The following is a 57,671-nucleotide window of genomic DNA, read 5'->3' as shown; positions in this document are numbered from 1 at the left end:
AAGAAGAGAAAGTTAAATTTAAGACAGATGGTAGCCGTGCAGAATTTAAATTTAAAGATGTTGAAATATTAACAAAACTTGTTGAAATTCAATATCCACCTTATAAAAGTTTAATAAATAATGTTAAGAAAAATAAAAAAGTACTAATAAATGTGAAAGAATTTATAAGTGTATTAAATAGAATATCGGTATTTGTTAAAGATAATACAGATAAGAGATACGTTGCTATATTTGAATTTAAAGATAATAAACTAGAAATTCAAGGAAGAAACGATTTAGCAACATCAACTGAACAAATTAATACTATATATGAAGGAGAACCATTAAGAATAGCTCTTAATGTAAAATATATTTTAGATTACTTACAAACTATACAAAGTAATAAAATGCTAGAAATAAAAATGTATGATCAAAGACAACCTGTTTTAATGAATGTTGAAGATGATGATACAAGTATTTATTTAATAGCACCAACACAAGCTTAGAAAATAAGAAAATAAATATAAAGGAGTGATACTTTATGATGAAGTATTTACAAAGATTAGGTAAATCATTGATGTTACCTATAGCTGTATTACCAGCTGCCTCTTTATTACTTGGAATAGGATATTACCTAGATCCAACTGGTTGGGGAGCAAATAGTGTATTATCAGCATTTTTAGTTAAGACAGGGGCATCTATAATTGATTCAATGTCAATTTTATTTGCTGTTGGGGTAGCGCTTGGAATGTCAAAAGATAGAGATGGATCAGCAGCTCTTTCTGGACTTGTTGCATTTTTAGTAGTTACAACATTATTATCAACTGGATCAGTAGCTCAATTATTACAAATAGATCCTAGTGAAGTTGCGCCAGCATTTGCTAAAATATCAAATCAATTTATTGGTATTATATCAGGGCTAGTTGCTGCACATACTTATAACAAGTTCCATGATGTTGTTCTTCCAGATGCATTTGCATTCTTTAGTGGTAAGAGATTAGTACCTATATTAACAGCAGTATTTATGATAATTGTTTCAGGAATCTTATTATATGTATGGCCATTTATTTTTGGAAAATTAACTTTATTTGGTGAATCTATAGTTGGACTTGGAGCATTTGGTGCTGCAATTTATGGATTCTTCAATAGATTATTAATTCCAGTAGGATTACACCATACATTAAATTCAGTATTCTGGTTTAATTTAATTGGAATAAATGATATAGGTAGATTCTGGGGACCAGCTGCAGATGTAATGAAAGACTTACCAGCTAGTTTAAATGGTATATATCATGTTGGTATGTACCAAGCAGGATACTTCCCTATAATGATGTTTGGATTACCAGCTGCAGGACTTGCAATTTACTTAACAGCAAAACCTGAAAGAAAAGCTGAAATTGGTTCACTTATGCTTGCTGCAGGTATTGCTTCATTTGTAACAGGTGTTACAGAACCATTAGAATTTTCATTCATGTTCTTAGCACCAGCTTTATATCTAATACATGCTTTACTTACAGCAGTTTCTATGTACGTAGTTACAGCAATAGGTGCTACAGCGGGATTCTCATTTAGTGCTGGTCTTATAGATTATGTATTAAGTTTAAAGAATCCTAATGCACATAATCCTTTATTATTATTACCTATAGGTTTAGTATTCTTTGTTATTTATTTAGTAGTATTCTTATTTGCTATTAAAACATTAAACTTAAAAACTCCAGGAAGAGAAGATGAAACAATTGAAGTTGAAGTAAATGGAAAAGGTAATGATAAATTTGAAGCTATGGCTGAAGTAATTCTTGAAGCATTAGGTGGTAAAGAAAATATAGTTTCTATAGACAACTGTGCTACAAGATTAAGACTTGAAGTAGTAAATTCAGAAGTAATTAATAAAGATAAAATTAAAGCTGCAGGAGCTTTTGGGACTAGCACTCCTGATAAAACAACAGCTCAAGTTATAGTTGGTCCTAAAGTACAATTTGTAGCTGATGCTTTAAAGAGATTAGTTAAATAAGAAGATATAGTTATTTTCAATAAAATAGTAGGTTTGAACCTACTATTTTTATTTATTAGTTATTATTTTTAAAGTGTATGGACTTTATATCAATTTATGAAATTATAACTTTATAATATATCGATATTTTATTAAAAATATTAAAAAAGAGGTTTTTTCTTGCAAAAAATAAAAAATAGTACTATTATATAACACGAGGAGTTAAATCTATTTGAAAGGAAGATGAAACTTATGAAAATGAAAGCCGCTAGATGGTATGGAAGAAGAGATGTTCGTGTAGAAGAAGTGGAAGTACCAAGTGTAGGACCAAAAGATGTAAAAATTGCTGTAAAATATGCAGGTATTTGTGGAAGTGATTTACATGAATATTTAGGAGGACCTATATTTATTCCAGTTGAAAAAGAACATCCATATTCTCACGTTAAAGCACCATTAACTATGGGACATGAATTTTGTGGAGAAATAGTTGAAGTTGGTTCAGAAGTGACAAGAGTTAAAGTAGGAGATAGAGTTACAGTTGAGCCAATATTAGCTAAAAATGGATTAGAAGGACAATATAACTTAGATCCAAACTTAGGATTCGTTGGACTTGCTTCTAATGGTGGATTTGCAGAATTCTGTGTTGTTGATGGAGGACTTGTACATAAATTACCAGATAATGTTGATTATGAACAAGGTGCGTTAACAGAACCAGCTGCTGTTGCGTTATATGCAGTAAGACAAAGTAAATTAAAAGCAGGAGATAGTTCAGTTGTATTTGGATGTGGACCTATAGGATTATTAATAATAGAAGCTTTAAGAGCTGCAGGTTCTACTAAAATATATGCAGTAGAATTATCACCAGAGCGTCAAGCAAAAGCTAAAGAATTAGGAGCAATAGTTGTTGATCCTTCAAAAGTTGATGCAGTTGCATACATTAAAGAACAAACAAATGGTGGAGCAGATGTTTCTTATGAAGTAACAGGAGTACCTAAAGTATTACAACAATCTATAGAAGTTGTTAAAAACGATGGAGAATGTATGGTAGTAAGTATTTGGGAATCTGAAGCTTCAATTCATCCAAATGAAATTGTTATTAAAGAAAAAACTGTTAAAGGAATAATAGCATATAGAAATTGTTTCCCAGCAGTTTTAGAATTAATGGGACAAGGTTATTTCTCAAAAGAAAAATTAGTAACTAAGAAAATATTAGTAGATGATATAGTTAAAGAAGGATTTGAAGCATTAGTAGCTGAAAAGAGCCAAGTTAAAATATTAGTATCACCTAAATAAGAATATTATATAATGATATAAATTAGTAAAGAATATACCAAAAAACTAAAAGTTTGGAGGTATATTTTTTATTAACAAGGAAATTATATAGTATTAATAGACAAGTATTTTTTACAGTTTTAAAAACCTTAAAACCTAGTATTTAAGCCACTTGTATAAATTGTAAAGCTATAAAAAATAACTAAAAATTACTTGTTTTTTTAACCATAGAATACTAGTAGCATACAAATTTTTAAGAAAAAAAATTAAAATATTTCATCATTTTAACTCCAGTTAATTCATAAAAAAAGTATGCTTTTTAATTCTTTAATTGCTTTATCTTTTATATCAGAATATCTATTTTTTTTAAGTTCTAAATTTTCTAAAATTTGATTCAAGTTATAGTTGTTGAAGTATTTTAACTCAATAATTTTATAACCTAATTCATTTTTAATTTTTACAACATTTAAAGCTATATCAATTTTAGAAGTGATATATTTAAGCTCATTTAGTACTAAATTTAAACTATCAATTCTATCTTGTATAATTTCAAAATTATCTTTAAAAATATGTGAAGTTTGTACTTTGATATCATCATTTTTAGTTTTATGAAGTAGTTGTACTTCATCATTTTTAAGCTTATAAATTTCTAATTCAATAATTTTGATTTTAGCTTTATAAGTAGGATAGTTATAAAGTAGAGCTTCTAAATTTTTGTTTCTGAAATTTTCTTTTATAATCTCTTCTTTTTTATATTTTTTATCAAGCTCTACTTCAATTTTTTCTAATTTTTTATCAATATAATTTAGTATATCAGATTTATTCAAATTTCCTCCAAATTTTAAGCAGGCATCACAGTTTCAAGCAACGCTTTAAATTTAAATTCATCGACAGTTTCTCTTCCAGTAAGTTCTTTTAAGCAGTAGGGTATTCTATTATATAATTTAGTAGTATTACATCTTATTTCTTTCAATTCATTTTTATTATACATATTTAACAAATCATCATTTTCTAGTTCAAGTAATTTAATTATTTATAGTTTAATTTCAATCTTTTAATCAATTTATCTACTTTATTATTTATATTTTTATTATTCTTTATAAGTAGATCTGAAATATAGTCAGCACTTATGTTATCTTCACCTGTCAATTCTTTTAAAGAAGATGGAATAAGATTACACATTTTAGTACTTATAGTTCTTAAAGTTTTTAAATATTTTCTATCATACAGGTCTAATAATTCTTCATTTTTAGTACTACTTAATGTATCTGATAACACTTTAAAACTTGCAAGTAAATTAATATAATTTAAAGTTATATTAAGTCCAGATTTTGTTTCAATCGTTTCTAAATAAGGCTTCATAATATCAACCATTAAAGATAGTTCAATCTCAGTTAACCATTTAAAAACATTATCAGCTTTAGCATTTTTAGTATAAGCTATTCTTTTGTATAAAATATCTTCTGTAACACCATTTCTAACATGATGTAGTAAAGATATAAAAGATCTAAATAAACTAAATTCTTTTTTAAAGGAATCATCACATATAGCATAATTTTTAAATACTAATTTAGTTATATTTCTTGTTGTTAATATCTTAAATTGTTCATCAAATTTAAACAAATTTGCTATTTGACGTTCTATAATAAATAAAGCTATAGATATCAATGCTATGTGTTTATCTTTATCATCTTTTATAACAGCTGGCTTAGTTTTCAACATTTTTTTATTAACTTTTTTTACATCTTTATTTTTAATTTTCCTCATAGTCATGCCTCGCATTTTTAGTATTTTCTATTTATATATAACATAATAATTACTGTTATTAGTACAAAAATATTTAAAATAAGTTCATTATTATTCATCATACTCACCATTTTTAACTTTTTCAAATAGAGGAGCAATAGCTTTGTTTAAGTCATCTGCAAATTTTTGGGCTTGTTCTTCTGTTTGGAAATAGTTATGTGTTGAATAAAGTGCATTACTAAAATCTTGAAAACTCTCATAACCATAATCAACTTCAAAAAATCCAACTTTATAGTTTAATATTACACGATAATAGTATTCATCCTTTTTAGCTCTCCATCTTTCCTTTTCTACATAAAAATCTGTTTTATATTCTCCATCTGACAGCTCAGTATAACAATTTAAACATCCAAGATTAGTTTGAACGAGAAATATTTTTTTATCAGGGTGATAACTTATTCTGAGGATCTTCATATTATTCCACCATATATTTTTTAAGCACTCATTATTATAATTTGTATTCTTTTCTATCCATTCCTTTAATTCGTTTAGTGTTAATCTAACTCTCATAATCATACTCTCCTTTTTTTACTTTATCAAAAATAGATTTAATATCTTTTAATACTGCCTTTGCTTGTTCTTCAGTTTCAAAGTAATTTCCGCTTTCAAAATCATAATAATTAAAGATACTTTTATTATCTTTTTTCTTACATATACTTAATTCTGAAAGAGACTCAATAGGATAAATATAATAATATTCTTCATATCTTTTTCTTTCAAATGTTTTAAATTCGTACATAAATTGCTCATCTTCATATTTATTTAAATTTACCATTTTAAAGCCCATTTCATTAGTTAAAAGAATGAAATCATATTTATCTAATATAACTCTTTCAATTATTTTAATAGGTTGATTATAGTAAAGTAACTTTTCAATATTTCCTACTCTAATCATTTCAATCAATTCTTTTTTAGTTATGTTATAACTCATAGTTGTACTCTCCTTTTAATTTTATTTATATTACTTTTCCATTTCTTCTACAGTCCATTTTAAATATTGAATAGCTTTTTTTAAATCTTCTACACCATTTTTTTTATTATGCCTAATGATATATTTAAGAGCATTACCTATATTAAAAGCAACATTTCCTTTTAAATCTTTTATAACCTCATCAATAACAGTTTTACTTTTTATAGGTAAATTCCAGTCATAATGATTTGGTAATTCAATATTATTTTTTATTTCTTCTTCCATTACTTATTCTCCTTTTTTGTTTTTTAAATTCCACCTAACGATTCTAACATAAGTTCTGTATAATATTTTTTCATTTTATTCATTAACTCTATATCATTTTCTAAATTGGGTTGCATACTATAAGCCAAATCTACTTTTTCAGTTATTAATAACTGTTTAGGTAAAGGCGGTATATTTATTTTTAAATCCATCAAGTCCTTTGGATAAATACTTTTAATAGTTGTTCCGCTTATCCTTGCTTTAATTTCTGGGTATTTAGTACCTAATATGTAATATAAATATTTAGGATATATTGTTATTATTTCATTTTTAGGAATTATAGTTATAACTTTATCAGCATAGATCGGCCCTTCATGATATTTAACTATTCCAGGACTACCTGCTGAACTAATCGTTACTAAATCTCCATCGTGTGTATATTCTGTATAGTATCCTTTATACTCAGCACCTCCTCCAATTACGGGATAAGCTCCATCTTTTGTTTCTTCAAGTTGCTTTTTAGTTAAAGTTGATTCATGTGCTTTAATCTCACATACATCCCCTAATCTATATTTCATCTTCTATACCTTCTTCTATCATTAGTCTTTTTATAATTATATATAATGCTCTTAATTCATCTTTTATTGGTTGTGGTCTTATCTCTTTAAGTACTTGTTTCACTTTAAAATGATTAACTATATTAGTCGATAAACTATTGAATAATTTTTCTTGAACTTCCTCTATATCAATAACTTCTTTCTTTTCTTCTTCTCTTGCATATTCCCATCTATCATTTTCAAGTTTAATCGTAGTACTTGCTTTTATTTCATTAGATTTACAATCATATAATTCGCTATATACTTCATCTGTTACTTTTTCCTTATCAATTACTAAAAATATTACAGATATACTTGTATCAGTAAAAGCATTTTCAATCATATTTAACTCAACTAATTGATTTCCTATAAGTTCTCTCATTTTAGCTTCATCTCTTCTATAACTTATTCCTGGAAATGCTATATAAAATCCATATCTTTTAGTATATTTCAATGATTTTAATATGAATATATCATCTACTTTTCCTGATTTTTTCCAAGTAAATTCTGATTTTATATTTTCTTGTTCAATCTCGCTGAGTTGTTTGAATGGGATTGAAAACGGTGGATTCATAATTACACAATCTGCAATAAAATCATTTCTATCATATTCAAAAAATGACTTACATTCTATATCAGAATTTTCATAGTTTTCTTTTGCTGTATTTACTGCCATTTCTTGTATATCTAAACCGTATAGTTTAGAAATGTTTATATATTGCTCTAACTGACCAGAACCAACAGCACCATCAAATACTATGATAGGATCCTCACCTAAATATTTTTTAACTTTTTCAGCTAAATATAACCTTAATTCTTGACCCGTAATATATTCAACATTCTTTTTAGCAATCATTCTATTATTATGTTCTTTTAACTGTCTCACTATATCCTCCCTAATAGTTTGCTTATGTATTCCTTAATCATTCTACAGTTATTAGCTTCTTTATTCATTTGATGGTTTAAATAATACTTTCTACATACTACAGCACTTTCATATATCGATTCTTCAACTTCAATATTTCTTATTTTATTATCATATAGATTTAACATCTCAAATAACTCTATAATATCTTTCGTTAAATCTCCACGACCTTTTTCAATTATTTCTATTAAACCCATATAACATGTTCCAACTCTAAATCTCTTTTCAAAGTATTTATCTTCATAAATTACATCACTCATCTTACTACCTCAAAATTTAATAGTTGCTTTAAAACTTCTTCTTTAGTTCCTGAAATGAAAGCAACAGACTGATCATTTATAAATCTAAATCTGATAGGGTCTGAACTATTAAAGTATTTATTTATGTGTAAATTCTCTACAAAATGTACTTCGTTAGTAGTTTTATTTCTTAGCGTTTTACCGACTAAGTGAAAAGAGTTCTTTATATTATCTAACTTTATCATTTTTTATCCTTTCTAAAACTTTATCTATTTCATTTTTAAAATCGTTATCTAATACAGTAATTATCACACCTGTATTATGTTTATCAACTTCATAACCTAAATTAATTCCATTAACTTCAGTGATATTATCATCATCTATCCAACCATGTTTGACCATTAAATCAAAGGGTAGTTGAACTGCATTGTGATAATCAAATTTTCTTTTACTATCTCTGATAAAATAGAAACCAATAAAATATGGTTTTTCTTTACCTAATAATAACTTTTTAAAATCATTTCTAAAAATATCATATTGAAACTCATAATCTTTTAAATAATTTCTAACAGTTTTACTTGCAATTAAAGTAGTTCCTGTCCATTGTTTTGAATTTTTAGAGCTAGGTACATTGCCTTTAAGTTTAATCATTATTGACCTCATTTACATCTTTAGTATATTTAAGCATTTGATATAAATTTTTAATTAAATCAACATTGTTATAATCATTAAATCTGTAAAATTTACCATCAGATTTAAATTGAACTGTCAAAAATATTACTTTATTATTTTTGCAATTAATAGTAGTATTTAAAGTTTCTATATTGCTTAAATCTATATTTATTTTTTTACCTTTATCATCAATTAATGTCATTAAAATATCTCCTCAAAATTTCTATTATTTTTGTTATATCTCATATTTTTTAAATTATTGTAGTTATAACCTTTGCATACTTCTCTAATACGATCATATATCTTTAAACTATCCTTAATTTTTAAATGTTCTTTTAATTGATTACTATTTAAATTAGTTGTTATCACGAAAGGTATTTTATTACGATATAGAGTATCAAATATATCAAATACAAGCCCTTTTATCCATTCGTTCTCAATTTTTTCATTACCTAAATCATCAAAAATTATTAAATCTAATCTAAGTAGGTCATCAATTAAATTATTTATTTTATAAGGTTTAGCGTTTCCAAAATCTTTAGTTATTAAATTAAGCATAGTAGCTAAACTTGATTTACAAACTAGGTATTTATCTTTTAAAGCATTATAAATACAATCAGCCACGTATGTTTTACCAGTTCCACATTCACCACTTAAAATAAAGCCAATACCTTGATTTCTTGCTTTTTCAAAGTTTATACAATAGTTTGCAAAGTTTCTATATTTATCTCCTTGTCGTTCGTGCCAACGCTCAAAAGTATGTTCTTTGGTTTTTTCATCTGATAAAAATAGGGCAGGGGTTATATAAGATTTTAAATCTTCAGTATAATATTTTTCTTCACCATTTTCATCATAATAACCAATTTTTTTATATCTCATATTATTTATCACCTATTTATTTTATTCTTTTATATTTAAACGATACTTACTTGGTTTACCTTTTTCTGCTTTTTCTATTTTTAAATATCCTAAAGTTTCTAGTTCTTTTAGAGATTTTGAAATTGTATTTTTATTTGTTATTCCCAATTTTATAAATATAGTATTATATGATAGTTTTAAAGTTTTATCTTCACTTTTAAAAACTCTATACATATCTATTAATTTAATCAATATTTTAATAGAATTAGAACTGATTTCATTATCACACCATTTTTTAAAAAGATTTTTAGGCAACTTATAAAAAGTGCTCAAATCTATCTTCTCTTCTTCATTCATTGCCTAATCCTCCCAAACTTTAGATTTTTTAAAACGGGAAATCATCTTCATCTTCAATTATATTTTCTCCTGTAGAATTAGACTGAGAGGTATATTTAGTAGTTTTACTTGTTGTTTCATTAGTAGTATTATTGTTAGAACTTTCTTCACTACGATAATCAACAAAATGAATTTTATTTACAACTACATCTGTTGAGTATCTAGTTTCTCCATTTTTCTCATAACTACTTACATTAAGCCTACCTTCAATTAAAATTCTTATTCCTTTTGCAAAGTATTGAGATATAAGTTCAGCTGTTTTATTCCAAGCAACACAATTTATGAAATCAGCTTCTTCTCTATCGCTATCCCTTTGAACAGCAAGAGAAAATCTAACATAAGTTTTCCCTGATTGTGTCCATGTAAGTTCTGGATCTTTAGTAAATCTTCCCATTAAAGTAACTACATTAATCATTTTCTATCATTTCTCCTGTTTCTTCATTTATATTTTCTTCAACAGTTTCTGCTTCTTCAATAATATCTTCTGTAACATCTATAGGTTCTTCAAATATAGTAGTATCTTTAGCAGTATTACTTTCAGAATTTAAGTTATATACTTTTTCGTCTTTTTCAGTTTTTTCTAACCATTCAACTGAAATAGGCAAGTATTTAAGCATTTGTTTTATTACAGTTTTAAGTGCCATTGAGTTAAAATCACTTTTCCAAGGACTTATTGAACTTTTAGCAGCTTTAGAGTATTTATCTCTATGTTCTTCAATTTCTTTAACAGTCATATAGTTAAATGCTTTTGTATTATCTTTTAGTATAGCAACTGAGTAATATCCAATAGGATTACCACGATTTTCAAAATTAGGTTTATGAATTAAGTTTCTTTCAAGTCCGTATTGAATTTCAAATTCGTCGTTTTCATAAACAGGATAAGCATATATATCACTTAGTTGACCACTCCGTCTTAAAAGTTCAATCATACCTTTATAACCTATTTGGAATTGTGCTTCTGTTCCATAAGGAATTATGTATGCTTGACCTAAAATTCCAGGTTCAAGTCCTAGTTGAGCTGATACCATCAAAGCACCAAGCAAACTTTCTTTTTTGCAAGTTGCAAGTTTAGGGTTTTGTCTAATAGTAGTTAAAGCAACTCTTACAAATCTTTCAGTATTTATATGATTAGGTAGAGCAATCTCAAATTGTGGTTGCATTGATTGTATTACATCATATATAGTTTTTTCTTTTTTCTTATTAGTAGTAGATACTCCTGTATTGTTCTTAGTTGTTGTTGCTAATGAATTTCTTGCCATTTCCATAGTTAGTTAATCTCCTTTTCAGTTATTTTTAAGTAATTAGTTTGATATGTTTCTTTAAATTCTTTTTCTTTTTCTTTGTATTCGTTTATCAAGTCTTTATATTGTTTTTCAAATTCTTTAGTATTAGTTTTAGTTCTATTCATTACAACTAAACTTACTTTGTATTTTGGACTTTCTCCTTTTTTACAAGCATTATTTATTAGTTCTTCTTTTAGTTGTTGGTCTATTGTTTTTATTTCATTTTCTAAATTATCTAATTCATTTTTAAGCGCTTGCCTTTTAGATATAAGTTCTTCAGTAGTGTTGTCTAGTTCTAAAGTAATTCCTTGTTCTTGCATTTTAGATAATCTTTCACTTTGATATTCAGCATAAGCATTAGAACCATCAGCAAAAGGCATTTCTTTTGGTACAACATAAGTATTCCAAAAATCATTTGCAGCATTGATTATTATTTCAATATCTAATTCATTTCTTTCGATATAGAATTCCTTGTATTCGTTACCACCAATTAATACAGCTATAATTCCAAAATCAAAACCAGTAACAGCTAAATAGTGTTGAACCTGTGCATAATAACTTTGTGGAATAGTTCCATTTTCCCATTCGTTTTTTACAAATTGATTAGCAGTTTTAATTTCAAGTACACCATATTTTTTATTTAATTCATCATAAATCACACCATCTAAATTAGCCCTTAAAATTCCAAATTTAAGTGATTTATCAGTAGTGTATACTTTATATGCTCCAATATGTCTTTCTTCAAATTCTGAACGAATTAAAGGTTCTAACTTAGTACCAAAATACATTGCATTATTTTCAGGTGTTTTTTGATTTTCTACTTTTGAAAGATATACATCTACAATACCTCTATATTTATTAACACCTAAGATAGCACCTATATCTGAACCACCAACACCTTTAGATCTTAAAATATCCCAATCTTCTTTATTATTAAAATCTAAAACTTCAGTTTCTTTATTTAAAAGAATTTCTTTTATATCTATAATTTCCATTATTTGATCACCTCTCTAGTTTTAAAATTGTGAAATCTAAGTAAATGATTAAGTATATCTTTAATCATGTACATATATTCAATTTTTGATATTATCACAATCTCATTTTCATTTTTTAAATGTTCTAAAATTTTGTTATATAATTCAGAAATTTTTATACCTTTTTCAAAATCTTTAAATTTATTAAGTATTTTTTTACAACTATTATTCGAACTCCAATAATTGTATAAATATTTTGATGGTTTATATATAAATTCTGAATCTTTTAAAATGATATATTCTTCAATATCTAGCATTAATTGAAGTTCAGTTCCTAATACCTCATAAAATTCCATTTTACTCCTTTACTTTTTAAAAATTTAATGTTAAAATTAAGTATAAATTCGACGACAGGACTACTTTTTTAGTAGTTCTTTTTTATTAAATTTCAACTTCTTTGATATCGTCATCAACATTATTAACATGCAAGCACCAAACTGAAATTACTAAACCTAAAAAGCTTAGTATAAAAATCAACATATTTTCACTAAAGCAAAATATAAATGATATTATAAAAGTAATTGTAAATAGTATATTTAATAGTATTTTAGTCATTGTTTTCTAGCTCCTTTCTTTTTAAAAAATCTTCATATTTTATTCCCATATATTCCTCAACTTTTGCAGTAGGAATGTGATATTTAAATGTGTCCTTTTTATCTTTATGTTGCAATCTTATAGCAGTTCCAAAAGGTAGCGTATTTGATCTTAAACCTTTAGAAACTGTCATAGGACATAACCCTACAAATTTTGCACATTCTTGAACAGTTAAAGTTCTTTTATCTAACATATTAATCATATCCTTTCTTTTAAATTTGCTTGCACCTATAACACCTAAAGTTGTTTTATATATAAATAATCTAAGGAGTTAAAATGAGTTCATCACGGCACCGTTATAAGTGCAAACTATTATGTATTATTTTTTAAGTTCTTTTCTTATTTTCTCATTTAATTCTGTAATACTTTTCATTTTATGAAGCTTGTAACTACTTAAATAATATATAAAAAATTATCATTAAAAGGGCAATTGCAATGTATAAAACTAAATATGTCACAGGGCTTTTGTCCTCTTCTTTTAATGTAAGAAAAATATTGATAATTTCAATTGTCTGAACAGTTGACTTAACTGCTATGGGGAAAATTATTAGGAATTTTAATAACTTCCAAATAAAATTTATATTAATCATAATCAACCTCTTTCTTTATTTTGGGTTATATTACTTTTTAAATTGATTTATAAAATAACTTTGCCCTTTTGGTGTTACTTTTGTTGTTCTTGTTACTCTTACTGAACCGTCAGGGTTGTTTATAGTAGTTGTCTTTATCTCAAACAATTTAAGTTCTAATGCTCTCTGTGTAGGAGAGTTGTACTGTTCTCCACGATTGCATAAATAACCATTTTTTCTAAGGTATTCAAAAAGCCTATTTTGACCTATATCAATTCCATTTTGCTTAAGTATCTTTGCAAGTTCTCCAATTAGGATAGCCTTATCTGACACTTCCAATGCTTCTGCAAATATAATTTTTGGTTTATCTGCTTCAATTTTATCTTGAAGTTCTTTAACTTCAATTTGAAGTGTATTCATTTTCTTTTCTGCAAACATCAAAGCTCTTGCCATTACTTTCTCAGGAGAGTTGTAATCTTTCTCAATTTGTATAAAATATTGTCTAAAGATTTTACCTTTTTCATTTCTTTGCAACATGCATATTTCTTTTGCAGTATCTAATTTTAAAAGATGGTCATTGTATGTAGTTTCATTACCTTGAGCTGTTGCTCTTTTTTGAGCGATAGCTATAAAGTCTCTATTTTCTTCAAACCCATAATCTAACATTCTTTTTATCCAATCTTTATAGTGAGATTGAATTTCCAATTTTTCATGTAATTCACGACCACTTACTATAACTTCTTGATTATCGTTATAATCAATTTTTATCATTTCTTGCATTTTTATTCCTTTCTAATTCCTTTTAAGGTATAATATTTGTAATATCATGAATTTATTTAAAAGGAGATTTTTTATGTTTTCAAATATAATTGCTATTTTAAGTTTTTTTATTTCTTTAATTAGTTTATTCATTTCTTTCAAGCAAGAAAGAAGATTTAAACCTGAATTTCTATTGTCTGATTTAAGTACTAATGTTTTAAAAGATAAATTATTTTTAGTCTCTATAAATATAACTAATACATCTATAAACCCTTTATATATTAAGAAAATATATTTAAAAATAGATGGTAAAAAATATTTCTCTGAAAACATTAATAAACTTGATACGATATCAGTTTCATTTTTAAGAGATAAAAACACAGACTTTATTATAAAAACTATTCAAGATTTTGATTCTAAAAAATATTATGAAATTTTAATTAGCTATAATAATAAAAATAAACCTTTAAATTATTATGAAATTAAAACTTTTTATTGTATTTTTAATATCCAAAATATTGAAGTATTAAATAAAGAAATAAAACTAATTGTAGAAACAACTCAAAAAGAAAAAGAGATTTTAATAATTTTAAATCGTTAGGTATCCAAATTAAGCAAGAAATAACATTAAATATTACTGTTAAATTCAATATAATTTCATTTTCCATATCATTCTTCCTTTCTTTTTTGTTCTTGGTTTGAGAACAATTAATCTAAAAAAAACTTTTTTTCTTCTTCATTAAGTTGTAATATTTTTATTAACTCATTTATTTCTTCCCATTGAAAATCACTTTTATTTTTCATTTTCCTTGAAAATGCAGTAGGTGTTATTCCGAGTTTCCGAGCTATAAAAGAAAATTTTAGGCCCTTTTTATTAATTAAATTTTTTAATTTCTCTAATTTTTCTAATTTCAATTTTCTGTCCTTTCTAAGTTTTTTAACTTCTTTTATGTTAATAGTATAACACATCGTTCTTAAACTGTCAACTATTATTTTTATTTTTTTTGTATTTTTTTTTGATTTTTTTGTTTTTTAATGTATAATATATTATAAAATCAATTTAAGGAGTTAAAAACATGAAACCTAATGAAACTAATAAATTATTAGGAAATTTAATTAAAACGAGAAGAATGGAATTAGGAATTTCACAACAACAATTATCTGAAATGATAGGTTATAATACCAAAAGTTCAATATCTTATTTTGAGAACGGTCAAAGAACACCAGGACTTGATGTTTTAGAAAAGTTAGCAAAAGCTTTAAATGTTAGTTTGAGTTATTTTTTCCCTAATGAAAATAAAAAAATAAATAATGTAGATGTAAGTGATTTAAGTGAATTTCAACTAGAACAATTAAACAGCTATATCAATGCAAATACGACAATGTTTTTTGATGGTTATGGAAAAAATACAGAAGAAGATATTGAGGAAATAAAACAAACTCTAACTAGAGCATTTATACATATTTTAAAAAAGCAAGGTAAACTAAAAAAGAAGTAGGAGGAAAATTATATATGAAAAAATTATTAATTATAGGAGTTGTGTCATTATTTTTATTCAGTTGCGGGAGTAAAGTATCTTCAACAAATCAAGAGAATATTATTACTAGTACTTCAACTACTCAAGAATCATTTGAAACTTTAGCTTACAACAAGCAAAAGAATAAAGATAGACATTTTATAATATATACGACTATTACTGATAAAGATAAATTAATTGAACACGCCAGAAAACAAGCGTGGACCGAAAGACAACTAACTTATGTTACCTTTGTAAATAGTAAAGAAAATACTAAGTTTAAAGATATAACTTTGTTTGAAGATTTTGAAAGAGGAATATTATTAGAAGGTGTTTTTTCTGATACAAGTATAATACTGGGCACTTATAGCAAAGTTCCTAACGGAAATGAATTCTGGATTGACAAAGATGGATTTATCGATTTAAAAGGAGAAGAAATACAAATAAAATAAAACAATAAACGAAGGATAGTTGTTAGGAGTTAGAAAAGAAATGGATATAAATAAAATAGTTGACCTTGCTTTAAATTTAAGAAATAGATTTGATAATGTATATAGCTTATTAAAAGAGTATGATATAAAGTTAATTTGTGATAATTTAGGTAGGAATTGTAAAGCTTGTACTAATTGTTGTTTAGGAAATCATATTATATTTATAAATAGTAATTTAGATATTAAAGAGAGTGAAAAAGTATTTATAATAGCTCACGAGATAGCGCATATTTTATTGCATGATGAAATAATCAGAAAACACACTAATACAGTATTTATAAAAACCAAAAAAGAAGAAACGGAAGCAGATTTATTTTCTACAATATTTTTAGGTTGTAATTATTGTGTTAGTTCTTCAAAATTACAGGATAGAATAAACTATATTTGTGGAATATTATTAAGTAATCGAATAGGAATTATAATTGATAGAGATTGTATTTAATTTTTGATTACTTTTAATTTTAAATAATGTGTAATAAAAACACAACTAAAAATCAAAGTGTAGTAGTACAATTTTGATACTACTTATTATATATAAAATATCTATAAAGCAAGTGTTTAAGGTACTTTTGAAAGGGTGGTACAGATTTGATACTACTATGTTAAAAGTGGTACAGATTTGATACTGCTAGTAGTACAATTTTGATACTACTTAAGTGGTACAGATTTGATACTCTAATAAGAATATATATTATAAGAACTTTTATATAAGAAATTTATATAAGAAATTTATATAAGAAATTTATATAAGAAATTTATATAAGAAATTTATATAAGAAAAAAGAAATATAAAATAAAAAGAAAAAATGAGTTTTCTTTTCCTTGTTGGGAAACCCAACGATGTGGAGAGGGCCTATATAGAAAATTAAAAGTCAAAATCTAAAAACAGGCCCTATAAAAACAGAACACTTTTCTAATGTAATACAAGAATTAAAAAATAAAAAATGAGACTGAATTTCTAAAAAAGGAATTTGAAATATAATCTAAAATCAAAAATTTGATACCTAGAATATCCCAGATTGATTAAAAAAGATTTTAAGGTAAAATTATAAGCCTTAATCAAATCTGGTTAAAATTAAGGCAATATAGAGCAAATTTTAAAAAGCAAAAAAGAAAGGACTAAAAAATGAAGAGAGGAAATGGAACAGGAAGTGTAGTAAAATTAAGTGGAAATAGAAGAAAACCCTTTGCTGTAGTAATTACAACTGGATATGAATTTGTAGGAAATAATAAAAATGTGACACAAAAAAGAAAATATTTAGGTTATTTCAAAACTCAAAAAGAAGCAAATAAATATTTAATAGAGTTTTTAGATAATCCTTATGACTATTCAAATAACATAACTCTAAAGGAATTATATACTAAATGGTCTAAAGAAAGTTTTTTAAATTTAAGTGAATTAACTAAAAAAAATAAAAATTCTTCTTTTAATAATTTAATTGATTTACATGACAAAAGATTTATTGAATTGAAAACTAGAGATTATCAAATTGTGATTGATAAAATGGGAGATAAAAGAGGTGCTAAAACAGGAGTGAAATCTTTAATTTCTTTATTATATAAATTTGCTTTAAAAAGAGAAATTGTTTCAAAAGATTATTCAACATTTTTAGAAATAGGTAAAAAAGTAACGAAAATAGAACGGAAAATATTTACAGAAGAAGAAATCGGAGTACTTTGGTACAATTTAAATAAATATGATTTGATAGATACTATATTAATCTTGATATATACAGGGTTGAGGATAGGAGAATTATTAAACCTTAAGATAAGTGATATAAATCTTGAGGAGGGATATTTGAAAGGTGGTAGTAAAACAGAAGCAGGTAAAAATAGATTAGTTCCAATACATCCTAAAATAAAAAATTTGATTGAAAACAGAATAGATTTTAATAAGGAATATTTTATAAATGGGCCTATAAACAAAAATGAAAAAATGAGCTATATAACATATTTTAGTAAATTTAATATTTTGATGAAAAAATTAGGAATGAAACACACTATACACGACACACGTCATACATTTGCTAGTTTATTGAGTAATGTTGATGCAAATACAGTATCAATATCAAAATTGATAGGTCACAGTAGTTATTCTATGACTGAGAAAATTTATACTCATAAAGATAAAGAAGAACTTAGAAAAGCAATTGAATTGATTAAATAAAAAATTATAAGAAAAATGCAATTTTTTCTTTACATTAATTGCGATTAATGATATAATTTATATATAGAAAGGAGGAACAATGAAAAAGAAAAAAAGGGTTATAATAAAAGAAGTCACCGAAATCAAGAAAACTCACTCAGTGACTAATAAATTCATTGTTGCATTGATTATAACACTATTTATTGAATTAGTCAAGTTGATAGAAATTATAATTAAAGCAAAATACGGGGCCTAAAGCCCCACCCTATCTTTTTCATAGACAAAAAATGAAAGATAAAAAAGGAAGAGAGATCTTAAAAACTTTTAATTTTAGAATAGGTAAATTAAACTATAAATTCAATATAGTTAAAGGAACTATTAAAGAAACTATTATTTACACTATTTTAATATTATTATTAATTTATTTCAATTTTTTTAGATAAGGAGAAAATAAAAAATGGAACAAAAATTAAAAAGACTTGGTTATAAAGATAAAGAAAAACAAAATGAAGCAGTTAGAAAATACAGAGCAACTGAAACAGGGAAAATAAAAGTAAAATATAATAGGTATAAAAGTTGTACTAGAACTTTTATTAAAGAATTAGCTACAGAAGAAGATTTAATAATGATTTCAAATCTTTTAGAAGAAAAAAAGAAAAAATTTTAAAAAAAACGGACCAAAATCGGACTTGACCAGTTTTCCTTGACATGCTATAATGTAAAATATTAGAAGTCTATAAAGATTTCAACTCATGATTTAAAGGTAGTTTTATAACTACCTTTTTTCATTTAATTGAGTTTTTAAATTGTATAGACATTTAATAGAGAAAGGAATTTAAAATGTTGTATAAAACATGTTGCTATTGTAAAAGAAAATTAAAGTTGAATGAGAAGTGTAGTAGATGTTCAAAAATTAGAAATGAAGTTTATGATAAGAATTCAAGAGATAAAGAAGCACAAGTTTTTTATAATTCAAGAGATTGGAAATTGACCAGGAAGAAAGTAATGTCAAAATATAATTACTTGGACTTGTATGCTTTAAAAGTTTTAGGTAAGTTAGTACAAGCTGATGTAGTACATCATATTGTAGAATTTAGAGAAGATAAGAGCAAAGCATTAGATGTATCAAACTTAATTCCTTTATCACATCAATCACACAACTTAATACATGCACTTTATGATAAGAGCAAGCAAAGCAAAAATGAAACAATACAACTTTTAAAAAAACTTTTACAAATGTAAGAGGGGGTGGGGCGAAAAGTATGCTCAAACCCGCATGGAATACCGCGTACCCTCTATTTTTTGGAGAAATTCCCAAAATTAATATATTAAAAGGAGGTGTATTTTTAATGGCAAGACCAAGAAAGCCGTTAGAACTTCAAAAACGGAATAATACTAAAGCAGAAATAGAAGAAAGGAAATTTCAGGAAGAAAATTCTAAGGTCTCAAGAAATTTAAAGGCCCCAAATTGGTTGAATAAAAATTCAAAGAAAATTTTTGAAGAAACTGTAAAGTTAATCAACTCTATAGAAGTGCTTGATGATTTAGATGTATCTATATTATCAATGTATTCCGACGCATATTCAAGAGTGCAAGAACTAACTAAATTAGTTGATACAGAGGGCTATACAGTTATAAAAGAAACTAAAGCAGGTAATATGGTTATAGCTAACCCAAATCTTAAAACTTTAAAAGATATGCAGAAAACTGTTTTAGATTGTGCAGTTAAATTGGGTTTAAACAGTATTGATAGAACGAAGCTTATTAAATACAACCCGCCTAAGGAGGAGCTAGATGAGTTCTCAGAATTCTTATAACCCACTAGATAAATTCGTGGAAGATATAGAAAAGCATAATATACCTATTGGAATTAATCAAAAATTATGCATAGAAAGGTATAAAGTATTAAAAGAAAATAAAGATTACTATTTAGATTTAGAAGAAGTTAATAGAATTATAAATATGACTAATAAGCTCACAATTGTAAAAAATGGTAGGATAGAAAAATTTAAAACAAGAGGTTTTCAAAATTTTATACTAGGTAATATAGTTGGATGGAAAGTTAAAAAAACGGACCTAAGATTATATAAAGAAGTTTACATACAAGTTGGACGTCAGAACGGAAAATCACTTCTTATAAGTGCATTAAGTATTTATTATTCTCTATTTACTAAAAATAGAAATTCTAATATATTTTGTACTGCAACTAAGCATGAGCAAGCGAAGATAGTTTGGGATAATATAGCTAATTTTATAAACTATAATCCTACTTTAAAAACTAAATATTTTAAAGTTCAGGAACATATTTCAACTATCACTTCTTTAAATACTAAAAATAGAATAAGGGCCTTAGGGCGAGATACCAAATCAATGGACGGCTTTGATAGTGTACTTAGTATATGTGATGAATACCATATGCACCCAACGGACCAAATGTATAAACTTTTATTTGATGGACAAGTAAATGTTGATAATTCTTGTATAGTAGCTATAACGACTGCAGGTTTTGATTTAAATAAACCTTGCTATAAGCAGTATCAAGATTGTGTAAATATTTTAAATGGATTAGTTAATAAAGAAAGTATTTTTATTTATATTGCAGATCCTGACAAAGACGACGATATAAAAAGTGAAAATACTTGGATAAAAGCTAATCCTTTTTTATTATTAAATGAAGATTATTCATATAATAAAGAAAATTTAGAAAAGTACAAAATTGCTATGGAAGACGCTTTGAGAAAACAAGGTGAAGAAATGACCAACTTCCTTACAAAAAAATTAAATATGTGGGTGCAATATACAGAGAATGATTATTTAAATAAAGAGAAAATTAAAGAATGTGAATCAGAACTGACTATTGAAAATATGGTTGGTAGAAGTTGTTATTTAGGTATAGATTTATCAAGTGGTGGGGATTTAACAAGCATAGCTTTAGTTTTTCCTTTAGAAGATAATAAAAAATATATATACTCACATTCATTTATACCAGTTCAGAGAGTACTAGAACAAGAATTTAAAAGCAAGGTGCCTTATAGAGACTGGATAAGCAGAGGACTATTAACGGCAACAAGTTCAAGTGGTGGTTTTAAAACAGACTATAAAACTATACTAGAACACCTTAGAACTTTAATAGAAGTATTTGATGTAAATATAGTTGGTGTGGGGTTTGACCCTTATGGTGCTGGAGCTTGGTTAGAAGATTTAACTGATTTAGTAGGGGATGCAACATCTATAACTCAATCAGCTAGAAATTTAGGGAGCACAGTTGAAGATTTTGCATTATCTGTAGATAGTGGAGAGGTTTTATTCGATAAAAGAAACGACCTTTTAAAATGGTCTTTAGCTAATGCAAAAGTTGAGTATAATTCATTTAGAGAACCTAAGGTTACAAAAGAAAAAGGAAATGAAAAGATAGATCCTGTTGTATCTATTATTGACGCTTGGTATCTACTTCATAATAACTTGCAAGAAATTGCTAATGTAAATGAAGCAGTCGATGAATGGTTAGAACTATTCAAGTAAAGGAGGTGTAAAAATGGGAATATTTTCAAATTGGTTTAAACCTAAAAATGATGGTGGTGTAGATTTAAATAGTTTCTTTGGTGGGTCAAATTCAGGTAGTATGTTCAATTCAAATCCTTTGGGAGATGTAACATATTTTACTTGTTTAAAAATTTTAAGTGAGGCACTATCTAAATTATCAATACATTTATATGATAATGATAATAATAGAATTTATGATCATAATATTATAAAACTATTAAATGAAAGGCCCAACGAGTTTATGACACCCTCAACCTTTAAACAGGTTGTAGAGTTTAATAGAAATCATAAAGGGAACAGTTATATTTATATTCAATATAAAGCAGGTAAGGTCATTGGTTTATATCCTTTAAAATCAAATGCGGTTGATGTGGTTATAAATGATACTGATAATGTTCTACCTAAAATTATTTATAGATATAACGGTAGCAAAGAAATGTTTTTTTTACCTAATGAAATCATTCATTTAAAAGGTGGATATAGTGAAGATGGTTTAAAAGGGAAATCTATTGTAGCAACTCTTAAAAGTGCCTTTTCATTATCTAATCAAAGTGACAGATTAATGGATAAGATGTATCAAAATGGCTTGATGGGTAAAACTGTTGTAAAAACTTCTGACGCTTTAAATGAAACAAAAAGAAAAGAGTTAATTAAAAGATTACATGAAATGCTTCAAGATAGTAATAATGAGTTTGTGAGTTTACCTATGAATACAGAACTTCAAACTTTAAATGTTAATTTAAATAATTCACAATTTGCAGAGTTGAAAAAGTATACTAGTAATCAAATTGCTGCAGCTTTTGGAATAAGTCCTGTATATTTAAATGATTATTCAAAATCAAGTTTTTCAAGTAGTGAAGCACAGAATTTAAGTTTTTATACTGATACAATGCTAGCTATTTTAAAACAGTATGAAGAAGAACTAAATTATAAATTACTAACTGAAAAAGAGAGAGATCAAGGTTTAACTTTAAGGTTTAATCTTGCGGGAGTTTTAAGAGGTGATTTAAAATCACAATCAGAAGCTATTCAAACTTTAGTAGGTAATGGAGTTTATAAAATAAATGAAGCAAGGGCCTTACTTTCTATGCCTAAAATAGAAGAGGGTGATACCTCTATTATTAATGGAAGTTTTGTAAAACTTGCAGATATAGGGCTTGCTTATAAAGGAGGTGATTCAAATGATACTGATACAGAATAAAAGTGATGTTGCAATTTTAGAAGTTTCAGGAGATATAGTATCAAATGATTATAAATTCTATAAGGACGATTATGGATTTGATTTAACAACACCTATAGAGGTTAAAGATTTTTTTAAAAATAACCCTGATAAAGAAATTAGAATTAATATAAATTCTAATGGTGGAGACGTATTTTCAGGTACTGCAATAGCTAATATGATTAAAGAGCATAAAGGGAAGACTACGGCACATATTGAAAGTATTGGAGCGAGTATAGCTTCTGTAATAGCAATGGCTTGTGATGAAGTTAAAATGCCTAAAAACGCTTATTTAATGATACATAAGCCGTGGGCCTATATGGGTGGAAATGCGGATGACTTTGAAAAGACTATAGAACTCTTAAACAAAATTCAAAATAATATTGAAGAAGTTTATATGTCTAAAGTTATAAACGGAATTGAAAGAAAAACTATTACTAAGTTAGTAAATGAAGAGACTTGGTTGACAGGAGAAGAAGCTAGTAAGTATTTTGATATTACATTACTAGATGAATTAAAAGTATTAAATTGTACTTCAGGCATTAAATATGATAATATGCCTGATTTTTTATTACCTAAAAATGAGGTTAAAAAGGTTGAGATACCTAAAGAATTAAAAGAAAAAATTGAAAAATTAGAAAAGATGTAGGAGATGATGTTTATGAATAAATTACAAGAAAAAATCGCTTTTTATAATGCTTTGATAGATGAAGTGAAAGCGTTACAAGAAACAGACAATATAGAAACTATTAAGAATAAAATGACAGAAATTGAAACTTTAAAAGATGAAATTGAAGTTTTAAATAAAACTCGTGAATTACAAATTATAGAAACTTTAAAAAATTCAGAAACAAAAGAAGAAAAAGGAGACAAAATGGGAAGAATTTATGATGAAAATGTATTAAAGAGAATGCTTAGAAATAAAGCAACTGCAGAAGATTTAGAAGTGTATAATGCTTATACTGGTCAAAAAGAGGGAACACCATCACTTGGGGGGTATTTAGTTCCAGAAACGCAATTAGAAGAATTATACTTATATAAGAGAAGTTTAACTAATTTAGCTTCTTATGTAAATGTAGTTAATGTATCTACTCCAAAAGGTTCAATGCCTTTAGAAGTTTTAGCTACTGATAAATTATCAGATATAACAGAAGGTGAAGCAATTCCTATGAGTTCTGTTAATTTTGGCCAAACAAAATGGGAAACTCACGACTTTGGAGATATGATGGCAGTTACTAATTTCTTATTAGATGATACTAATTATGATTTAATGGGTTACTTAAAAACTAGAATAGGTAAGAAGTCAGTTAATACTTCTAATGCTAAGATAATCGATTTATTAAAAACATTACCAAACCCTATAACTGGAACAAAAGCTACTGGACTTGACACATTAGACGAAGCAATAATAAAAGGTTTAGATCCTGTATTTAGATATGATGGAATAATATTAACTAATCAATCTGGAAGATTATACTTAGAAACTTTAGTTGATAAACAAGGTCGTTCTTTATTATCTGAAAGTTATACTAAACCAGGTGTTAAAGAATTCAGGGGACTTACTTTAGTAGAGGTTTCAGATGAACTATTACCTAATGAAGCTAGTAACTTAACTCCGTTCTTTATAGGAGATATGAAAGCTTTAATAACTAGATTTGAATTAAAAGGACTTGAATTAGCAGTTTCAACAGAAGCAGGATTTACTAATAATACTACTGTTTTAAGAGCGATAGAAAGATTTGATACAAAAATAATAGATAATCAAGCTATGAAGTATGTTAAAATCACTACTAAATAGGTGATTTTCTATGAACTTAGATTTAATAAAATCATATTTAAGAATAGATTTTGAAGAAGATGATGTATTACTTGAAATGATGTATAATACTGCAGATTTATTTTTAATCGGTGCAATTAAAAACTGGAATTTGATAAAAGATAATGTTAATTATACAGATAAAGTGAAAATTCTCTTGGCAGCAGTCATTCAAAATTTATATGATAATAGAGGGCTTGGAGTTAAAGAACCAAGTTTAGATAAAGTTATGAGTTCATTAATACATCAACTTGATTTGTTAAATGAGGAAGATTTGAAATGAATATAACTAATAGATTAAATAGAAAAATAGAATTGTATAATTATACAAATATAACTAATTTTGTGGGTGAGCTATCTTATAGTTACACCCTTTTTAAATCTATATATGCACAAGTGTTACCAATTTCAAATAAAATTAATGATTTAAATTTAGAAAGTGAAAAAATTGATAGTCAATATAAGTTTGTTATTCGTAAAAAATCCTTTAATGGAATTACTGTAAATACTCGTATTAAGTTTGAAGATAAAGAATTTAAAATCGATTATTGGAATATTGATTATAAGAATAATGAATATGTTGAGATTTTTGCAACTTTAGATAAAGGAAATGAAAATAATGGAATTTGATTTTAAAGATAATTCAAGTGAGCTAGTAAAAGAATTACTTAAAGTTTCACAAAATACACCTAAACTTTTAAAGAAAGAGTTTAGAAAAGTTGGTAAAAATGCAGCTAAAACAATTAGAAAAGAGGCTAAAAAACTTGTAGGTAAAACTAATAGACCGGATAGTTTAAAACACAAATCTTATCATAAAAGATTTAAAGGCTCTAAGGTTTGGGAAGATATAGACGGATCATTAAATGTAAGTGCTTATAATAGTGCACCTCATGCTCATTTAATTGAGTATGGTCATAGAAAAGTAAATAGAAATGGAGTAACTAAAGGTTTTGTAGAGGGCCTTTATCCTATAAAAAGGGGTGCTAATAAGTATTTACATAGTGAATTTGAAAGAGATATTAATAATATAATTACAAAAGCAATTGAGAAAGGTGGTTTAAAATGATAACAGATTTAATAAAAGCTATTAATGATAGGTTGAAAAATTTCAGTGATATACCTATAATTTCACAGGATATTGATAAAAACAATGTTTATCCTTGTTTTAAAGTGAAAATTATAGATTTTTATACTGAACTAAAATCACAGACTATGATTGAGTATAAAAGTTCTGTATCAGTTAATTATTATCCTAAAACTGACTTAGATAATAGAATAGAATTTTTAAAAATTCAGAATATGCTAGCTACTATATTTATGATAGGTGTTGGTAAATGGTATATTAATCAGTTGGAAGTTATAGACCACGAAACTTTTATAAGTTGTAATGTAGATTATATTAGAGTTGATGTGTATGATGAGCCTATTTCAGTTTCTAAATTAAATGAAGAAATTAAAATAAGTAAAAAATACACAGATTATATAGAAGAAATAAATTTAAAGGAGGAAAATATAGATGGCAACAAGTCAAGTAACACCGCAGATTAATATTAAATTTTTAGAAGATGTTGCAAATTCTGTGAAAATGCAACCAAGAGGGCATGTAGTTTTAATATTAAATGATTCGACATTAACAGATAATATTAAAATTTTTAAAAAAATTAGTGAAGTTGAGGGCTTAACTGCAGAAAATATTCAATATGTAAAAGATGTTTTTGTTGGTGGAAGTGCTAAAGTAACAATTTTAAATATTAGAGATACTTTCACAATTGATAAAGCAATTAAAGCATTAGATAATATAAAAGCTAACTATGTTGGTGTATTATCTGCAGAAACATTACATCACACTGCATTATCTAAGTATATTAAAGCAACTGATAAAGCTTTAAGAACATTAAAAGGTGTAACCTATAAAATAAATAATCAAGATTGTATGCATTTAATTAATATAGTTAATGAAAATGTAGTATTTAATGATGAAAGAGGAACTCAAGATGGTTGGAAAGTTATACCATATATTTTAGGAGTTTTAGCAGGTATGCCTTTAACTCGTGGAGCAACTAATTTTAATCTTACAGAGCTTGCAAGCGTTACAAATGTAGATGATGTTGAAGCTGAAGCTAAAAAAGGTAATTTTGTACTTAATTTTGATGGTGAAAAAGTTAAGGTAGTTGCAGGAATTAACACTTTAACTACTGTAGATAGAGACCATTCAGAAGCAATGAAGTCAGTAGTAGTGTTAGAAGCAATGGACTTAATTAGAGATGATATAGAAGCTAATTTTAAGCTTTATATTGGTGGTTACAAAAATACTTATTCAGTTCAAATGATGATACTAACATCAATAAAAGCATACTTTAAAGAGCTTACTAGATTAGAAGTTTTAGATCCTGAATTTAATAACAATATAACTCAAGATGTACAAGCTATGAGATTATATTGGGAGAGTAAAGGTCAGGATATGTCAAAATTATCAGATGGAGATGTAAGAAAAAGAACATGTGGTAAAAATGTGTATTTTGTAGCAAGTATAAAAATATTAGAAGTAATAGAAAACTTTGATTTAAAAGTATTCTTAACGGTTTAAGGAGGTAGAATATGGCAATAAATAAAGGAGATAGACAAGCTATTTCAACAAAATATGGAGAAATTTTCATTAATAATGAAAGAGTTCAAGAGGTTGTTTCTGCAGAAATTAAGGTTTCTGTTGAGTATGGAGATATTGAAGTTGCAGGAGATCCAAGCAAATATAGAAAGTATTTAGGAAATGAAGTTTCTGGTACTATTACGATAAAAAAAATTGATTCTAAATTTAGTAAAATCATTTCTGAAATGATTAAAAATAGATATGCACCTGAAATTAATGCACAATTTGTGCTTTCTGATAATGCTTTTAGTGGGTCAGAAGCGGTTGCTTTATATGGAGTTACTTTTGATGAAATTCTATTAATGAAAATTCAATCGGGAGAAACTTTTGAACAAGAAATACCATTTAAAGCAGAAAGTTTTGAAATGTTAGAATATATGGAATAGGAGTGAAAAAATGGAAGATAAATTAGAACAATTATTAAGCAAAATTGAAGAAAAAGAACAGAATACAATAATATATAATGATGAATATTTAGGAATGGACCTTGAAATTCAAAAATTATCTATAAGAAAATTTGCAGAGTTGCAAGATGGAGCAGATAAGAGTGTTGTAAAATCAATAGATGCAACTATCAGAATTATTTGGGAACATGTACCATTATTCCAAAAAAGAGAATTATTAGAAAAGTTTGATATAAAAATGAGTAAATATGCAGTTATTTCTAAAATCTATGGAGATAATTTAGGTGCAATGACTAAATTAGTTGATTTCATAAATGAAAAATTTTATGGAATTAAGAATGATGAAAGTGATTCGGGAAAGTAGAAGAATATTACAATAATTTATATAAAAACTTTAAAAAGGATGGAGATTGTGCTTTTATTTCACATTTTTTGAATAGAGGTCACAATCTCTATTATTTATTAAATTTAAATGATTCAGAAAAATTGATATTTTATATGTCAATGCAATTAGAACTTGAAAATATAGTTAAATTGAATGGAGGTGGGTAGAAATGGCTAAAATAGTAAGTAGTATTTTTGAATTAAAAGATAATTTTAGTAAAAAAATGAAGAAAATGTCACTAGATACTCAAAAGGAATTTAGTACACTTAAAAAGAAAAGTGCTGTTTTAAAATCTAAGTTATCAGGTGCTTTTAAAGCAATAGCTAAAGCAGGTGCTGTGATGGTTGCAGGTCTTGTAGCTAGCACTAAAGCTTATATAAGTGAAAGTTTGAAAGCTTGGGAAGATCAAGAACGAGCAGAACTGTTATTGACTAGCACCTTAAAAAAACGAAAAAATATGACTGATGAAGTTGTAAAATCAATGCTTGATTATGGCGGAGAAATGCAAAAGATAGGAGTTGTAGGAGATGAAGTAGTTCAGATGGGAATGAATGAGCTAGCTATGCTAGGTTTAAAAACAGAGACTATTAAGAAATTAACACCAAGTATGCTTGATATGTTAGTTAAGCAAAAAGGACTAAATGCAACGATGGAAGATAGTGCAGCAGTTGGTCAAGCAATAGCTAAATCTATTTCAAAAGGAACAACAAAAGCACTTCAACAATATGGAATTTATTTAAGTTCAACTGAGCAAAAAGCTTTTAAACTTATGGATACTGAGAAAAAAGCAATGTTTTTAAGAAATAAAATAAATAAATCAGTTGGGGGTGCTAACAATAATCTTTTAAATACTGCACAAGGTCAAGTAAAATCTATTCAAAATATGTTGGGTGATATTCAAGAAGAAGTAGGTCAAAAAGTATCACCTGTTCTAGTTGGAATATTTAAAACTTTAGGGTCAACAATTGAAAGATTAAAACCTAAAATGATGGAAATATTAGATAGAATAATAAAAATGCAACCTCAACTTCAAAATTTAGTTGATAAAGGTGTAAATTTATTAATAAACGGAGTAGATAAACTGTTTAGTTTATTAGATTTTGCGACGGAGCATTGGGAAAGTATAAAAGTTGGAGCAATCGTTTTTGGTGCTTTATATGTTGCAGTAAATACTATAATCGGTGTATATCACACATATATTGCAGTTTCAACACTTGCTAAGGTAGCAAAAGAAATTGAACTAGGTTTAATGATTAAAAGTAAAATAGCTTGGATAGCTGAAACAGGGGTAAAAGTAGCTTCTACAGTTGCAACAGGAGCATTAACAGCTGCAACTTGGTTATTAAATGCTGCTATGGTAGTTTTAACAAGTCCAATTACTTTAGTTGTTGTTGGGCTAGGTCTTTTAGCAGGAGCAGGATACTTAGTATATAAAAACTTTGATACTATAAAAGCTAAAGCAGTTGAACTTTGGAATCAATTTAAAGAAACTGAAGTATTTGCAGTTATAAAATCATTATTTGAGGGATATGTAAGTATATTTAAAGAAGTGTGGGGTTGGATACAAAAAATAATGGGAGGTATAGGAGATATGATAGGTAAAGTACCTCAATTATTATCAAAAATTCCAGTCGTTGGAAAGTTATTTAAAAGTAAAGATAACGAGCAAGTTCCTAAGCATGCCTTAGGTACATCATATTTTAAAGGTGGTTTAACTTCAATCAATGAAAGAGGTGGAGAAATTGTAAATCTACCTAATGGAACTCAAATAATACCACATGATGTTTCTGTAAAATCTGCGAAAAATAAAGATGGCGGGATAAGTGTTACTTTAAATATTCACGGTAATATGATTGGAAATGAAGAATATGCTAGACAGATTGCAACAACTATACTAAATGGAATTAAATTGCAAAGGGGTAATATATGAGTACAATGATAACTTATTTTATGTTAGACAGTGAAGTTTTATATCTTCCATTTTCAACAACTTTTGAAGTTTCACAAGTTTATGAAGATGAAGAATTCGAAAATATATTAGGTGAAAAATATTTGATTCCAGGTAAATTAAATTTAAGGGAATTTGAATTAACTGGTTTTATAACTAAAAATAAATATAGTTTTATTCATAAAAATACTAAAACTGAACTAAGTGATTATTTAAGTTTCTTTGAAAGAGCTAGAAAGCAATTCAAACCATTGAGAATTGTAGTAGCTAATGATGATGTTACTATAATAGATATGGACTGTTTAGCTAATTTTACTTATAGTAACATAGACTCTGCAGGAGATATAAACTTCAAAATATCTGTTAAAGAATATAAAGCAATATCAGTAGATAAGCAACAGAGAACTTATAGCAACGGTAATAGAAATATAACTTTAACAGGTGGATCTAATGCACCTAAGGCCCCTGTTAATAAAAATAAAAAAGGAAAAACTAAACCTAAACAGAAAGGTAGAAAGAAATGATAGAAGTTAAATTAAATGGTAAAAATATTACTCAGTTAGTTAGTTCACTTTCTTTTGAGAATTCTATTGATAGTTTAGCTACAACTGTAAGCTTTAGTGTCCCTTTTCATAAAAAGACAGATTTTTATATAGAAATAGAAGTTGGAGATAAAATTGAAATTTCTAAAGATAGTAAAAATATTTTTAAAGGTATGGTTGTTGAAACTTCTATAAATGATGTTACTATGAATTTAAAAGCTATGGATATTGGCTTTTATTTAAATAAAAATAAAGTTCTTAAACAAGTTAGAAATACTTCAGGAAATCAAGCTATAAAGTCAATCTGTTCTGAAATTGGTATACCTATTGAAGTTAAAGGACTAGATATTAAAATAAATAAAGTATATAAAACTGAAACTATTGCGGATATTATAAATGATATTATTAAGCAGGATACTCAACAATCAAAAAAAGAATATTGTATATATGTATTGGATAATAAAGTTTATGTTGATTTTCAAGGAGAAAATGAAGTTGATATAAGCTTTAAATTATCTGATAAACATATATTAAAAGAAAGTGGAGCTATAATCAATCAAACTAGTACATATAATATAGAAGATTTAAAAAACTCTGTATTAGTAGTTAGTAATGATAGTAATTCAATTCTTCAACTTGCAAAAGCAGAAGAAAATGATAGTATTTCTAAATATGGTAAATTGCAAGAAGTTATAGAACTTGAAGCTAAAGAAGTTGCAAAAGCTAAAGATGTTGCTTTAAATACTATCAAAATAAGTGGGAAAATAAAGGAAGAATTAAGTGTTGAAATTGTTACAGATAAATATATATTTAGTGGGCAGTCTTTAAAATTAAATAATAAAAAGTATCTAATAAAATCAACTAACTTTAACTATTTAAAAGATAGATTTAATGGAACAGTAAATTTAAAGGAGATGGTATAAAATGAAAGAAGAAAACCCTTATACAGGCTTTGCAAATATGTTTAAAGAAAATGAAAATAAAACATATTTAGGAGCAATGCTTGCAGAAGTTGTATCACCTCTGCCAAATTTAAAACTTAAGCTTTTAAATGGAGCTATGGAACTTGACCACGAAATTGAGGGTGATAATATTTTTATCGCTAGAAGTATTACTAATCGAATTGATATAGATGTAACTTTTAAAGATTTTGAAAGTCAGAAAAATGTGCATAAAATCAAAGATGGTATTAAACTAGCATTTAAAAAATTTAAGGCATTGGGTGGTAAATTTATACATCCAACATTACAACCCCCAACTATAATAGAAATTGAATCACCTGCAGGTAATTTTGATGAACTTAGTTCTGAACTTGAACAGAAGAAAAAAGGTAAGTATAAAATGCAAACTTTAGTAAGTTTAAAAGCAGGTGAAAAGGTACTTGTTATACCTAATGAAACTGAGGATCAGTGGTTTATAGTTGATGTGCTTGAACCTTTAAAGGAGGTGCAATTAGAATGGGAATATTACCAAAAATCTTAGAAAATAAAGATAATAGTATAGAAGAATTTGAAGAAAATGAATTAGGATTAGATACATATATAGTTGATTTTAAAAATAAAAAAATGAGGTATCAAAACGGGATACCTTTTGTAGATGATTTTGAATTAGCTATTAAAATGTATATACAAAAATTACTTTTAACAGAATTAAAAAAATGGAAATTTCATCAAAATTATGGGACCAACTATGTTGATTTAACATACGGTAAAAAGTTGCATAGAGTTATAATAAAAAATGAGATTGAAAGAAATTTAAAAGAGCAATTATTAAAATATCCTGATATTATTTCAGTTGAAAAAATTAAAATAGTACAAAATTACAAAACTTTAAAAATTGATTTTAATGTAATTTTGATAAATAATAACATTTTAGAATGGAAGGAGGAAATTGCTATATGATAGATTTTAGAAGTTTAAAAATTCCAACTTTAGAAGAAGAACGAACTAGACTTTTAGCTAAAATTCCTGATAATTTTTATAAAGACGAGGGAAGTATATTTTATGATGTAATGAGTGTAATTGCAGATGAAAATATAGCTTTATATTCTTTGATAAAAGAAATTTTTGAAAATTCATTTGGACTAACTGCAACTAGTCAATATTTAGACTGGAAATGTGCAGAAGTTGGAATTGAAAGAAAAGAGGGAATAAAAGCAAGAGGAAGAGTTAAAATTTATGGAAATACAGGAACTAAAATTCCATTTAACTCAATACTTTTATGCGATGAACTTCAATTCATTACTTTAGTTGATTCCGTTATTGGAGATAATAGAGAACTTGAAGTTGAAGTAGAAGCTATTGAGATTGGTGCTAAATATAATATTTTAGAAAATAGAATAAATAAACTTGGTATACCTATTTCAGGAGTTGAAAGAGTAACGAATATAGATCCTTTTATAAATGGAGCAGATATTGAAACTGATGAAATACTAAGAAAACGTTATTTAGAGAAAGTTAGAGAACAGGCAACAAGTGGTAATGCTTATCATTATAAGCAATGGGCCTTGTCAGTTGACGGTATAGGTCAAGCTAAAGTATATCCTTTGTGGAATGGTGCAGGTACAGTAAAAGTTATTTTAGTTAGTTCTACTGGACAAAATGTTACAAATGATAAATTAAATGAAGTTAAAAAATATATTGAACTTAAAAAACCTATTGGAGCAGATGTAACAGTAGTAAATGCAGTAACTAAAGCTATTAATATTTCTGTTACTATTCAAAAAAGTAATTTAATTGATTTAGAAGTAATTAAAAATCAAGTAACTAATTCTATAAATAAATATCTTTCTGATATAAATTTAAACGGTGGTAAGGTTTCTTATGGTAAAGTATCTTCTATATTATATGATACAAACGGTATACAAGATTATAGCAATTTCAGATTAAATAATGGAACTGATAGTATTACAATTGCAGAAGACCAAATTGCAGTATTAGGGAGTGTGACTTTAAATGTATAAGTTACCTGAATATTATAAAGGTGTATTAGAGTTCGATTATTTGCAAAACAATTTACAATTAAATGAAAACTCATTTCTTGGTTTAATAAATGAATTAAGAGATGAGCTTTTTATTATAAAATCTAAAAATAGCGGTTTAAAAATTTGGAGTAATACTCTTGAATGTTCAGAAGATACAACAGAGATTTTAACTAAATTAAGAGGAGCTAGAACTATTACTAAAATTAATCTTGCATTAATTGTAAAAGATATTTTAAAGCAAGATACACCAGTAGAAGTAACAGAGTTTAATAATCAATATAAAGTGTTTTTAGGAGTTCATTCGGTAGTAAATACAGATAGAGTTCAAGAACTTTTAAGAAAAGAATTGAAAAATATAATACCATCTCATATAGAACTTTATATATATTTTAATGTTTTAATTTGGGAAAAATTTGATAATTATAATAAAAATTGGGATATTTGGGATAATTTAAATTTAACTTGGGAAAAATTTGAAAAATATAATGAAGGGTAGGTGTTTAAAATGGGAAGTACTAATAAAACTAAAATTCTTCAATTAAGTCAATGGATAGGTACAGACCAACCTAAAAGAATTGATTTTAATTCAGACAATGAAAAAATAGAAAATGTGGTAAAGGGCCTTTATAATAATATAAGTTTTAGTAACGGTCAATTATCAATTACTAAAGTTGATGGGACTAATCAGAGATTTAGTGTATCAGTAAATGCGAGTGATACAGTTTCAGGTACTTTAACTAAAAATGAGGTTAAAGAACTAGCAACAAATAAAATAAATGAACTCGTGACTGATAGTAGAATACAGGAATTAGCACTTAATAAAATGAAAGGATTTGGAATAGGAGCTAATAGAATTGCTGATTTTAATGGTAAAACTGTAAATAGTACTATGGATGTTGGAATGTATGTTATTTCTGGAGGTATTAATGGTAAAACAACTTGTTTATTAAACTTTCAATACGATACTTCTTGGGGTCTTCAGGTAGGAATAACTGAGGAAGAAAAGCCTAAAGCTTTTATGAGACAGAAAGCAAATGGTTCTTGGAAACCTTGGATGGAGATTCATACAACAGCTAATTTAGAACCTGCAACAGTAGAAGAAATTTGGGTAGGTGTTGCAAATGGCTAAGTATTTAAAAAAAGAAGAAATGAGCAATATTCTTGCAACTATAGTAGGAGATGGAGCTGTTAAAATCTATGTACAAAATCAGAATAAAAGTTATGAAAAGGGTGATGTTATGATTTATAAAAATGGTAATATAACATCACTTTTTAAATGTAAAGTTGCAGGAGCTTATGGAATACCATCAGAAACTGCATTTAAAAAAATAAATTTGAGGGGTAGATAACATGGCGAAATATTTAACTAAAGAGGGGTTAGGTAATATATTAAATACCGTGATTGGTATGAAGCCTAAAACTTTACCTGCAAGATTAGAAAAGAACGATATAGTACTATATCAAAACAGATTATATAAGTATAAGGGAGAACCTAAGCAAGTTAATATAGTTAGTGAATCAGAATTTAAAAAAGCAGGATTAAGGTTTATGGGGGAAGATTATAAAGTAGTATTATTAAATGATATTTTAGAACTTTATAAGTGGATGTATCAAAGTGGCTTAAATGGGCATAAACTAGAGAATGATTGGGGAGAAAGACCTAATAGTTATTATATAACAGGGAATAATAAAGATACGATGTGGGATGGTAGTAAGTCGGTTCCAGTTTTTGATTATATTCCTGATGAACATAATTTATATTTTTATCGTTTTAAAAAAATGTTTAATGTTACTAAATTTTCTGATATATTTAAATTCCCTATACAAATATATGGGTATAAATCTATGTTTTTGAATAATGAGTTAGAAGAAAATGAAGCAATAAAAAATGAAACTTCTGTTCATTTTTATGATAATGCATTTAAGAAAAATAAAGTGAATTTTGAAAAACCTTTTTTTAAAGGTATAGAAAAAGAGTATAAAGAATTGTATAGTAAAAAAGGCGATAGAGATTTTTTAAAATCTGAAAATAACGATAAATATAAATACTTTAAAATTAATAGCATATTACCACCAAGTTATGAGGCTTATCAATACGAATTTTTAAAAATAGATGAAAGTAAATATATTAAAATTAAAGAAGAAGCGGAATACTATAATTTTGGAGTATATCAGTGGGTTAAATATTTAAAATATAAATTACCATCTTGGGAAGAAATTAAAAATGATGTATTAGAAACTAGAAGTATTTCATATAGTGATGGTACAGACAATTATGGGAATACAAGATATATAAATCGTTTTGGGCTTACAGTACATCCAATAACTAAGCCAGAAACATTCAGATTCTTCCTTCCATATTTTATAGATGCAGCCACAAATAACACAGCAAAAGAATTGAATGAAAAATATAATAAATATGGCGTATTTGTTCAAGGAAAAGAAGATGGGAAATATACATTAAGTTTTAAAGTATGCATGTCAACAAGGGACCAACACGAAGAAGATGTTGCGGGAGCTAGAAACTGGGGAGATATGTACGCATTTAGTCCTACAAGAAATAAAGTAAGACAAGAAAATGAAACTTGGGTAGTGTGGAAAAAGAATGATTTGATTAGTTTTGAGCTTAATTGGAAAGTTGAAAATGGAACAGCAAAAGATTGGAAATTGAAGTTATTAGATGAAAACAAGAGAAATACACAAGGTCTTGATAACTTTATGAAGTGGATACAAGTTGAAACTTTTGAAAACTATTTATTTTTACAACTATTTTATGGAGTATACTCAGTAGATGATGCAGGTTCTTGGAACGAATGGCAATTTGCACATATTTTACCACCGTTTAATTTAGAATTTAAAGGAGAGTGATTTTGTTGAGTAAATATGTATATGATGAGAATTTAAAGTATTTAGATACTTTTTTTGATGAAATAGAAGATAAAGATATATTGGCAGTTTATAATAAAGCGTATATAACAAATGAGTTTATAGAATATCCTAAACTTGAAAATGGAAATATAAAATCAATGAGTGATAACGAAATATCACAAATTAAGTATAAAAAATACATAAATAAAGAGTATGTTTTACAATCTAATGAAATTATTAATAATGATAGAATTATTTCAGTTGAATTAAAAGAATTTGAGTATATAGAAAATGGTGTACTTAAATTTAATTTAGAATCTAAAAAAGAATATTTAATCAATAAAACTAAGAGTTATGAAGAAGCTGAAAAAGAAAGAGATTTTGAGTATAAAGGTTATTTACAACCAAACAGAGAATTAGAAGACCAAACATCGTTATTGAAAATATTAAGTTTTATGCAAATAACAAAACAAACTCATTTTGATAAATGGAAAATGAAAGATAAAGAAGGTCACGAACATTATATAACACTTACTATTCAAGAGATGATGGAGTTAGGACAAATAATGCAAACTCAAACAACTAAAGCAATGATTAAGTGGTCTACTATTAGAGAGAAAATAAAAGCAATGAGCGAAGAGGAGATAAAAGTATATGAACTACCAAAAGAATAAAATATATATAGTGTTCTATAAAGATAATTTTAAATGGTGGTCTAGACTAATAAAGTGGTGGACCAATTCTAATTATTCTCATTGTGAGTTTTACGATGGTGAATGTTTAATAGGAATTAGTAACGAGCAAAGAGTAAGAATGAAAAAGCAACCATTAAATGAAAAGAAATGGGATATATTTGAATTAAATGTTGATATAAAAACAGCAATACACAATTTTTACCTAGAAACTCAAGGAGCTAAATATGATTGGTTAGGTATATTGTTAAGTAATATATTTAATTTTCATAGACATAATAAAGATAAATATACTTGTAGCGAATGGGTATCTACAATAATTGATAGAGAACTTAATATTATTGTACCTAAAAATTATTATCAAATAACACCACAAGATATATACGAGATTTTAAAGTTTCATAAAATTATATAGAAAGGAGTTAAAAAAATGTATAAGCTGAGTCAAAATAGCATTAACAAGCTAGATAAGATACATCCTAAGCTAGTATCAGCTATTCAAAAAGCTATAACAAATAGTCCGTTTGACTTTATAATCGTTCAAGGTTTTAGAACGGCTGAATATCAAAATGGACTATACAAGCAAGGAAGGACAGTACCAGGAATTAGAGTAACAAACTGCGATGGTTATGTTAAGAAGTCTAACCATCAAGCTAAAGCTGATGGTTATGGTTATGCTATTGATTTTGGAATTTATGATCCAAGCATAAAAGGGAATATAGATTGGAAGTCTACTAATAAATATCAAAAAGTTGCAAGACACATTGAATTAGTAGCAAGAGAATTTGGAATAAAAGTAGAGTGGGGAGGAGATTGGAAATCTCTTAAAGATAATCCACATATAGAATTAAAAAAGATAGTTGAATAAATTTAAAAAATAAAATAAAGAAAGAGGTAATTAATTATGACAAAATTAGAAATTATGTACACAGTTTTAGGAGTTTTAACAGGAGCATTTTTAGGACTTGTTCCTACATTTAGAAAGTTAGCACAAAAAACAGAGACAAAAGTGGATGATAATATATTAGAAATAGCAGTAAATATCGTTCAATGGTATGAAGATAACTTTAAGTATAAAGATGGTGCTAACAAGAAAGCTAGAGCAATAACTGAGGTAGGAATGCAAGTAGAAAAATTAGGACTTAAAGCAACGGATGCAGTAATAGACAAAGCTGTTGAAAGAGCAGTTACAATTGTTGAAAAAAATAATTTAGCTAAAGAAGAGTTGAAAAAAGAATTAACTGAAAATGAGGAAAAAAAAGGGGATGATATGGGGAAGTAACACCTTCTCCTAATCCTTTATACAATGCTAACTATAGTAATTTTAGTGATATATTAGGTAATATCAATAGAGATTATTCAAAAACTATGATATACAGTGATATAGCTATTAAAACTAAACCCTTTAACATTAAGGAAACTGAAGCAGTAGCTAGACTTGGTGCTAGTTGGTATTTTTAAGAAAGAGGGTGTAGAAAATGATAGAAACAGAAGTGATAAAAACAGTACTACAATATGGTTTCTTAGGTATAATAGGTTGGTATTTTATACAACAGAATAAAGAGTTATTTCATATGTTTACTAAGCAACTTGAAAAAACTACTGATATATTAAGGGGTCAAAGTGAATTAATTAAAGAACTTAAATTAAGTATAGATACTAATATTTTAAGTTGTAATCTTACTAATGATAATTTAGAGTTAATCTGTATTGAAAGAATTAATCTTATAATTTTTAGATTAATGTTTAGAGTAAATGATTATATAGCTAATAACAATATAGAAAAGAGAATAGATACTATCAAATTTGAGTTACAAGAATACATAAATAATGAAGTATTAGAATATAAAGAATTATTAGAAAAGATAACTCAAAAACATTTAGTGGTATTGTTATCAGAGAATTTAGAAAATGAATTAGATAACACTTTAAAAGAGTATTACAATTTATTTGACAATCTTATAATTAATAATAGGGTTAATGATTATATTGAAAGTAGAAGAGAAAATAAGAATATTGGTGACAGAGTTAAATTAAGAATTATTACAAAAGTAAAGGAAACATTATAGGGCAGGTCTTTTGACTTGTCCTTATTTTTTATTATAAATAAAAAAATCAACTAATAAAGTTGACTTTAATTATTTTTGAGAAACAAAACCTAAAAAATAATTTATATAAAATTTAAATAAAAAACCTACCACTAATTGACAGGTTAGTTTTTCAACCATTTCAATAAATTTTTATTTGAACTTCTCACATTATTCTAAGGTATATTAATATTATAAATTATATTTCATAATAATTCAATGTAGTATACCAGTAACATACAAATAAAATTTAAACCCTTTATAATTTAGAGTTTTTGACTTATTTAAATATTTAATAGACAAATATATATTGATTTAGTATAATGTTGTAAAGGAGGATGATGTTATATGAATATATTAATTACTGGTTTTGAACCTTTTGGTAAAGATGAAATTAATTCTTCATGGGAAAGTGTAAAATTATTACCTAATGAATTAAAGGGGAATAATATATATAAAGTATTAATTCCTGTAGTATTTAATGTAGATAAGCTAATAGAAAATATTAAAAAATATAGCCCAGATATAATAATACTTGTAGGTCAAGCTGGAGGTAGAAACGGAATTACTATAGAGCGTGTGGCTATTAATCTTGATGATGCTATAATACCCGATAATAATAATTATCAACCTATAGATAATACTATTAAACTAGATGGGGAAAATGCATATTTTTCTACACTTCCTGTTAAGGCTATAATAAATAATTTAAAAGATAATGATATTGAAGCAAGAATATCCTATACTGCAGGAACTTATGTATGTAATCATGTTATGTATAATACTTTATATCATATTAACAAGAATAATTTAGATATAAAAGCAGGATTTATACATGTTCCTTATTTACCTACTCAAACTATGGATAAGCCTAGTATGAAAATTGAGGATATAGTTAAAGGATTGCTTAGTATAATCGAAACTACAATAGATTATAGAAAAAAAGAAGACTCAAAAATTATTGGTGGTACAATATATTAATACTCTACAATGTTATATATTCCATTTAACAAGGGATAATAAAAATACTTTAAAATAGCATATTGTAATGTAATTTATAATAAAATACATATAAAAGATTGTGAAAATAGGATTTTAATTTTAGAACATGTACCAACAAACTGGACAGAAAAAATAAAAACAGTTTGGAGGTACATGTTCTTTTTTAATCCTATTTTTATTTATAATATTTTTATAAATACACTATTATAGTATTTTTAATGTCAATTAAAAATGAAAATGTCTCAAAAAATATATAATCCTAAATTAGAGGGGGATTATCCATTCTTTTTAAATTAGGTCTTTCCCAATTTTAATTATATACTTAATGCCAAATATATGCTTGGTTTAGATAATATATGTTAGGGGGAAAATAAAATGGCAATGAAAACAAAAGCAGAAATTATTACAGAATTTGGTAAAGATTCTAAAGATACAGGATTAGCAAATATACAAGTAGCAATATTAATAGAAAGAATATCTCATTTAACAGAACATTTAAAGTTTCACTTTAAAGATGTTCATTCAAGAGCAGGATTATTAAAATTAGTAGGTAAAAGAAGAAGATTATTAAACTATATAAAAAATAGAAATCTTGATGAATATAGAGAATTAATAGAAAAATTAGGAATTAGAAAATAATAGTAAAAGTTTTAGAATACGTCACTAATAAAAAATAAATAGTAGTGATGTATTTTTATTATGTTATTAAAAAAGCAAGAAATTGTTTCATAACATGAAATTTTTTAAAAGTGGCAATGTTCCCTGTTATTTGACAAAACGATTTTAATGTCTAAAATTAAATTTAACAATATTAAATGAAATAAATTCAGTAAAACTAATATAAATTTAAGGATTTAGACTTGAAAATTAACGGGGGGGGGTGCTACAATATATACATATAATTAATATTAAATTTGAAAGGATAAAAGAGTGGAGATTTTAGAGTATAAACAAATTTGACAAAACACTTTTAATGTCTAAAATTAAATTTAATAATATTAAATGAAATAAATTTGGTAAAATTAATATAAATCTAAGGAAACGGTAAACTAAAATATCAAATGCAACATTGTATGAATATTCACCAAGCAAGAAAAATAAATCAAAACTAAGTTGAAAAATTTTTATATTCGTTGTAAAATGTAATATGAATTTATGAAGATAATATTCAGTAATTAATATACTGAGGAAAGGGAGGAAATTTTGAAAAATAATCAAGATAAAGAATTTAAAAGATGGTTAAAAAATAAGTTAAGTGTTACACAAGCACTAATGATACACTTTTTAATAACTGGTTCATTATCAATGTTTGGTTTAGCTGCGATAAGTTTAAGTTCAAATGTGGCTTATGGAGCATTAAATGATAATGGAACAGGTAGTACGACTTCTGTGGCAATAGGGGAAGGTTCGGTTGGAAATGGAGATAGATCTATAGCAATAGGGAAAAATGCAACTACTAATAATTATGAATCTATAGCGATAGGAAACGATAGTAAAACAACATCAAATAATAATATTGCTATAGGAAAAGGAGCAAGATCTGAAGGAAATAATAACTCTTTGGCTTTAGGTAATGGAGCTATTGCAACAGGAAACGATGGGGCATTAGCAATAGGTAGAAACTCAAAAGCTGACGGATATAATGCTATTGCTGTTGGTAGAGAAGCTGAAACATCTGCAGGTGAAACAATTGCTTTAGGTTTCAAGGCAAAAGCAAAAAATACAAATGCTGTAGCTATAGGTAATGGAGCTGTTTCTAATGCTGATAATGCAGTAGCTATTGGTATAGGCTCAAAAGTAGGTGGAAATAATGGTATAGCCTTAGGTAAAGAAGCAGAAGCAACTTTAAATGATGCTATAGCATTAGGTCATAAAGCTAAAGCGCAAAATATATATAGTTATGCCATTGGAACGGAAAGCATGGCAAGTGCGCCTAGATCTATTTCTATAGGGTATAAATCTGTTGCAAGCCATAATAATAGTCTTGCTTTAGGTTGGGCATCTAAAGCAAGTGGTGCTACATCTGTAGCATTGGGAGCTGGATCGACAGCGCAAGGTAACGATAGTTATGCCATCGGAATGAGTAGCGTTGCAAGTGCTGAAACGGCAATGGCTTTTGGTAACAAAAGTAAAGCAAAAAAACATTCTGATATTGCTTTAGGTAGAGAAGCTGAAACTCGAGATCAAGGTAGTAATGGTTATAATATAGCTATTGGAGTTGGAGCGGTTTCTGGAAGTGATAGAGCTGGTCTTAGCCGTAATGGGAATGATGGAGGAAGTATAGCTATAGGTACTGGTGCTTATACAGGAGTAAAACAAAATAATATTTCTTCAAACTCTTCTGTTGCATTAGGAGCAGGTGCCGGAACAGGATTTAGAAAGTTAGATGTTAATGGTATGCCTACGGATAATGGTACAGATGTTGACACCAATGTTGAAGTATTAAAAAAAGCTTTTGGAGTTAAAGATGTTAATACTGATTTTCAAAGAATAGCTGGTGGAACAAATGGATACACAAATGTAGAAATTAATGAAGGAATAGCCTTAGGTCGTAATGCACGTGCTGTAGGTGACCAATCTGTTGCAATAGGGGCACAAACTATTGCTGGTATGGGTGCAGTTGCTTTAGGTGGAAATGATATAACTCAATTTGCAAAGAAAAAATATTATAAATCAACAAGAGAAAATTTTGCTGTTACAGAAACAATAGACCATAATCAAGATGCAACAATATCTGATAGAACAATTAGTGATACTTATAAATATCTTGTTGGGACTGCTTTAGATACAGCATTTAAAGCGACTTATGCACAAGATGGTTCAGTAGTATTAGGGCTACAAGCTCATTCAGGAACACCATTAGGAACAGCGATAGGTACTAACGCTTTAATACGTAAAGGAGCTTTTGGGGCAACAGCAATTGGTGCTGGTTCTCAAATTCAAGCGAATGCAGAAGCAGCAGTTGCAATAGGTATGGGTTCTCGTGCTAACGGCTCTTATGCCATAGCTGCAGGAACTGCTTCATTTGCAGAACTTGGAGACGTTGCTATAGGATATCAATCAGAAGCTTCTGGTAAAGAAGGAGCGATCTCTATAGGACAAGCAACTAAAGCAAAAGGAGATTCATCTATAATGATAGGTGGAGCAAATGTTGTTTCTGCTTCAAACCAACAAACTAGCTTTATAAGTGAAAAACAAGATAGTAATGGAGTACGTGATACATATACTAAAGATATAACAGAAACAATTAATAATCAACAAGTAATTCGTAGATATAGTTATGTAACATTAGAAGATAAAACAGGAACTATTGCCGATGCTTATGCAACATTGACTGGAACTACGATGAATATTCAAAAACTAGATTATAACCAAAATAAAAACGGTCATGCTTCAACATCAGTTGGGGTACATTCATTAGCTAAAGGGGATTTAGCTTCTGCATTTGGGGCAAGTTCTCGTGCAAATGCTATTGGTTCTCTTGCCTTAGGTACTGGAGCGCAAGCTCTTGTACAAAACTCAGTAGCTATAGGAACAGGTTCAATTGCAGGAGATGCTAACTATCAAGATGCAGGTTATAATGTAACAACATCTGATCCTGTTATAATGGGAACACGTCAATTATCTGTAAGTTATAATAAAGATGGGAAAATTGTATCAGATGCTGATATTGCAAATATTGCATATACATTCAAATGGGCAGGAGGAGAAAATACATCTCCTGGAGATATAGTTTCATTTGGTAAAAAAGGAGCAGAAAGACAATTAAAACACGTTGCTGCCGGTCGTATTGCAGAAAATTCAACAGATGCAGTAAACGGTTCACAACTTAATGCAATTATAGAAAGATTTGTTGGAGATAAAATTAAATACTTCTCAGTTAAATCAGATGCACAAGGAAACCGTTATAACGATGGAGCGACAGGTACAGGTTCAATAGCTATAGGACCTGCTGCTACTGCGACAGCTACAAATGCAACAGCAACAGGTAATAAATCTAAAGCAAGTGCAGAAAATGCAACAGCTTATGGATATAATACAGAAGCTACTGGTAAATCATCAGTTGCCTTAGGAACATCAGCTATAAAACCTGGAACAACTACATTAGTGACAACAGAAGCTAGTGGGGAAAATTCAACTGCATTAGGGGTTGCTTCTAAAGCTAAAGGGCAAGACTCTATAGCTCTTGGTTATGGAGTTGAAGCAAAAAATAATTTTGCAACAGCAATTGGATCAGAAGCAACAGTTACAGCAGATAAAGGTATAGCGATAGGTAAAAAAGCTAGTGTTACAGTTGCAGGTGGAATAGCTTTAGGTACTGACTCTGTAGCTTCTGTAGAAGGAACTAAAACTGGAATTAGTGTAGATGGGGATGTTGATGGTGCACGTACAAATGTTTATGAAAATCTAAAAAATAATATAGATAACTCAAAAATATCAGGTGCTAATGGTGCAGTTTCAGTAGGAAGTTCAACTGCAACTAGACAAATTGTAAATTTAGCAGCAGGAACTGATGATACAGATGCAGTAAATGTTGCTCAATTAAAATCTGTAAACTTAGCATTTAAAGGGAATACAGGAATTGGAGATGTTAGATTACATGACCAAAGATTAGCAGTAGTAAGTTCAAATACAGATTTATTGACAGTTGAAGCAAGTGATAAAAAATTAACTTTCACACCTAAAATAGCAACATTAAATATAGATAATACTACAGGAAGTGCTACACTTGGAAAAGTAGTTACGCCTACAACTGATGGATTAGTAAAAGCAAGTGAATTAGCAAATACTTTGAATAATATGTATTGGAATGTTGCAACTGGTGCAACTAGTGGTACTCATACTGGAAATACTGATCCACAACCTATAAAAGCTGGAGAAACTGTAAAATTTATAGCAGGGGAACATGTTACAATAGGACAAAATGGTAGAGATATTACTATTAGTATGAAAGATGCATTAACACAAGTTCAACTTAATAAAGCAATACAACAAACTTTTGGAAATGGTAAGAATACTACTCTTACAATAGAGAAAAACGGAACAATGAAATATAGTTTAAATGATGATATTTCATTAAATACTGTAACTACAGGAACTACAGTAGTTTCAAATGGAAAAGTAACTGGATTGAATAATAATTTAACTAATACAGAAAATAAGGTATATCCAGGTACTAATAAATCAGAACCAGTTAAAAAAGCTGAGTTACCTAATACTTCAACTGTAGTAGATAAAAAGAATGCTGCAACAGTAGGAGATGTATTAAATGCTGGATGGAACTTACAAAATAATGGAACGGAAAAAGATTTTGTAAGAACTTATGATACAGTAAACTTTGTAGATGGAATAAATACAAAAGCAGTAGTAACAACAGATGAAGAAGGTAAAGTAAGTAAAGTTAGATATAACGTTGTTGGATTGCCAATAAAATATACTGATGATTCAGGAAATCCTGTAACAAAAGTAGGAGATAAGTATTATAAAACAGATGAAGCAGGAAATGTATTAGATAATGACGGAAACCCAGTTACAAAATACGATACAGCTGGAAATCCATTAAATGCAAATAATACAGCAGTAACTCCTGTAAATGATGTTAAAACTAATTTAGTAAATGCAAAACCAGAAACAGGTAAAACTGGTACAACAGATCCTACTACATTAGGGAATATTAAGAGTGGATTAGATACTATAAAAAATCCAGATGGAACTACAACACCTAACTTAGCTAATAAAACAGCAGGTTTAGTAAACTTAAATACTCCAAATGTTTCTGATAATAATGCTGCAACAGTTGGCGATTTAAAAAATATGGGATGGGTAGTATCAGCTGAAGGAAATTCTTATAGTAATCAAGTTAGAAATGCTAATGAAGTAAACTTTGTTGGTAAAAATGGTCTAACTGTAACAGGAAAAACTGAAGTAAATGGAGTACGTACTATTACTATAGAAAATAGTCACTCTCCAATTACATATACAGATGAAAATGGAAACAAATTAAGAAAAATAGGAGATAACTTCTATCCAGAAAATGCAGTTGTTTATAATGGAAATGTATATCCAGAAGGATCAGTTGTAATTGATGGAGATGTATATCCAGCAGGAACAACAAAATTAGCTAATGGAAATAAAGTAAAAGAAAATGGAGATCCTGCAGTAGTAGCAACGCCTATTGCAAATACATCTAGTGATAAAGTAAAAGCTACACTTAATTCAGTTACAGCTAATAAACCAACAACATTATCAAATGTTGGAAGTAACTTGAAACAAGTAGTAGATCCAAATGGTACAAATTCAGGTGGTGTAAAAAATCCTGATGGAACAGATGTAATAGAAAATGGTGCTCCTGTAACAGTAACAAATAAAGCACCATATACTGCTAGTGAAGCAGCAGATATTGTTAAAAATTCTGGAAATAATGCAGCAACAGTAGGAGATGTATTAAATGCAGGATGGAATTTACAAAATAATAGCGAAGCTCGTGACTTTGTAAAACCATACGATACAGTAAACTTTATAAATGGTGGAAATACAACAGCAGTAGTAACTACAGATGAAAATGGAACAACAAGTAATGTGACATATAATGTAACAGGATTACCAGTTACATATACAAATGAAGATGGAAAACCAGTATCAAAAGTTGGAAATAATTACTATGTTGTAAATGATAAAGGACAACCATTACAAAATGATGGAATAACACCAGTAACTAAATATGATTCAAATGGTAATCCATTAAATGATGATGACTCATCAGTAACAAAAGTAGATACAACAACAAAACCATTAAAAACTAATTTAGTAAATCCAAATGTAGCAACAGATAAACAAACTACAACACCTATACAATTAGGAAATGTTAAGAGTGGATTAGATAAAATAACAGGAGCAGGTAATAAAGCAGCAGGTTTAGTAAACTTAGATGAAAAAGATACAACAAATAAATTAAAAGTATCTGATAATAATGTTGCAACAGTTGGCGATTTAAGAAATATGGGTTGGGTAGTTTCAAGTGATAAAACTACTGGAAATTTAGGAAAAGCTTATAACGACAAAGTAAGAAATGCTAATGAAGTTAAATTTGTTGGAACAGGAACAGCTATTGTAAGTGGTAAAACAGTTAATGGTGTAAGAACAATAACAGTAGAAGTAAATGATCAATTATCAACAAATAATTCAGTTACAGCAGTTGTTTATACAAAAGCAGATGGAACAAAAGTATACCCCGTAAAAAAAGATGATGGAAGTATAGAATATCATACAACACCTGATGGAAAAGGAACAGGAGATACAGTAGTTCCTAAAAATGAAGTAATAACATCAGTAAATGGACCAGATGGAACTAAAAATCCAACTACATTAAAAAATATAGCCGGAAACTTAGAAGGTGCTAAAAAAGATACAACTTCACCAAAAATTAATGCAACTGCACCTACTAATATAGATGATATTAAAAACAATGCAGCAACAGTAGGAGACGTGTTAAATGCAGGATGGAACTTACAAGGAAATGGAAAAGCTGTAGACTTTGTAAAACCATATGATACAGTAAACTTTGTAGATGGAATGAATACAAGAGCTGTAGTAACAACAGATGCAGAAGGAAAAGTAAGTAATGTACAAATAGATGTAAAAGACTTACCAATAGCATATACAAATGAAGCTGGAGATAAGGTAGTAAAAGCAGCAGATGGAAAATACTATAAAGAAAGCGATTTAGCAGGGAAAGTATTTGATCCAACAACTAAAACATTTAAAAATGCAGATGGTACAGCAGCAACACAACCAACAGAAGTTGCAAAAGATGCTATAAAAACTAATTTAGTAAATCCAAATGCAGCAACAGATAAAACAGGAACAACAGATCCAAGTACATTAGGAAATGTTAAGAGTGGATTAGATACAATAAAAGATGCAACAGGAGGAACTACACCTAGTATAACAAATAAAACAGCAGGATTATTAAACTTAACTAATGATAAAGTATCTGATAATAATGCAGTAACAGTTGGAGATTTAAGAAAAATGGGATGGGTAGTATCATCTGATAAGACAACAGATGGAACAGGAGAATATTCAGACCAAGTGAAAAATGCAAATGAAGTAAGATTTGTCGGAAAAGGAACAGCTACTGTAAGTGGAAAAACTGATGGTGATGTAAGAACAATAACTGTAGAAGTAAATGATCAATTATCAACTAATAATTCAGTTATTCCAGTTGTATACACTAAAGCAGATGGAACACAAGTATATCCAATAAAACAAGCAGATGGAACAACTAAGTTTAATACAAAAGCAGATGGAACAGGAGAAGAAGTAGATAAAGGTGATGTAATAACATCAGTAAATGGACCAGATGGAACTAAGAATCCAACTACATTAAAAAATATAGCTGGAAACTTAGAAGGTGCTAAAAAAGATACAACTTCACCAAAAATTAATGCAACTGCACCTAATAATGTAGATGCTATTAAAAACAATGCAGCAACAGTAGGAGATGTACTAAATGCAGGATGGAACTTACAAAATAATGGGGAAGCTCGTGACTTTGTAAAACCATATGATACAGTAAACTTTGTAGATGGAATGAATACAAGAGCTGTAGTAACAACAGATGCAGAAGGAAAAGTAAGTAATGTACAAATAGATGTAAAAGACTTACCAATAGCATATACAAATGAAGCTGGAGATAAGGTAGTAAAAGCAGCAGATGGAAAATACTATAAAGAAAGCGATTTAGCAGGGAAAGTATTTGATCCAACAACTAAAACATTTAAAAATGCAGATGGTACAGCAGCAACACAACCAACAGAAGTTGCAAAAGATGCTATAAAAACTAATTTAGTAAATCCAAATGCAGCAACAGATAAAACAGGAACAACAGATCCAAGTACATTAGGAAATGTTAAGAGTGGATTAGATAAAATAACAGGAGCAAATAATAAAGCAGCAGGTTTAGTAAACTTAATTAATGATAAAGTATCTGATAATAATGCAGCAACAGTTGGCGATTTAAGAAATATGGGATGGGTAGTATCAAGTGATAAAACTACTGGAAATTTAGGAACAGAATATAACGATCAAGTAAGAAATGCTAATGAAGTTAAATTTGTTGGTAAGAATGGAATACAAGTAAGTGGTAAAACTGATGATAAAGGTGTAAGAACATTAACATTTGAAATGGAAACAGGGGAAATAACACCAACAGAAATAGTTAAACCAGATGACAACAAACTTGATAAAAAAGTTGTAACAATAGGGAATAAAGTGTATAATGCCGAAGATATAGATACAAATGGAAAACCTAAAGCTGGAAAAGATCCAATAGGTACTATAGTTGATGGAAAAGTTTATGCTGATAAAGACTTAAATGCAGATGGAAAACCTAAAGATAGTGCATCACCAATAGCAAAAGTTAAAGAAAATGTTGGTGCTAAATTCGTAACAGGAAACCAAGTAGCAGATGCTATTGAAAAATCAGGATTTATAGTAGGTAAAAATCAAGGATTAAGAGAATCAGATTTTGAAAATAAAGATGAAAAGATAAATCCTAATGATGAATTAAGATTTGCAGATGGAAGAAATACAAATGTAAAACTTGCCACTAAAGATGTAATTGATGCGACAGGAAAAGTAAAAACAGTAACAACAGTAAAAGTAGATGTAGTTGACTTGCCTATTACATATACAGATGAATCTGGAAAAGTAGTTGTAAAAGGTAAAGATGGTAAATTCTATTATCCAGAAGCTCTTGATGGAAAAGTTTATGATGAAAAAGAAAAAACATATAAGAATCCTGATGGAAGTGCACTAGATAAACAACCAGAAGCTAAGGAAAATATACAAGCAAATCTTGTAAATCCTAATGTTTCAAATACTGATACTGAACCAAACAAACAAACTACAACACCTACACAATTAGGAAATATTGCAAATGGAGCTAATACATTTGCTAAAGTAGAAGGAAAACAAATAGCAAATGATGGTAAATGGTATAATGAGGGAGATGTACTTCCTAATGGTAAACCAAAAGAAAATGCTACATCAGTAGAAAAACCAGAAAATGTTGGTAAATCTGGTCTTATAGACTTTGAAAAATCAAAACCAAATAATGCTGCAACAGTTGGAGATTTACAAAATTTAGGATGGGTAGTATCAGCTGATAAGACAACAGGAGATACAAGTAAAGCATATAACGATCAAGTAAGAAATTCAAATGAAGTTAAATTCGTTGGTAAGAATGGAATACAAGTAAGTGGTAAAACTGATGATAATGGTGTAAGAACATTAACATTTGAAATGGAAACAGGAGAAATAACACCAACAGAAATAATAAAAGCAGATGGAACAAAACTTGTTAAAGTTGGAAATAAAGCTTATAATCTTGCAGATATAGGAACAAATGGGCAACCTAAAGATGGTGCAAAACCAGCTGGAATTATAGCAAAAGATGGAAAAGTCTATAATGTTACAGATGTTGATGATAAAGGAAATGTTATAACTCAAACAGGTAAACCAGCACCAACACCGATAGCAACTAACAAACCAAATAATGGAACTAAGTTTGTAACAGGAAACCAAGTAGCAGATGCTTTAGAAAAATCAGGATTTGTTGTAGGAAAAAGTGAAAAAGAATTATCAGCAGCTGATTTCAAAAATGAAGATGAAAAATTAAATCCTAATGATGAATTAAGATTTGCTGACGGTAAAAATACAAATGTAAAACTTGCAACAAAAGAAGTGATAGATGCTTCTGGAAAGGTTAAAACAGTAACAACAGTAAAAGTAGATGTAGAAGAATTACCTATTACATATACAGATAAAGCTGGTAACCCTATAGTTAAGAAAGGTGATAAGTTCTACTTAGTAGATAAAAATGGTAATGCAACTAAAGATGAAGTTAAAGTTGAGGATGTCAAGACTAACCTTGTAGCACCAAATTCAAAACCTAATGAAATAGGAACACCACAAAGTTTAGGTAATGTTGCTAGTGGATTAAAAGCAGCCGATATTAAAACAGATGCAAATAAATCAGATGATAAAAAAGTTGTAGAAGGTTTAATCGGTACTGAAGATGATAAGAAATTAAATACTGCGGTAAACTTAGATGATCTGAAGACATTATCTAAAGCAGGACTTGACTTTGGAGCAAATGTTGGTGATGATGTACATAGAAATTTAGGAACAAAACTTTCAATATTAGGTAATGATAAAGTAAGTAAAGAAGATGCAAATAATGAAACTAAATTTAGTAGTAAAAATGTTGTTACAACAACAGGTAAAGATTCAGTAAATATTAAATTTAGTCAAAATCCAGAATTTGATTCAATTAAGATAGGAAATAGAGAAAACAAACCAGTAGTAACTATATCTTCTGAAGGAATTGATGCAGGAAATACTAAGATAACAAATGTAGCACCTGGAGAAATAAGCAACACAAGTCAAGATGCAATAAATGGATCACAATTAAATAATGCAATTAAAGGACTAAATGCAGGAATAGCTTCAAGTGTAGCGATGGCAAATCTTCCACAAGTAAGTAATATAGGAATGCATAGACATAATATTGCAGCTTCAGTAGGAGTTCATAGAGGAGAGACTGCAATAGCATTAGGACTAAGTGGATTAAATCATAGAGGATCATTAGTGTATAAAGCAAGTGGAGCATTAAATACAAAAGGACATGTTTCATTTGGAATAGGAATTGGATATCAATTTGATAAAAATACTCGTGATAATGATACTCATAGAAATGATATAATAGATCTTAAAGAAAAACTTGAAGATGTTATACGTGAAAATGCTGAATATAAACAAGAGATTCAAGAATACAGAAAAGAACAAGAACAAAATAAAGCTATAATCGAACAATTAATGAAGAGATTAGAAGCTTTAGAAAAGACTAAATAGGAGGTAGATGTTATAATGAAAAAAGGTTTAATATTTTTGATGATGGGTCTATTTGCTATAAGTTGTTCTGAAGTAAGTAGAGTAGATTCAAATGGAGATTATCTAGCAGAAAATGGTAGAAAATATAATGGACAAGGAGTATCTGGTGAATATACACTAGATACTCTACAAGTCCGTGAAGGAAAGGCAGTAGAATATTTATTAGATGGTTCAAAAGAAGTCTCTAATTATGTAAAGGGATTAAAAAATGGTAAAGCTATACTTTATTATAAAAATAATGATAGATTAGAGTTTAATTATAAATCAAATGTAAGAGAAGGAAAAGCTATATTATATAGAAATAATGGAGATATATTATACTTTAACTATGGAAAAAACGGAAAAATAAATGGAAGACTTAAGGAATATTTATACAATGGATTGATAATAGAGTCAAATGTAGTAGATGGCTATTTAGAAGGGCAGTCTACAAGATTATGGCCAAATGGGGATATAGAAGTAAGAAACTATAAAGGAAGTAGAGTAATAGGAGAAATAAACTTTTATAGTGCAAAAGGAGATCATGTAGTAATAAAGGAATATAATCCAGATCCTAAAAATGAAAGTAGAATAGATTATTTAAGAGATGGAAGTATATCAAATCCGATACATCCAAATCAATTTATGAGAATATTATCTAATTAAAGAAAAGAACATGTACTAATAAACTATTATATGTTTATTAACCACATGTTCTTTTTCATTTCTTTTACTTATTTTTTAAAATATCCTTTTTATTTGGCAAAAGAACTTATATTATGGTACAATAAAAGTGAAAAATTTATGAAGTAGAATAGATTGAATAGTAAAGAAAGAAACTTTTTAAGAAAAAGAGCTCATAACTTAGAAGCAGTAGTTAGAATTAGGAAAGAAGGAGTTATTATGAAAAAAATATTTTTAGTTTTCTCAATGTTCTCTTTAATATTATTAGCTGAAAATAGTAAAGAAGGTGATAATGCAATAGCAGATGGTATTGATAATGTTGCAAATGGAAATGATGCTGTTGCAGTAGGGAATAATAATAAAGCAGTTGGTGAAAAATCAGTTAGTATAGGAATAGAAAATGAAACTAATACGAGCAATTCAATTGCTATAGGTAAAAAAAATAAGGCACTAGGTTCTACAAGTATTGCTATAGGTCTTGAAAATAAATCTACAGGACAAGAATCAATAGCTTTTGGTACTAAGAATATAACTGGTGAATATTCAATTAGTTTTGGGTATGGAAATATTAATCAAGGTAATCATTCAGTAGTTAGTGGTAGAGAAAATAATATTTCAGGTGAAAAAAATTATGTAATTGGAGAGAAAAATAATGTAAAAGGGAACTCTAATTTTGTATTTGGAAGTAGAAATATTTTTGAAAATGCCACTTCTAGAGATATATACATTTTTGGTAGTGATGTAAAGGTAAATAATGATGTAACGGATGCTATTGTATTAGGACGTGGAAGTGAAGCTGTAAGTAATGCACTATCTATTGGTAATTCAATATCTAAAAGGAGAATAGTAAATGTTGCGGAAGCTCAAAATGATAGTGATGTAATAACATTAGGTCAAGCTAAAACTTTAATTAAAAATAATAAAAATTCACAACCTGAAACTATGGCTAATAATGAAGTAGATTTAAGTCAATATTTAAAAAAAGATTTTTCTAATATTGATGAAGTAAAAGCTAAAGAAAAATTATTAAATATTTTAAATAAAGGAACAATTTCAGATAGTGATACTAATTTTATTACAGGTAAAACAGCTTATGACTATATATCTAATTATACATACACTAAAGCTGAAATAGATACAAAAATTCAAAATTTATCTAATAATTCTGGAAGTATTGATACAAGTAATTTTGTAAAGAAAACTGATTTTGATAATTTTAAAAATGAAGTTTTAAAGAAATCTGAATTGAATAAAAAATATATATTAGATAAATTAGGAAATAAAGAAGTTAGTTTTACAGATGCAAGTAATATACAGGTAGATAAATATGTTGAAAAACTAAGTGAAGGTGCCAATATACAAACTCCTAAAGGTTCTTTTGTTACAGATAAAATAGTTAATAAATATTTAACTGAGAATTATTTAAATAAAAATATTGTTGATGGAAAGCTTGATTTAAAAGCAGATAAAGATGCTAAAAATATAAACATTATTGAATATGTTAAAAAATTGAGTAATGGGTCTAATATTTTAAATCCAACTGGATCTTTAGTAACTGATACAAAAATTAATGAATATTTGACTTCTAATTATACAAATAATACAAAATTAGAAGAGAAATTATCACAATATTCTAAAAAAGATGGAAGTAATATAGAAGTTGATAAATATGTTGAAAAATTAAGTGATAGTAGTGATTTAAACAATCCTAAAAATAGATTGATAACTGATACTAAATTAAAGTCATATTTAGAAGACAGGTTTTCTAAAATAGGAATATCTTCTTTAGAAGAAAAGTTGACTAAAGCTAATCAAGAATCAGAAAAAGCCATTTCAGGTGTTGCAAATGCTATAGCTGTAGGAAGTTTAACGCAAATAAATACTACAAATAATCAATTATTTAATATTGGAGTAAGTTATGGTATGTATTCAGGAGAACATGCTTTTGCACTTGGAATTAGTGGAACAGAACCTAGTGGAAGTTTTGTATATAAGGTAAATACATCAATTAATACAAAAGCTGGCTTTGGTATAGGTGTAGGTGGTGCATATCAATTTGCCATTCCTAATGTTAAAGTTAATAATAGAAACAGTAAAATAGATGAATTAAATAAAAAAATAGCAGAACTAGAAAATTTAATAAAGAGAAAAATTAAATAGGGGGCTATTATGAAAAAATATTTAATTTTAATATCACTAATTTTATTTGATATATCTTTCGGTGGAGAAAATAATATTATTAAAGGTAATCCCAATACAATAACAGGAGATAATAATGTTGTTATAGGAAACAATAATACAATAAGAAAAAATAGTTCTGTTACAATAGGAAATGAGAATAGTACAGGTAATGATAATTCGGTAGCTATAGGTATAACAAATAGTCCAAATATTGGTGGGAATAATGTATCTATAGGGTTTGTAAACTATCCCCAACATGAAGGAGCTATAGCTATAGGTAATGGTATGACAGATGGATCAGCATATTCTATAGGTATGGGTGAAGATAATAGTGTAAAAGGTGATAATTCATTTGTATTAGGTAAAAATAATAAAAGTTTTAGTTTATATAATAAGTATCCAACATATACCATAGGTGATAGTAATTATATGGTTGGTTATGATTCATTTAATTTTGGAACAAATAATTGGTATGGTGAAGATTTCTATGGACCTAAAGATTATACAGGTGTTATAAATAGCGATAACTATCCTGAAGGTATGCGCTTTAATTACATATTTGGTAGTAATGTAAGAATAGATGAAACGAAATCATATTCTATTGTTCTTGGAAATAACTCTGAATCAGTAGATAATTCATTATCAATTGGGAATAATACCCACCTTAGACGTATAGTAAATGTTGAGAGAGCTTTAAATGAAAGTGATGCTATAACTCTAAAACAATTTAAAGATATATTATATAACAAAAATACTGATAATGATTTTAGTTCATATTTATTTAAAGATTTGTCAAATAGTGATGATGAAACTTTAAAAAATCAAGCACTAAAATTATTAACTATAGGTAAAATTGCCTCAACTTCTAATGATTTAATAAGTGGTAAAATATTATATAATTACCTAAATGGTGGAGAAAATATATATAATAAAAGTAAAATTGATGGACTTATAAATGATAGAACATCTAATCATGATTATTCTGGCTTATTAGAAAAGGGAGAGTATGCTAAATTAAAAGATGAATCATTATTAAAAAGTAATGTTACAAAAGAGCATTTAAGTAATATATTAGATAATAAGGAATTAGCAGAAACTGATTCTAGTAACATTAATGTTGGGGAATATAAGAATATGTTATCAAAATCTAATTTAATTACAGATGAAAAGCTACATGATAATTTGAGTTCTTTATATAATAAAAAAGAAGTAGAAGAAAAAATTGATAATAAATCTAATATTTCTGGAGATAATATAAATGTAGATAAGTATATTAAAGTATTAAGTTTAGGAAAAGAAGATAAGAAATTAATAACAGATATAAATATAAAAGAAATACTTGAAAATAGTTACATGAAAAGTTCTAAAATTGATAATAGATTAATGAGTTTAGAAAAAAAAGATGCTAGTAATATAGATGTCAATATTTATACTAAAAAATTAGAAGAAAAAGGACTTTTAACAGATAGCAAATCTAAAGAATTGATAGATGAGAAATTAAAGACTATTGATTTAACAAAATCAAATGAAAAATTACAGTTATTTGATAATATAAATGAAAAAAGTATTAAAGCTAATGCTGGTATAGCAAGTGCTATTGCAATTTCAAGTTTACCACAAGTTAATATTAGTGATGATAGACTTTTAAATATTTCATTTGGATATGGAATGTATGGTAGAGAACATGCTTTTGCTTTAGGAATTAGTGGTGGTGATCCAAATGGAAATGTAATTGCTAGACTAAACAGTTCAATTAATACTAAAGTTCAATTTTCAGTTGGTTTAGGATTATCTTATCAATTTGGTATAAGTTATAGTAATGATGATTTAGAAATTGAAAATTTAACTAAAAAACTTCAAAATTTAGAAGAATTAGTAAAAAAAATTAAATACTAACTAAAGTTAAATATAAATTACAAAATAAATGGTTGTATATGCAAATTTAAGGGATTATAATATTAAAAATAAAAAGTATCTAATTTTATGACTTCAGAACTATCATTTGTAGATAGATTTAATATAAGTCTTTATTGGATGCTTTTTTTCTTAAAATATAATATTTTTAAATGAATTATATATCATTTCTATTATCTTTTAAAAATATTTGCTAATAAGTAAAAATAAATACTTATTAACAGTAACATTTATTTCAATTAAAAATTAAAATGTCTCAAAAAATATATAATATATAGACCTAAATTAGAACATGTACCAACAAACTGAATACGAAATAATCATTGCTTTATTAGGATGGACTTTAGTATAAATTTAATTTAGGAAATTAAAAAAAACATCAATGAAGGTAACGTGTAATTTGAAATGCAAAAATACTTAAATATAAAGAAAGCATCTAAAAATCAAGGGTTGAGAATACTCTTGATTTTTTAACAAAAGAAAAAAATGTTGAAAAATATCAACAAACCCTTTAAAATTAAC

The 57,671-nt window shown here is 27.3% G+C and carries 66 protein-coding genes (1 of these 66 running past the window's edge); 44 read left to right on the top strand and 22 right to left on the bottom strand.

Annotated elements, in window-relative coordinates:
• The 3 genes from dnaN to AYC59_RS00790 all read left to right on the top strand — a co-directional run.
• Positions 1–485 carry the 3' end of a DNA polymerase III subunit beta gene (dnaN, locus tag AYC59_RS00800; RefSeq protein ID WP_066894303.1) on the top strand. It extends 631 nt beyond the left edge of the window, so 485 of the gene's 1,116 nt are visible here — the last part of the coding sequence; its start codon lies beyond the left edge, outside the window; its stop codon occupies positions 483–485.
• Positions 486–520: 35 nt separating this feature from the next.
• Positions 521–1,990 (top strand): N-acetylglucosamine-specific PTS transporter subunit IIBC, encoded by a 1,470-nt coding sequence (gene nagE, locus AYC59_RS00795; RefSeq protein WP_066894300.1) that lies wholly within the window; start codon positions 521–523, stop codon positions 1,988–1,990.
• 231 nt (positions 1,991–2,221) lie between these two features.
• Positions 2,222–3,262 (top strand): 2,3-butanediol dehydrogenase, encoded by a 1,041-nt coding sequence (locus AYC59_RS00790; RefSeq protein ID WP_281177370.1) that lies wholly within the window; start codon positions 2,222–2,224, stop codon positions 3,260–3,262.
• A gap of 278 nt (positions 3,263–3,540) precedes the next feature.
• Here AYC59_RS00790 and AYC59_RS00785 read toward each other — a convergent pair whose 3' ends face one another.
• The 21 genes from AYC59_RS00785 to AYC59_RS00690 all read right to left on the bottom strand — a co-directional run bounded on the left by AYC59_RS00785 (position 3,541) and on the right by AYC59_RS00690 (position 14,167).
• Entirely contained in the window at positions 3,541–4,068 is a 528-nt protein-coding gene (locus tag AYC59_RS00785) for a hypothetical protein (protein ID WP_066894294.1), read from the bottom strand.
• Positions 4,069–4,082: 14 nt separating this feature from the next.
• Complete coding sequence (locus tag AYC59_RS07670) at positions 4,083–4,241, bottom strand: hypothetical protein (RefSeq protein WP_156445430.1); 159 nt, start codon at positions 4,239–4,241, stop codon at positions 4,083–4,085.
• A 29-nt stretch (positions 4,242–4,270) separates the two neighbouring features.
• On the bottom strand, positions 4,271–5,008 hold the full coding sequence (locus tag AYC59_RS00780) for a hypothetical protein (RefSeq protein ID WP_066894291.1): 738 nt from the start codon (positions 5,006–5,008) through the stop codon (positions 4,271–4,273).
• 90 nt (positions 5,009–5,098) lie between these two features.
• The gene (locus AYC59_RS00775) at positions 5,099–5,557 is read right to left on the bottom strand and encodes a hypothetical protein (protein ID WP_066894288.1); all 459 of its coding nucleotides are present in this window, start codon (positions 5,555–5,557) and stop codon (positions 5,099–5,101) included.
• On the bottom strand, positions 5,547–5,978 hold the full coding sequence (locus AYC59_RS00770) for a hypothetical protein (RefSeq protein WP_066894283.1): 432 nt from the start codon (positions 5,976–5,978) through the stop codon (positions 5,547–5,549). The genes AYC59_RS00775 and AYC59_RS00770 overlap by 11 nt, the downstream gene beginning before the upstream one ends.
• A 30-nt stretch (positions 5,979–6,008) precedes the next feature.
• Positions 6,009–6,242 (bottom strand): DUF3310 domain-containing protein, encoded by a 234-nt coding sequence (locus AYC59_RS00765; protein WP_066894279.1) that lies wholly within the window; start codon positions 6,240–6,242, stop codon positions 6,009–6,011.
• A gap of 23 nt (positions 6,243–6,265) precedes the next feature.
• The gene (locus AYC59_RS00760; RefSeq protein ID WP_066894276.1) at positions 6,266–6,799 is read right to left on the bottom strand and encodes a restriction endonuclease subunit S; all 534 of its coding nucleotides are present in this window, start codon (positions 6,797–6,799) and stop codon (positions 6,266–6,268) included.
• Positions 6,789–7,703, bottom strand: a complete 915-nt coding sequence (locus AYC59_RS00755) for an N-6 DNA methylase (RefSeq protein ID WP_066894273.1) — start codon at positions 7,701–7,703, stop codon at positions 6,789–6,791. The genes AYC59_RS00760 and AYC59_RS00755 overlap by 11 nt, the downstream gene beginning before the upstream one ends.
• Positions 7,703–8,002 carry a hypothetical protein gene (locus AYC59_RS00750; protein ID WP_066894270.1) on the bottom strand — a complete coding sequence of 100 codons (300 nt, stop codon included), beginning with the start codon at positions 8,000–8,002 and terminating at the stop codon, positions 7,703–7,705. Before AYC59_RS00750 ends, AYC59_RS00755 begins: the two co-directional genes overlap by 1 nt.
• A complete protein-coding gene (locus AYC59_RS00745; RefSeq protein WP_066894267.1) occupies positions 7,999–8,226 on the bottom strand; it encodes a hypothetical protein in 228 nt (75 codons plus the stop codon). The genes AYC59_RS00750 and AYC59_RS00745 overlap by 4 nt, the downstream gene beginning before the upstream one ends.
• The gene (locus AYC59_RS00740) at positions 8,210–8,632 is read right to left on the bottom strand and encodes a hypothetical protein (RefSeq protein ID WP_156445429.1); all 423 of its coding nucleotides are present in this window, start codon (positions 8,630–8,632) and stop codon (positions 8,210–8,212) included. Before AYC59_RS00740 ends, AYC59_RS00745 begins: the two co-directional genes overlap by 17 nt.
• The gene (locus AYC59_RS00735) at positions 8,625–8,855 is read right to left on the bottom strand and encodes a hypothetical protein (protein ID WP_066894261.1); all 231 of its coding nucleotides are present in this window, start codon (positions 8,853–8,855) and stop codon (positions 8,625–8,627) included. The genes AYC59_RS00740 and AYC59_RS00735 overlap by 8 nt, the downstream gene beginning before the upstream one ends.
• Positions 8,855–9,532 carry an ATP-binding protein gene (locus AYC59_RS00730; RefSeq protein ID WP_066894258.1) on the bottom strand — a complete coding sequence of 226 codons (678 nt, stop codon included), beginning with the start codon at positions 9,530–9,532 and terminating at the stop codon, positions 8,855–8,857. Before AYC59_RS00730 ends, AYC59_RS00735 begins: the two co-directional genes overlap by 1 nt.
• Before the next feature lie 21 nt (positions 9,533–9,553).
• On the bottom strand, positions 9,554–9,868 hold the full coding sequence (locus AYC59_RS00725) for a hypothetical protein (RefSeq protein WP_066894253.1): 315 nt from the start codon (positions 9,866–9,868) through the stop codon (positions 9,554–9,556).
• A gap of 28 nt (positions 9,869–9,896) precedes the next feature.
• Entirely contained in the window at positions 9,897–10,322 is a 426-nt protein-coding gene (locus AYC59_RS00720; RefSeq protein WP_342666598.1) for a single-stranded DNA-binding protein, read from the bottom strand.
• Entirely contained in the window at positions 10,315–11,172 is an 858-nt protein-coding gene (locus AYC59_RS00715; RefSeq protein WP_066894250.1) for a recombinase RecT, read from the bottom strand. The genes AYC59_RS00720 and AYC59_RS00715 overlap by 8 nt, the downstream gene beginning before the upstream one ends.
• Positions 11,173–11,174: 2 nt before the next feature.
• Positions 11,175–12,185 (bottom strand): YqaJ viral recombinase family nuclease, encoded by a 1,011-nt coding sequence (locus tag AYC59_RS00710; protein ID WP_066894247.1) that lies wholly within the window; start codon positions 12,183–12,185, stop codon positions 11,175–11,177.
• Complete coding sequence (locus AYC59_RS00705; RefSeq protein ID WP_066894244.1) at positions 12,185–12,520, bottom strand: hypothetical protein; 336 nt, start codon at positions 12,518–12,520, stop codon at positions 12,185–12,187. Before AYC59_RS00705 ends, AYC59_RS00710 begins: the two co-directional genes overlap by 1 nt.
• An 85-nt stretch (positions 12,521–12,605) precedes the next feature.
• Positions 12,606–12,779: a hypothetical protein gene (locus AYC59_RS07665; protein WP_156445428.1), complete on the bottom strand. Its 174-nt coding sequence runs from the start codon at positions 12,777–12,779 to the stop codon at positions 12,606–12,608.
• Positions 12,772–13,011 carry a hypothetical protein gene (locus AYC59_RS00700; protein ID WP_066894241.1) on the bottom strand — a complete coding sequence of 80 codons (240 nt, stop codon included), beginning with the start codon at positions 13,009–13,011 and terminating at the stop codon, positions 12,772–12,774. The genes AYC59_RS07665 and AYC59_RS00700 overlap by 8 nt, the downstream gene beginning before the upstream one ends.
• Positions 13,012–13,438: 427 nt before the next feature.
• Positions 13,439–14,167, bottom strand: a complete 729-nt coding sequence (locus AYC59_RS00690) for a phage antirepressor KilAC domain-containing protein (RefSeq protein ID WP_066894235.1) — start codon at positions 14,165–14,167, stop codon at positions 13,439–13,441.
• Between the two features lie 73 nt (positions 14,168–14,240).
• Between AYC59_RS00690 and AYC59_RS00685 the strand changes: the two genes are divergently transcribed.
• Positions 14,241–14,747, top strand: coding sequence for a hypothetical protein (locus tag AYC59_RS00685; RefSeq protein WP_066894226.1), 507 nt, complete (start codon positions 14,241–14,243; stop codon positions 14,745–14,747).
• Between the two features lie 107 nt (positions 14,748–14,854).
• Here AYC59_RS00685 and AYC59_RS00680 read toward each other — a convergent pair whose 3' ends face one another.
• A complete protein-coding gene (locus tag AYC59_RS00680) occupies positions 14,855–15,061 on the bottom strand; it encodes a helix-turn-helix domain-containing protein (RefSeq protein ID WP_066894211.1) in 207 nt (68 codons plus the stop codon).
• Between the two features lie 161 nt (positions 15,062–15,222).
• Here AYC59_RS00680 and AYC59_RS00675 point away from each other — a divergent pair, with 161 nt between their 5' ends.
• From AYC59_RS00675 to AYC59_RS00485, 40 genes are all read left to right on the top strand, one after another.
• The gene (locus AYC59_RS00675; RefSeq protein WP_066894206.1) at positions 15,223–15,645 is read left to right on the top strand and encodes a helix-turn-helix domain-containing protein; all 423 of its coding nucleotides are present in this window, start codon (positions 15,223–15,225) and stop codon (positions 15,643–15,645) included.
• 14 nt (positions 15,646–15,659) lie between these two features.
• Positions 15,660–16,115: a hypothetical protein gene (locus AYC59_RS00670; protein WP_066894202.1), complete on the top strand. Its 456-nt coding sequence runs from the start codon at positions 15,660–15,662 to the stop codon at positions 16,113–16,115.
• Positions 16,116–16,155: 40 nt separating this feature from the next.
• The gene (locus tag AYC59_RS00665; RefSeq protein ID WP_066894199.1) at positions 16,156–16,596 is read left to right on the top strand and encodes an ImmA/IrrE family metallo-endopeptidase; all 441 of its coding nucleotides are present in this window, start codon (positions 16,156–16,158) and stop codon (positions 16,594–16,596) included.
• 684 nt (positions 16,597–17,280) lie between these two features.
• Positions 17,281–18,321 (top strand): tyrosine-type recombinase/integrase, encoded by a 1,041-nt coding sequence (locus AYC59_RS00660; RefSeq protein ID WP_066894196.1) that lies wholly within the window; start codon positions 17,281–17,283, stop codon positions 18,319–18,321.
• 79 nt (positions 18,322–18,400) lie between these two features.
• The gene (locus AYC59_RS07660) at positions 18,401–18,556 is read left to right on the top strand and encodes a hypothetical protein (protein ID WP_156445427.1); all 156 of its coding nucleotides are present in this window, start codon (positions 18,401–18,403) and stop codon (positions 18,554–18,556) included.
• A gap of 201 nt (positions 18,557–18,757) precedes the next feature.
• Complete coding sequence (locus AYC59_RS00655; protein WP_066894193.1) at positions 18,758–18,967, top strand: hypothetical protein; 210 nt, start codon at positions 18,758–18,760, stop codon at positions 18,965–18,967.
• A 215-nt stretch (positions 18,968–19,182) separates the two neighbouring features.
• The gene (locus AYC59_RS00650) at positions 19,183–19,542 is read left to right on the top strand and encodes an endonuclease (protein WP_156445425.1); all 360 of its coding nucleotides are present in this window, start codon (positions 19,183–19,185) and stop codon (positions 19,540–19,542) included.
• Positions 19,543–19,562: 20 nt separating this feature from the next.
• A complete protein-coding gene (locus AYC59_RS00645) occupies positions 19,563–20,117 on the top strand; it encodes a phage terminase small subunit P27 family (protein WP_066894187.1) in 555 nt (184 codons plus the stop codon).
• On the top strand, positions 20,095–21,822 hold the full coding sequence (locus AYC59_RS00640) for a terminase large subunit (RefSeq protein ID WP_066894183.1): 1,728 nt from the start codon (positions 20,095–20,097) through the stop codon (positions 21,820–21,822). Before AYC59_RS00645 ends, AYC59_RS00640 begins: the two co-directional genes overlap by 23 nt.
• A gap of 13 nt (positions 21,823–21,835) precedes the next feature.
• Entirely contained in the window at positions 21,836–23,044 is a 1,209-nt protein-coding gene (locus AYC59_RS00635) for a phage portal protein (protein ID WP_066894180.1), read from the top strand.
• Positions 23,025–23,711, top strand: a complete 687-nt coding sequence (locus AYC59_RS00630; protein WP_066894177.1) for a head maturation protease, ClpP-related — start codon at positions 23,025–23,027, stop codon at positions 23,709–23,711. The genes AYC59_RS00635 and AYC59_RS00630 overlap by 20 nt, the downstream gene beginning before the upstream one ends.
• Before the next feature lie 12 nt (positions 23,712–23,723).
• On the top strand, positions 23,724–24,860 hold the full coding sequence (locus AYC59_RS00625; RefSeq protein WP_066894175.1) for a phage major capsid protein: 1,137 nt from the start codon (positions 23,724–23,726) through the stop codon (positions 24,858–24,860).
• Between the two features lie 10 nt (positions 24,861–24,870).
• The gene (locus tag AYC59_RS00620) at positions 24,871–25,161 is read left to right on the top strand and encodes a head-tail connector protein (RefSeq protein WP_066894172.1); all 291 of its coding nucleotides are present in this window, start codon (positions 24,871–24,873) and stop codon (positions 25,159–25,161) included.
• Complete coding sequence (locus AYC59_RS00615) at positions 25,158–25,508, top strand: phage head completion protein (protein ID WP_066894169.1); 351 nt, start codon at positions 25,158–25,160, stop codon at positions 25,506–25,508. Before AYC59_RS00620 ends, AYC59_RS00615 begins: the two co-directional genes overlap by 4 nt.
• On the top strand, positions 25,498–25,944 hold the full coding sequence (locus tag AYC59_RS00610) for an HK97 gp10 family phage protein (RefSeq protein WP_066894166.1): 447 nt from the start codon (positions 25,498–25,500) through the stop codon (positions 25,942–25,944). Before AYC59_RS00615 ends, AYC59_RS00610 begins: the two co-directional genes overlap by 11 nt.
• Positions 25,941–26,426 (top strand): phage tail terminator family protein, encoded by a 486-nt coding sequence (locus AYC59_RS00605; RefSeq protein WP_066894163.1) that lies wholly within the window; start codon positions 25,941–25,943, stop codon positions 26,424–26,426. The genes AYC59_RS00610 and AYC59_RS00605 overlap by 4 nt, the downstream gene beginning before the upstream one ends.
• Entirely contained in the window at positions 26,395–27,465 is a 1,071-nt protein-coding gene (locus AYC59_RS00600; RefSeq protein ID WP_066894161.1) for a phage tail sheath C-terminal domain-containing protein, read from the top strand. The genes AYC59_RS00605 and AYC59_RS00600 overlap by 32 nt, the downstream gene beginning before the upstream one ends.
• A gap of 11 nt (positions 27,466–27,476) precedes the next feature.
• Positions 27,477–27,911: a phage tail tube protein gene (locus AYC59_RS00595; protein WP_066894157.1), complete on the top strand. Its 435-nt coding sequence runs from the start codon at positions 27,477–27,479 to the stop codon at positions 27,909–27,911.
• Between the two features lie 10 nt (positions 27,912–27,921).
• Positions 27,922–28,293 (top strand): hypothetical protein, encoded by a 372-nt coding sequence (locus tag AYC59_RS00590; protein WP_066894154.1) that lies wholly within the window; start codon positions 27,922–27,924, stop codon positions 28,291–28,293.
• A gap of 190 nt (positions 28,294–28,483) precedes the next feature.
• Positions 28,484–30,244, top strand: coding sequence for a phage tail tape measure protein (locus tag AYC59_RS00585; RefSeq protein ID WP_066894151.1), 1,761 nt, complete (start codon positions 28,484–28,486; stop codon positions 30,242–30,244).
• Positions 30,241–30,786: a hypothetical protein gene (locus AYC59_RS00580; RefSeq protein ID WP_066894148.1), complete on the top strand. Its 546-nt coding sequence runs from the start codon at positions 30,241–30,243 to the stop codon at positions 30,784–30,786. The genes AYC59_RS00585 and AYC59_RS00580 overlap by 4 nt, the downstream gene beginning before the upstream one ends.
• Positions 30,783–31,727 carry an XkdQ/YqbQ family protein gene (locus tag AYC59_RS00575; protein ID WP_066894145.1) on the top strand — a complete coding sequence of 315 codons (945 nt, stop codon included), beginning with the start codon at positions 30,783–30,785 and terminating at the stop codon, positions 31,725–31,727. The genes AYC59_RS00580 and AYC59_RS00575 overlap by 4 nt, the downstream gene beginning before the upstream one ends.
• A 1-nt stretch (position 31,728) precedes the next feature.
• Positions 31,729–32,286, top strand: coding sequence for a DUF2577 family protein (locus AYC59_RS00570; protein ID WP_066894141.1), 558 nt, complete (start codon positions 31,729–31,731; stop codon positions 32,284–32,286).
• Complete coding sequence (locus AYC59_RS00565; RefSeq protein WP_066894138.1) at positions 32,262–32,705, top strand: DUF2634 domain-containing protein; 444 nt, start codon at positions 32,262–32,264, stop codon at positions 32,703–32,705. Before AYC59_RS00570 ends, AYC59_RS00565 begins: the two co-directional genes overlap by 25 nt.
• Positions 32,702–33,766 (top strand): baseplate J/gp47 family protein, encoded by a 1,065-nt coding sequence (locus tag AYC59_RS00560; protein ID WP_066894136.1) that lies wholly within the window; start codon positions 32,702–32,704, stop codon positions 33,764–33,766. Before AYC59_RS00565 ends, AYC59_RS00560 begins: the two co-directional genes overlap by 4 nt.
• Positions 33,759–34,283 (top strand): hypothetical protein, encoded by a 525-nt coding sequence (locus AYC59_RS00555; RefSeq protein ID WP_066894133.1) that lies wholly within the window; start codon positions 33,759–33,761, stop codon positions 34,281–34,283. The genes AYC59_RS00560 and AYC59_RS00555 overlap by 8 nt, the downstream gene beginning before the upstream one ends.
• Positions 34,284–34,292: 9 nt before the next feature.
• A complete protein-coding gene (locus tag AYC59_RS00550) occupies positions 34,293–34,916 on the top strand; it encodes a hypothetical protein (RefSeq protein WP_066894130.1) in 624 nt (207 codons plus the stop codon).
• Positions 34,909–35,136, top strand: coding sequence for a hypothetical protein (locus AYC59_RS00545; protein WP_066894127.1), 228 nt, complete (start codon positions 34,909–34,911; stop codon positions 35,134–35,136). The genes AYC59_RS00550 and AYC59_RS00545 overlap by 8 nt, the downstream gene beginning before the upstream one ends.
• A 1-nt stretch (position 35,137) precedes the next feature.
• A complete protein-coding gene (locus AYC59_RS00540; protein WP_066894124.1) occupies positions 35,138–36,655 on the top strand; it encodes a hypothetical protein in 1,518 nt (505 codons plus the stop codon).
• Between the two features lie 2 nt (positions 36,656–36,657).
• Positions 36,658–37,329 (top strand): hypothetical protein, encoded by a 672-nt coding sequence (locus AYC59_RS00535; protein ID WP_066894121.1) that lies wholly within the window; start codon positions 36,658–36,660, stop codon positions 37,327–37,329.
• Positions 37,310–37,762 carry a hypothetical protein gene (locus tag AYC59_RS00530; RefSeq protein ID WP_066894118.1) on the top strand — a complete coding sequence of 151 codons (453 nt, stop codon included), beginning with the start codon at positions 37,310–37,312 and terminating at the stop codon, positions 37,760–37,762. The genes AYC59_RS00535 and AYC59_RS00530 overlap by 20 nt, the downstream gene beginning before the upstream one ends.
• Positions 37,763–37,777: 15 nt before the next feature.
• Entirely contained in the window at positions 37,778–38,215 is a 438-nt protein-coding gene (locus AYC59_RS00525) for a M15 family metallopeptidase (protein ID WP_066894114.1), read from the top strand.
• Between the two features lie 36 nt (positions 38,216–38,251).
• Entirely contained in the window at positions 38,252–38,629 is a 378-nt protein-coding gene (locus tag AYC59_RS00520) for a phage holin (protein WP_066894111.1), read from the top strand.
• Positions 38,630–38,825: 196 nt separating this feature from the next.
• A complete protein-coding gene (locus AYC59_RS00515; protein WP_066894108.1) occupies positions 38,826–39,416 on the top strand; it encodes a hypothetical protein in 591 nt (196 codons plus the stop codon).
• A gap of 366 nt (positions 39,417–39,782) precedes the next feature.
• Positions 39,783–40,415: a pyroglutamyl-peptidase I gene (pcp, locus tag AYC59_RS00510; RefSeq protein ID WP_066894105.1), complete on the top strand. Its 633-nt coding sequence runs from the start codon at positions 39,783–39,785 to the stop codon at positions 40,413–40,415.
• Between the two features lie 396 nt (positions 40,416–40,811).
• Positions 40,812–41,075 (top strand): 30S ribosomal protein S15, encoded by a 264-nt coding sequence (rpsO, locus tag AYC59_RS00505; protein WP_066894102.1) that lies wholly within the window; start codon positions 40,812–40,814, stop codon positions 41,073–41,075.
• Positions 41,076–41,639: 564 nt separating this feature from the next.
• The gene (locus tag AYC59_RS00500; RefSeq protein ID WP_066894099.1) at positions 41,640–52,352 is read left to right on the top strand and encodes a YadA-like family protein; all 10,713 of its coding nucleotides are present in this window, start codon (positions 41,640–41,642) and stop codon (positions 52,350–52,352) included.
• Between the two features lie 15 nt (positions 52,353–52,367).
• Positions 52,368–53,036 (top strand): MORN repeat-containing protein, encoded by a 669-nt coding sequence (locus tag AYC59_RS00495; RefSeq protein WP_066894096.1) that lies wholly within the window; start codon positions 52,368–52,370, stop codon positions 53,034–53,036.
• A 153-nt stretch (positions 53,037–53,189) separates the two neighbouring features.
• Positions 53,190–55,214 (top strand): YadA-like family protein, encoded by a 2,025-nt coding sequence (locus tag AYC59_RS00490; protein ID WP_066894093.1) that lies wholly within the window; start codon positions 53,190–53,192, stop codon positions 55,212–55,214.
• Between the two features lie 9 nt (positions 55,215–55,223).
• Positions 55,224–57,131, top strand: a complete 1,908-nt coding sequence (locus tag AYC59_RS00485; RefSeq protein WP_066894090.1) for a YadA-like family protein — start codon at positions 55,224–55,226, stop codon at positions 57,129–57,131.
• Positions 57,132–57,671 lie beyond the last annotated feature (540 nt).

This window comes from Pseudostreptobacillus hongkongensis (assembly GCF_001559795.1).
Lineage (GTDB): Bacteria > Fusobacteriota > Fusobacteriia > Fusobacteriales > Leptotrichiaceae > Pseudostreptobacillus > Pseudostreptobacillus hongkongensis.
This window is presented reverse-complemented; position numbering and strand designations above follow the sequence as displayed.

Bases quoted from the DNA above. Each gene is read 5' to 3' on its own strand.
- nagE (WP_066894300.1), top strand. From the start codon at position 521: ATGATGAAGTATTTACAAAGATTAGGTAAATCATTGATGTTACCTATA.
- AYC59_RS00790 (WP_281177370.1), top strand. From the start codon at position 2,222: ATGAAAATGAAAGCCGCTAGATGGTATGGAAGAAGAGATGTTCGTGTA.
- AYC59_RS00780 (WP_066894291.1), bottom strand. From the start codon at position 5,008: ATGAGGAAAATTAAAAATAAAGATGTAAAAAAAGTTAATAAAAAAATG.
- AYC59_RS00775 (WP_066894288.1), bottom strand. From the start codon at position 5,557: ATGAGAGTTAGATTAACACTAAACGAATTAAAGGAATGGATAGAAAAG.
- AYC59_RS00770 (WP_066894283.1), bottom strand. From the start codon at position 5,978: ATGAGTTATAACATAACTAAAAAAGAATTGATTGAAATGATTAGAGTA.
- AYC59_RS00765 (WP_066894279.1), bottom strand. From the start codon at position 6,242: ATGGAAGAAGAAATAAAAAATAATATTGAATTACCAAATCATTATGAC.
- AYC59_RS00760 (WP_066894276.1), bottom strand. From the start codon at position 6,799: ATGAAATATAGATTAGGGGATGTATGTGAGATTAAAGCACATGAATCA.
- AYC59_RS00750 (WP_066894270.1), bottom strand. From the start codon at position 8,002: ATGAGTGATGTAATTTATGAAGATAAATACTTTGAAAAGAGATTTAGA.
- AYC59_RS00745 (WP_066894267.1), bottom strand. From the start codon at position 8,226: ATGATAAAGTTAGATAATATAAAGAACTCTTTTCACTTAGTCGGTAAA.
- AYC59_RS00740 (WP_156445429.1), bottom strand. From the start codon at position 8,632: ATGATTAAACTTAAAGGCAATGTACCTAGCTCTAAAAATTCAAAACAA.
- AYC59_RS00735 (WP_066894261.1), bottom strand. From the start codon at position 8,855: ATGACATTAATTGATGATAAAGGTAAAAAAATAAATATAGATTTAAGC.
- AYC59_RS00730 (WP_066894258.1), bottom strand. From the start codon at position 9,532: ATGAGATATAAAAAAATTGGTTATTATGATGAAAATGGTGAAGAAAAA.
- AYC59_RS00725 (WP_066894253.1), bottom strand. From the start codon at position 9,868: ATGAATGAAGAAGAGAAGATAGATTTGAGCACTTTTTATAAGTTGCCT.
- AYC59_RS00720 (WP_342666598.1), bottom strand. From the start codon at position 10,322: ATGATTAATGTAGTTACTTTAATGGGAAGATTTACTAAAGATCCAGAA.
- AYC59_RS00715 (WP_066894250.1), bottom strand. From the start codon at position 11,172: ATGGAAATGGCAAGAAATTCATTAGCAACAACAACTAAGAACAATACA.
- AYC59_RS00710 (WP_066894247.1), bottom strand. From the start codon at position 12,185: ATGGAAATTATAGATATAAAAGAAATTCTTTTAAATAAAGAAACTGAA.
- AYC59_RS00705 (WP_066894244.1), bottom strand. From the start codon at position 12,520: ATGGAATTTTATGAGGTATTAGGAACTGAACTTCAATTAATGCTAGAT.
- AYC59_RS07665 (WP_156445428.1), bottom strand. From the start codon at position 12,779: ATGACTAAAATACTATTAAATATACTATTTACAATTACTTTTATAATA.
- AYC59_RS00700 (WP_066894241.1), bottom strand. From the start codon at position 13,011: ATGTTAGATAAAAGAACTTTAACTGTTCAAGAATGTGCAAAATTTGTA.
- AYC59_RS00690 (WP_066894235.1), bottom strand. From the start codon at position 14,167: ATGCAAGAAATGATAAAAATTGATTATAACGATAATCAAGAAGTTATA.
- AYC59_RS00685 (WP_066894226.1), top strand. From the start codon at position 14,241: ATGTTTTCAAATATAATTGCTATTTTAAGTTTTTTTATTTCTTTAATT.
- AYC59_RS00675 (WP_066894206.1), top strand. From the start codon at position 15,223: ATGAAACCTAATGAAACTAATAAATTATTAGGAAATTTAATTAAAACG.
- AYC59_RS00670 (WP_066894202.1), top strand. From the start codon at position 15,660: ATGAAAAAATTATTAATTATAGGAGTTGTGTCATTATTTTTATTCAGT.
- AYC59_RS00665 (WP_066894199.1), top strand. From the start codon at position 16,156: ATGGATATAAATAAAATAGTTGACCTTGCTTTAAATTTAAGAAATAGA.
- AYC59_RS00660 (WP_066894196.1), top strand. From the start codon at position 17,281: ATGAAGAGAGGAAATGGAACAGGAAGTGTAGTAAAATTAAGTGGAAAT.
- AYC59_RS07660 (WP_156445427.1), top strand. From the start codon at position 18,401: ATGAAAAAGAAAAAAAGGGTTATAATAAAAGAAGTCACCGAAATCAAG.
- AYC59_RS00655 (WP_066894193.1), top strand. From the start codon at position 18,758: ATGGAACAAAAATTAAAAAGACTTGGTTATAAAGATAAAGAAAAACAA.
- AYC59_RS00645 (WP_066894187.1), top strand. From the start codon at position 19,563: ATGCTCAAACCCGCATGGAATACCGCGTACCCTCTATTTTTTGGAGAA.
- AYC59_RS00640 (WP_066894183.1), top strand. From the start codon at position 20,095: ATGAGTTCTCAGAATTCTTATAACCCACTAGATAAATTCGTGGAAGAT.
- AYC59_RS00635 (WP_066894180.1), top strand. From the start codon at position 21,836: ATGGGAATATTTTCAAATTGGTTTAAACCTAAAAATGATGGTGGTGTA.
- AYC59_RS00630 (WP_066894177.1), top strand. From the start codon at position 23,025: ATGATACTGATACAGAATAAAAGTGATGTTGCAATTTTAGAAGTTTCA.
- AYC59_RS00625 (WP_066894175.1), top strand. From the start codon at position 23,724: ATGAATAAATTACAAGAAAAAATCGCTTTTTATAATGCTTTGATAGAT.
- AYC59_RS00620 (WP_066894172.1), top strand. From the start codon at position 24,871: ATGAACTTAGATTTAATAAAATCATATTTAAGAATAGATTTTGAAGAA.
- AYC59_RS00615 (WP_066894169.1), top strand. From the start codon at position 25,158: ATGAATATAACTAATAGATTAAATAGAAAAATAGAATTGTATAATTAT.
- AYC59_RS00610 (WP_066894166.1), top strand. From the start codon at position 25,498: ATGGAATTTGATTTTAAAGATAATTCAAGTGAGCTAGTAAAAGAATTA.
- AYC59_RS00605 (WP_066894163.1), top strand. From the start codon at position 25,941: ATGATAACAGATTTAATAAAAGCTATTAATGATAGGTTGAAAAATTTC.
- AYC59_RS00600 (WP_066894161.1), top strand. From the start codon at position 26,395: ATGGCAACAAGTCAAGTAACACCGCAGATTAATATTAAATTTTTAGAA.
- AYC59_RS00595 (WP_066894157.1), top strand. From the start codon at position 27,477: ATGGCAATAAATAAAGGAGATAGACAAGCTATTTCAACAAAATATGGA.
- AYC59_RS00590 (WP_066894154.1), top strand. From the start codon at position 27,922: ATGGAAGATAAATTAGAACAATTATTAAGCAAAATTGAAGAAAAAGAA.
- AYC59_RS00585 (WP_066894151.1), top strand. From the start codon at position 28,484: ATGGCTAAAATAGTAAGTAGTATTTTTGAATTAAAAGATAATTTTAGT.
- AYC59_RS00580 (WP_066894148.1), top strand. From the start codon at position 30,241: ATGAGTACAATGATAACTTATTTTATGTTAGACAGTGAAGTTTTATAT.
- AYC59_RS00575 (WP_066894145.1), top strand. From the start codon at position 30,783: ATGATAGAAGTTAAATTAAATGGTAAAAATATTACTCAGTTAGTTAGT.
- AYC59_RS00570 (WP_066894141.1), top strand. From the start codon at position 31,729: ATGAAAGAAGAAAACCCTTATACAGGCTTTGCAAATATGTTTAAAGAA.
- AYC59_RS00565 (WP_066894138.1), top strand. From the start codon at position 32,262: ATGGGAATATTACCAAAAATCTTAGAAAATAAAGATAATAGTATAGAA.
- AYC59_RS00560 (WP_066894136.1), top strand. From the start codon at position 32,702: ATGATAGATTTTAGAAGTTTAAAAATTCCAACTTTAGAAGAAGAACGA.
- AYC59_RS00555 (WP_066894133.1), top strand. From the start codon at position 33,759: ATGTATAAGTTACCTGAATATTATAAAGGTGTATTAGAGTTCGATTAT.
- AYC59_RS00550 (WP_066894130.1), top strand. From the start codon at position 34,293: ATGGGAAGTACTAATAAAACTAAAATTCTTCAATTAAGTCAATGGATA.
- AYC59_RS00545 (WP_066894127.1), top strand. From the start codon at position 34,909: ATGGCTAAGTATTTAAAAAAAGAAGAAATGAGCAATATTCTTGCAACT.
- AYC59_RS00540 (WP_066894124.1), top strand. From the start codon at position 35,138: ATGGCGAAATATTTAACTAAAGAGGGGTTAGGTAATATATTAAATACC.
- AYC59_RS00530 (WP_066894118.1), top strand. From the start codon at position 37,310: ATGAACTACCAAAAGAATAAAATATATATAGTGTTCTATAAAGATAAT.
- AYC59_RS00525 (WP_066894114.1), top strand. From the start codon at position 37,778: ATGTATAAGCTGAGTCAAAATAGCATTAACAAGCTAGATAAGATACAT.
- AYC59_RS00520 (WP_066894111.1), top strand. From the start codon at position 38,252: ATGACAAAATTAGAAATTATGTACACAGTTTTAGGAGTTTTAACAGGA.
- AYC59_RS00515 (WP_066894108.1), top strand. From the start codon at position 38,826: ATGATAGAAACAGAAGTGATAAAAACAGTACTACAATATGGTTTCTTA.
- pcp (WP_066894105.1), top strand. From the start codon at position 39,783: ATGAATATATTAATTACTGGTTTTGAACCTTTTGGTAAAGATGAAATT.
- rpsO (WP_066894102.1), top strand. From the start codon at position 40,812: ATGGCAATGAAAACAAAAGCAGAAATTATTACAGAATTTGGTAAAGAT.
- AYC59_RS00495 (WP_066894096.1), top strand. From the start codon at position 52,368: ATGAAAAAAGGTTTAATATTTTTGATGATGGGTCTATTTGCTATAAGT.
- AYC59_RS00485 (WP_066894090.1), top strand. From the start codon at position 55,224: ATGAAAAAATATTTAATTTTAATATCACTAATTTTATTTGATATATCT.